Source organism: Streptomyces sp. NPDC058758 (assembly GCF_042746075.1).
Lineage (GTDB): Bacteria > Actinomycetota > Actinomycetes > Streptomycetales > Streptomycetaceae > Streptomyces.
In genome coordinates this window covers 123,450-181,120 of record NZ_JBHYPS010000010.1, presented here as the reverse complement: position 1 = coordinate 181,120, position 57,671 = coordinate 123,450, and the positions used below count along the sequence as shown (strand labels likewise).

48 protein-coding genes (2 of these 48 cut by a window edge) are annotated in these 57,671 nt (G+C 73.3%); 26 read left to right on the top strand and 22 right to left on the bottom strand.

The window, feature by feature from the left end; genetic code table 11:
* The 3 genes from ACFW6A_RS15790 to ACFW6A_RS15780 all read left to right on the top strand — a co-directional run.
* Positions 1-542, top strand: partial view of an ABC transporter permease gene (locus ACFW6A_RS15790; RefSeq protein WP_386641059.1) — the final stretch only. It extends 571 nt beyond the left edge of the window; 542 of the gene's 1,113 nt are visible here — the last part of the coding sequence; its start codon lies off the left edge, out of view; it ends in the stop codon at positions 540-542.
* Positions 539-1,537 (top strand): galactofuranose ABC transporter, permease protein YjfF, encoded by a 999-nt coding sequence (yjfF, locus tag ACFW6A_RS15785; protein ID WP_351845592.1) that lies wholly within the window; start codon positions 539-541, stop codon positions 1,535-1,537. Before ACFW6A_RS15790 ends, yjfF begins: the two co-directional genes overlap by 4 nt.
* Positions 1,538-1,613: 76 nt before the next feature.
* The gene (locus ACFW6A_RS15780) at positions 1,614-2,681 is read left to right on the top strand and encodes an aldose epimerase family protein (protein ID WP_351845590.1); all 1,068 of its coding nucleotides are present in this window, start codon (positions 1,614-1,616) and stop codon (positions 2,679-2,681) included.
* Positions 2,682-2,749: 68 nt separating this feature from the next.
* On the opposite strand, the gene mmsB is transcribed toward ACFW6A_RS15780, so the two are convergent.
* From mmsB to chvE, 3 genes are read right to left on the bottom strand one after another with little or no spacing between them, the layout of a single operon-like run.
* Positions 2,750-3,994: a multiple monosaccharide ABC transporter permease gene (gene mmsB, locus ACFW6A_RS15775; RefSeq protein ID WP_351845588.1), complete on the bottom strand. Its 1,245-nt coding sequence runs from the start codon at positions 3,992-3,994 to the stop codon at positions 2,750-2,752.
* Positions 3,991-5,553 (bottom strand): multiple monosaccharide ABC transporter ATP-binding protein, encoded by a 1,563-nt coding sequence (mmsA, locus tag ACFW6A_RS15770; protein ID WP_351845696.1) that lies wholly within the window; start codon positions 5,551-5,553, stop codon positions 3,991-3,993. The genes mmsB and mmsA overlap by 4 nt, the downstream gene beginning before the upstream one ends.
* Positions 5,554-5,567: 14 nt before the next feature.
* The gene (gene chvE / locus ACFW6A_RS15765; protein ID WP_351845586.1) at positions 5,568-6,677 is read right to left on the bottom strand and encodes a multiple monosaccharide ABC transporter substrate-binding protein; all 1,110 of its coding nucleotides are present in this window, start codon (positions 6,675-6,677) and stop codon (positions 5,568-5,570) included.
* 229 nt (positions 6,678-6,906) lie between these two features.
* Between chvE and ACFW6A_RS15760 the strand changes: the two genes are divergently transcribed.
* The 4 genes from ACFW6A_RS15760 (at position 6,907) to araD (ending at position 12,552) form a co-directional block, all read left to right on the top strand.
* On the top strand, positions 6,907-7,953 hold the full coding sequence (locus ACFW6A_RS15760) for a LacI family DNA-binding transcriptional regulator (RefSeq protein ID WP_351845584.1): 1,047 nt from the start codon (positions 6,907-6,909) through the stop codon (positions 7,951-7,953).
* A gap of 562 nt (positions 7,954-8,515) precedes the next feature.
* The gene (gene araB / locus ACFW6A_RS15755) at positions 8,516-10,222 is read left to right on the top strand and encodes a ribulokinase (protein ID WP_351856281.1); all 1,707 of its coding nucleotides are present in this window, start codon (positions 8,516-8,518) and stop codon (positions 10,220-10,222) included.
* Positions 10,223-10,303: 81 nt separating this feature from the next.
* On the top strand, positions 10,304-11,812 hold the full coding sequence (gene araA / locus ACFW6A_RS15750) for an L-arabinose isomerase (protein ID WP_386641054.1): 1,509 nt from the start codon (positions 10,304-10,306) through the stop codon (positions 11,810-11,812).
* Positions 11,813-11,838: 26 nt separating this feature from the next.
* On the top strand, positions 11,839-12,552 hold the full coding sequence (gene araD, locus ACFW6A_RS15745) for an L-ribulose-5-phosphate 4-epimerase AraD (RefSeq protein WP_386641051.1): 714 nt from the start codon (positions 11,839-11,841) through the stop codon (positions 12,550-12,552).
* 64 nt (positions 12,553-12,616) lie between these two features.
* Here araD and ACFW6A_RS15740 read toward each other — a convergent pair whose 3' ends face one another.
* Complete coding sequence (locus tag ACFW6A_RS15740; protein WP_351856275.1) at positions 12,617-14,077, bottom strand: endo-1,4-beta-xylanase; 1,461 nt, start codon at positions 14,075-14,077, stop codon at positions 12,617-12,619.
* 28 nt (positions 14,078-14,105) lie between these two features.
* Here ACFW6A_RS15740 and ACFW6A_RS15735 point away from each other — a divergent pair, with 28 nt between their 5' ends.
* Positions 14,106-14,414 (top strand): hypothetical protein, encoded by a 309-nt coding sequence (locus tag ACFW6A_RS15735; RefSeq protein WP_386641047.1) that lies wholly within the window; start codon positions 14,106-14,108, stop codon positions 14,412-14,414.
* Between the two features lie 104 nt (positions 14,415-14,518).
* Here the strand turns inward: ACFW6A_RS15735 and ACFW6A_RS15730 are convergent, their stop codons facing one another.
* From ACFW6A_RS15730 to ACFW6A_RS15720, 3 genes are read right to left on the bottom strand one after another with little or no spacing between them, the layout of a single operon-like run.
* Positions 14,519-16,018, bottom strand: coding sequence for a family 43 glycosylhydrolase (locus ACFW6A_RS15730; RefSeq protein WP_386641044.1), 1,500 nt, complete (start codon positions 16,016-16,018; stop codon positions 14,519-14,521).
* On the bottom strand, positions 16,015-16,137 hold the full coding sequence (locus ACFW6A_RS15725; RefSeq protein ID WP_386641041.1) for a hypothetical protein: 123 nt from the start codon (positions 16,135-16,137) through the stop codon (positions 16,015-16,017). The genes ACFW6A_RS15730 and ACFW6A_RS15725 overlap by 4 nt, the downstream gene beginning before the upstream one ends.
* A 9-nt stretch (positions 16,138-16,146) precedes the next feature.
* Positions 16,147-17,160, bottom strand: a complete 1,014-nt coding sequence (locus ACFW6A_RS15720) for a LacI family DNA-binding transcriptional regulator (protein ID WP_351856271.1) — start codon at positions 17,158-17,160, stop codon at positions 16,147-16,149.
* 233 nt (positions 17,161-17,393) lie between these two features.
* On the opposite strand from ACFW6A_RS15720, the gene ACFW6A_RS15715 reads away from it, so the two are divergent.
* Genes ACFW6A_RS15715 through ACFW6A_RS15675 form a run of 9 tightly spaced genes read left to right on the top strand, consistent with a single transcriptional unit; the run spans position 17,394 to position 27,071 of the window.
* The gene (locus tag ACFW6A_RS15715) at positions 17,394-18,686 is read left to right on the top strand and encodes an extracellular solute-binding protein (protein ID WP_386641038.1); all 1,293 of its coding nucleotides are present in this window, start codon (positions 17,394-17,396) and stop codon (positions 18,684-18,686) included.
* 4 nt (positions 18,687-18,690) lie between these two features.
* Positions 18,691-19,671 (top strand): carbohydrate ABC transporter permease, encoded by a 981-nt coding sequence (locus ACFW6A_RS15710; RefSeq protein WP_386641035.1) that lies wholly within the window; start codon positions 18,691-18,693, stop codon positions 19,669-19,671.
* The gene (locus ACFW6A_RS15705) at positions 19,668-20,498 is read left to right on the top strand and encodes a carbohydrate ABC transporter permease (protein ID WP_351856267.1); all 831 of its coding nucleotides are present in this window, start codon (positions 19,668-19,670) and stop codon (positions 20,496-20,498) included. Before ACFW6A_RS15710 ends, ACFW6A_RS15705 begins: the two co-directional genes overlap by 4 nt.
* A gap of 32 nt (positions 20,499-20,530) precedes the next feature.
* The gene (locus ACFW6A_RS15700) at positions 20,531-21,919 is read left to right on the top strand and encodes a glycoside hydrolase (protein WP_386641031.1); all 1,389 of its coding nucleotides are present in this window, start codon (positions 20,531-20,533) and stop codon (positions 21,917-21,919) included.
* Positions 21,920-21,945: 26 nt separating this feature from the next.
* Positions 21,946-22,986: an endo-1,4-beta-xylanase gene (locus ACFW6A_RS15695; protein ID WP_351856263.1), complete on the top strand. Its 1,041-nt coding sequence runs from the start codon at positions 21,946-21,948 to the stop codon at positions 22,984-22,986.
* Entirely contained in the window at positions 22,983-24,029 is a 1,047-nt protein-coding gene (locus ACFW6A_RS15690; protein ID WP_386641028.1) for a Gfo/Idh/MocA family protein, read from the top strand. Before ACFW6A_RS15695 ends, ACFW6A_RS15690 begins: the two co-directional genes overlap by 4 nt.
* Complete coding sequence (locus ACFW6A_RS15685) at positions 24,026-24,886, top strand: PmoA family protein (RefSeq protein WP_386641025.1); 861 nt, start codon at positions 24,026-24,028, stop codon at positions 24,884-24,886. Before ACFW6A_RS15690 ends, ACFW6A_RS15685 begins: the two co-directional genes overlap by 4 nt.
* Positions 24,883-25,593 carry a cupin domain-containing protein gene (locus ACFW6A_RS15680; protein ID WP_386641080.1) on the top strand — a complete coding sequence of 237 codons (711 nt, stop codon included), beginning with the start codon at positions 24,883-24,885 and terminating at the stop codon, positions 25,591-25,593. Before ACFW6A_RS15685 ends, ACFW6A_RS15680 begins: the two co-directional genes overlap by 4 nt.
* Positions 25,590-27,071: a non-reducing end alpha-L-arabinofuranosidase family hydrolase gene (locus ACFW6A_RS15675; protein WP_386641022.1), complete on the top strand. Its 1,482-nt coding sequence runs from the start codon at positions 25,590-25,592 to the stop codon at positions 27,069-27,071. Before ACFW6A_RS15680 ends, ACFW6A_RS15675 begins: the two co-directional genes overlap by 4 nt.
* Positions 27,072-27,150: 79 nt before the next feature.
* Here ACFW6A_RS15675 and ACFW6A_RS15670 read toward each other — a convergent pair whose 3' ends face one another.
* On the bottom strand, positions 27,151-28,122 hold the full coding sequence (locus ACFW6A_RS15670) for a GlxA family transcriptional regulator (RefSeq protein WP_386486199.1): 972 nt from the start codon (positions 28,120-28,122) through the stop codon (positions 27,151-27,153).
* 98 nt (positions 28,123-28,220) lie between these two features.
* Here ACFW6A_RS15670 and ACFW6A_RS15665 point away from each other — a divergent pair, with 98 nt between their 5' ends.
* Positions 28,221-28,625, top strand: a complete 405-nt coding sequence (locus tag ACFW6A_RS15665) for a hypothetical protein (RefSeq protein ID WP_351845575.1) — start codon at positions 28,221-28,223, stop codon at positions 28,623-28,625.
* A gap of 49 nt (positions 28,626-28,674) precedes the next feature.
* Here ACFW6A_RS15665 and ACFW6A_RS15660 read toward each other — a convergent pair whose 3' ends face one another.
* Complete coding sequence (locus ACFW6A_RS15660) at positions 28,675-29,697, bottom strand: ArsR/SmtB family transcription factor (RefSeq protein WP_386641018.1); 1,023 nt, start codon at positions 29,695-29,697, stop codon at positions 28,675-28,677.
* Between the two features lie 127 nt (positions 29,698-29,824).
* Here ACFW6A_RS15660 and ACFW6A_RS15655 point away from each other — a divergent pair, with 127 nt between their 5' ends.
* The 5 genes from ACFW6A_RS15655 to ACFW6A_RS15635 all read left to right on the top strand — a co-directional run bounded on the left by ACFW6A_RS15655 (position 29,825) and on the right by ACFW6A_RS15635 (position 35,393).
* The gene (locus ACFW6A_RS15655) at positions 29,825-30,787 is read left to right on the top strand and encodes a hypothetical protein (protein WP_351845571.1); all 963 of its coding nucleotides are present in this window, start codon (positions 29,825-29,827) and stop codon (positions 30,785-30,787) included.
* A gap of 113 nt (positions 30,788-30,900) precedes the next feature.
* The gene (locus ACFW6A_RS15650; RefSeq protein WP_351845569.1) at positions 30,901-31,554 is read left to right on the top strand and encodes a type III effector protein; all 654 of its coding nucleotides are present in this window, start codon (positions 30,901-30,903) and stop codon (positions 31,552-31,554) included.
* Between the two features lie 80 nt (positions 31,555-31,634).
* Positions 31,635-33,557: a molecular chaperone HtpG gene (gene htpG, locus ACFW6A_RS15645; RefSeq protein ID WP_386641015.1), complete on the top strand. Its 1,923-nt coding sequence runs from the start codon at positions 31,635-31,637 to the stop codon at positions 33,555-33,557.
* A 273-nt stretch (positions 33,558-33,830) separates the two neighbouring features.
* On the top strand, positions 33,831-34,727 hold the full coding sequence (locus ACFW6A_RS15640; protein ID WP_386641012.1) for an alpha/beta fold hydrolase: 897 nt from the start codon (positions 33,831-33,833) through the stop codon (positions 34,725-34,727).
* Positions 34,728-34,760: 33 nt separating this feature from the next.
* A complete protein-coding gene (locus ACFW6A_RS15635; RefSeq protein ID WP_351845563.1) occupies positions 34,761-35,393 on the top strand; it encodes a GNAT family protein in 633 nt (210 codons plus the stop codon).
* A gap of 31 nt (positions 35,394-35,424) precedes the next feature.
* Here ACFW6A_RS15635 and ACFW6A_RS15630 read toward each other — a convergent pair whose 3' ends face one another.
* The 3 genes from ACFW6A_RS15630 to ACFW6A_RS15620 form a co-directional block, all read right to left on the bottom strand.
* Positions 35,425-36,447 (bottom strand): DNA topoisomerase IB, encoded by a 1,023-nt coding sequence (locus ACFW6A_RS15630; protein ID WP_386641009.1) that lies wholly within the window; start codon positions 36,445-36,447, stop codon positions 35,425-35,427.
* 8 nt (positions 36,448-36,455) lie between these two features.
* Positions 36,456-36,647 (bottom strand): hypothetical protein, encoded by a 192-nt coding sequence (locus tag ACFW6A_RS15625; RefSeq protein WP_351845559.1) that lies wholly within the window; start codon positions 36,645-36,647, stop codon positions 36,456-36,458.
* A gap of 226 nt (positions 36,648-36,873) precedes the next feature.
* On the bottom strand, positions 36,874-37,800 hold the full coding sequence (locus ACFW6A_RS15620; RefSeq protein WP_351845557.1) for a LysR family transcriptional regulator: 927 nt from the start codon (positions 37,798-37,800) through the stop codon (positions 36,874-36,876).
* Between the two features lie 96 nt (positions 37,801-37,896).
* Here ACFW6A_RS15620 and ACFW6A_RS15615 point away from each other — a divergent pair, with 96 nt between their 5' ends.
* On the top strand, positions 37,897-38,835 hold the full coding sequence (locus ACFW6A_RS15615) for a DMT family transporter (protein ID WP_386641006.1): 939 nt from the start codon (positions 37,897-37,899) through the stop codon (positions 38,833-38,835).
* A 15-nt stretch (positions 38,836-38,850) separates the two neighbouring features.
* Here ACFW6A_RS15615 and ACFW6A_RS15610 read toward each other — a convergent pair whose 3' ends face one another.
* The 3 genes from ACFW6A_RS15610 to ACFW6A_RS15600 all read right to left on the bottom strand — a co-directional run bounded on the left by ACFW6A_RS15610 (position 38,851) and on the right by ACFW6A_RS15600 (position 42,236).
* Positions 38,851-39,885 (bottom strand): MASE1 domain-containing protein, encoded by a 1,035-nt coding sequence (locus tag ACFW6A_RS15610; RefSeq protein ID WP_351845553.1) that lies wholly within the window; start codon positions 39,883-39,885, stop codon positions 38,851-38,853.
* A 134-nt stretch (positions 39,886-40,019) separates the two neighbouring features.
* Complete coding sequence (locus ACFW6A_RS15605) at positions 40,020-40,862, bottom strand: PP2C family protein-serine/threonine phosphatase (RefSeq protein ID WP_386641003.1); 843 nt, start codon at positions 40,860-40,862, stop codon at positions 40,020-40,022.
* Positions 40,863-41,048: 186 nt separating this feature from the next.
* Positions 41,049-42,236 (bottom strand): acetyl-CoA C-acyltransferase, encoded by a 1,188-nt coding sequence (locus ACFW6A_RS15600; protein WP_386641000.1) that lies wholly within the window; start codon positions 42,234-42,236, stop codon positions 41,049-41,051.
* A gap of 294 nt (positions 42,237-42,530) precedes the next feature.
* Here ACFW6A_RS15600 and ACFW6A_RS15595 point away from each other — a divergent pair, with 294 nt between their 5' ends.
* Positions 42,531-44,360, top strand: a complete 1,830-nt coding sequence (locus ACFW6A_RS15595; RefSeq protein ID WP_351845547.1) for an alkyl sulfatase dimerization domain-containing protein — start codon at positions 42,531-42,533, stop codon at positions 44,358-44,360.
* A 240-nt stretch (positions 44,361-44,600) separates the two neighbouring features.
* Here the strand turns inward: ACFW6A_RS15595 and ACFW6A_RS15590 are convergent, their stop codons facing one another.
* The 6 genes from ACFW6A_RS15590 to ACFW6A_RS15565 all read right to left on the bottom strand — a co-directional run bounded on the left by ACFW6A_RS15590 (position 44,601) and on the right by ACFW6A_RS15565 (position 55,583).
* Entirely contained in the window at positions 44,601-46,994 is a 2,394-nt protein-coding gene (locus tag ACFW6A_RS15590; RefSeq protein WP_351845545.1) for a bifunctional serine/threonine-protein kinase/ABC transporter substrate-binding protein, read from the bottom strand.
* A 298-nt stretch (positions 46,995-47,292) separates the two neighbouring features.
* Positions 47,293-48,513, bottom strand: a complete 1,221-nt coding sequence (locus tag ACFW6A_RS15585; protein ID WP_386640995.1) for a metallophosphoesterase — start codon at positions 48,511-48,513, stop codon at positions 47,293-47,295.
* 326 nt (positions 48,514-48,839) lie between these two features.
* Positions 48,840-50,525: an allophanate hydrolase gene (gene atzF, locus ACFW6A_RS15580; protein WP_386640992.1), complete on the bottom strand. Its 1,686-nt coding sequence runs from the start codon at positions 50,523-50,525 to the stop codon at positions 48,840-48,842.
* Positions 50,522-54,109 carry an urea carboxylase gene (uca, locus tag ACFW6A_RS15575; RefSeq protein ID WP_351845539.1) on the bottom strand — a complete coding sequence of 1,196 codons (3,588 nt, stop codon included), beginning with the start codon at positions 54,107-54,109 and terminating at the stop codon, positions 50,522-50,524. The genes atzF and uca overlap by 4 nt, the downstream gene beginning before the upstream one ends.
* Positions 54,106-54,759 carry an urea amidolyase associated protein UAAP2 gene (locus ACFW6A_RS15570; RefSeq protein ID WP_351845537.1) on the bottom strand — a complete coding sequence of 218 codons (654 nt, stop codon included), beginning with the start codon at positions 54,757-54,759 and terminating at the stop codon, positions 54,106-54,108. The genes uca and ACFW6A_RS15570 overlap by 4 nt, the downstream gene beginning before the upstream one ends.
* Positions 54,756-55,583 (bottom strand): urea amidolyase associated protein UAAP1, encoded by an 828-nt coding sequence (locus ACFW6A_RS15565; RefSeq protein ID WP_351845535.1) that lies wholly within the window; start codon positions 55,581-55,583, stop codon positions 54,756-54,758. Before ACFW6A_RS15565 ends, ACFW6A_RS15570 begins: the two co-directional genes overlap by 4 nt.
* Before the next feature lie 185 nt (positions 55,584-55,768).
* On the opposite strand from ACFW6A_RS15565, the gene ACFW6A_RS15560 reads away from it, so the two are divergent.
* Positions 55,769-56,464, top strand: coding sequence for a helix-turn-helix domain-containing protein (locus tag ACFW6A_RS15560; RefSeq protein WP_351845533.1), 696 nt, complete (start codon positions 55,769-55,771; stop codon positions 56,462-56,464).
* A gap of 27 nt (positions 56,465-56,491) precedes the next feature.
* Here ACFW6A_RS15560 and ACFW6A_RS15555 read toward each other — a convergent pair whose 3' ends face one another.
* Positions 56,492-57,671: the 3' portion of an amino acid permease gene (locus tag ACFW6A_RS15555; protein ID WP_351845531.1), read on the bottom strand. The gene runs 386 nt beyond the window's last position; 1,180 of the gene's 1,566 nt are visible here — the last part of the coding sequence; its start codon lies beyond the right edge, outside the window; it ends in the stop codon at positions 56,492-56,494.

Genomic DNA, 57,671 nt, shown 5'->3' with positions numbered 1-57,671 from the left:
TCGCCGTCCTCCTGGCCGCGGCCCTCGTCGCCGCCACCTCCCTCGTCACCCGGCGGACCGCCCTCGGCATGCTCATCGAATCGGTGGGCGGCAACCCGGTCGCGAGCCGGCTCGTCGGCATCCGGGCCGCGGGCCTCCTGGTCATGGTCTACGTCGTCAGCGCCGTGTGCGCGGCGGTGGCCGGCCTGATGATCAGCTCCAACGTGTCCAGCGCCGACGGCAACAACGCCGGCCTGTGGATCGAACTGGACGCGATCCTCGCCGTGGTCATCGGCGGCACCGCCCTGACCGGCGGACGCTTCTCCCTCGGCGGGACGGTCCTGGGCGCGCTGATCATCCAGACCCTCTCGACCACCATCTACACCCTCGGCGTGCCGCCCGAGACCACCCTCGTCTTCAAGGCCCTGGTCGTCATCGTCGTCTGTCTCGCCCAGTCGCCCGCGTTCCGCGCGCGCCTTTCGCGCCGTCGCCGGACGACCGCACCCGACCCGGCTCCCGCGGCCGGCGACCTGACGGCCCGCCGGCAGGAGGTCCACCCGTGAGCACCACCCTCACCAAGCCGCTCCACCGCTTCTCCGCGCGCCACGCCGCCCGGCTGCCGCTCGTGGTGACGGCCACCCTGCTGGTCGCGATGTTCTCGGTCGGCTCCGTGCGGTACGAAGGCTTCTTCTCCGCGCAGGTCCTGCTCAACGTCCTCATCGACAACGGCTTCCTGCTCGTCGTGGCGATCGGCATGACGTTCGTCGTCCTGACCGGCGGGATCGACCTCTCGGTCGGCTCCATGGTGGCCCTCTCCACCATGCTGACCGCCTGGCTCGTCGAACAGAACGGCCTGCCGCTCGCCCTCGCGGTGCCGGTGGTCCTGCTCGTCGGCGCCGGCGGCGGGGCCCTCATGGGCTGGGTGATCCACGCCTTCGAGATCCAGCCCTTCATCGTCACCCTCGCGGGCATGTTCCTCGCCCGCGGCCTCTGCTACACGATCAGCACCGAGTCCGTCTCGATCACCGACCCGACGACCACCCGGATCGCCCAGACCCGGGTGCTGCTGCCCGGCGGCCTGTTCGTCTCGCCCGCCGTGGTCATCGCCCTGGTCGTGCTGGTCCTCGCCTTCGTCGTCCTCCACCACACCCGCTTCGGCCGCACCGTCTACGCCCTGGGCGGCAACGAGTCCTCCGCCCGCCTCATGGGCCTGCCCGTGGGCCGCACCAAGGTCATGGTGTACGCCGTGAGCGGCCTGTGCTCCGCCCTCGGAGGCCTGCTGCTGACCTTCTACATGCTGTCCGGCTACGCCCTGCACGCCGTCGGCATGGAACTCGACGCCATCGCCGCCGTCGTGATCGGCGGGACGCTGCTGACCGGCGGTTCCGGTTTCGTCCTGGGCACCGCGCTCGGCGTGACGGTCCTCGGTCTGATCCAGACCGTCATCAGCTTCCAGGGCACGCTCAGCTCCTGGTGGACCCGCATCGTCATCGGCGGCCTGCTGTTCGTCTTCATCCTCCTCCAGCGCCTCTTCGGCGGAGCCCGACGGGCGGAGTAGACCCCCGGCCACGAGGGGGCGGGGGTCCTTCCCCGCCCCCTTTCCCGCTGCGCCCCCTCGCGACCAAGGAACCTCCATGCACCCCTCCTCGCCCCCGCTCACCGGTGTCCCCCCGGTCTGCCGCCCCGACCCCCACGCCGGAGAACGCTGGACCTTCGGCTTCCCCGGCGGGCTCACCGCCGAGGTGCACACCCGCGGCGCCCGCCTCCACGGACTGTGGGCGCCGGACCGGTGGGGCACGCCGGCGGACGTCGTCCTCGCCCCCCGCGACCCGGCCCGGACGGCCACCACCGCCCGGTACTTCGGCTCCACCGTCGGCCGCTACGCGAACCGCATCGCACACGGCCGGTTCTCCCTGGACGGGACGGCGTACCGGCTCACCACCCAGGAGACGGGCCACTGCCTGCACGGCGGAACGGACGGCTTCGACACCCGCCTCTGGGAGGCCGAGAGCGTGCACACCCCCGGGTGGACCGGTGTGCTTCTGCGCCTGCGTAGTCCGGACGGCGACCAGGGCTTCCCGGGCAACCTGGACGTCACCGTCAGCTGCCTCGTCGGCCGGAACGACGAACTCGCCTTCTCCTACACGGCCGTCACCGACGCCCCCACCCTCGTCAACCTGACCAACCACGCCTACTTCAACCTGGAGGGCGAGGGCGCGGGCGACGTCCTCGGCCACGAACTGGCCGTCGACGCCTCCCACTACACGCCGGTCGACGCGGACCTCATCCCCCGCGGGGACCACCGCCCGGTCTCCGGCACCGCGTTCGACCTCCGCCGGCCGCTCCGGATCGCCGACGCCCTGGCACGCCCCGGCGCACCCGGCGGGTACGACCACAACTTCGTCCTGACCCCGCGCGGCGCCGGGACGCCGCGCCGGGCCGCCGTCCTGTACGCGCCGGCCACGGGCCGCCGCATGGAGGTGCTGACCACGGAGCCAGGGCTCCAGGTCTACACCGCGGGGCAGTTCGACGGCACGGTCCTCGGCAAGAGCGGTACGCCCTACGGGGCGAGCTCCGGCGTCGCGCTGGAGACCCAGCACTTCCCCGACTCCCCGAACCGCCCCGGCGACCCGTCGACGGTGCTGCGGCCGGGCGAGGAGTACCGGTCGAGGACGGTCCTGAGGTTCGGCGTCCGCGACTGACCGCGTCCGGAGACCGCCGTGCCCGCCGGTGGGGGATCCCGGCGGGCACGGTCGTGTCGGGAGCGTCGTCAGGCGCCCGCCCTGCGCTTGTTCCACACGTCGAAGCCGACCGCCGCGAGCAGCACGAGCCCCTTGATGACCTGCTGCCAGTCGGTGCCCACCCCGACGAGGTTCATGCCGTTGTTGAGCACGCCGAGGACCAGGCCGCCGATGATGGCGCCCAGGACGGTCCCGACGCCCCCGCTCATCGACGCCCCGCCGATGAACGCGGCGGCGATGGCCTCCAGTTCGAAGTTCACGCCCGCCTTCGGCGAGGCCGCGTTGAAGCGCGCCGCGAAGACGAGCCCGGCGAGCGCCGCGAGCATGCCCATGTTGAGGAAGACCGCGAAGGTCACCTTCCTGTCCTTGACCCCGGACAGCTTGGCGGCGGGGAGGTTGCCGCCGATCGCGTACACGTGGCGGCCGATCACCGCGTTGCGCATCACGTAGCCGAAGCCGACCAGCAGCACGGCGAGGATCAGGAGGACCACGGGCGCGCCCTTGTAGCTGGCGAGCAGCAGGGTCGTGACCAGGACCGCGGCGACGAGCGCCGTCACCTTCAGCGCGAACAGGCCCGCGGGGAGCGGCTCCAGGGCGAACTCCCTCTGCCTGCGGCGGTCCCGCACCTCCTGGAAGACCACGTAGGCGATGAGTCCCAGGCCGAGGAGCAGGGTCAGGTTGTGGTAGTTCGTCCGCGGCCCGACCTCCGGGAGGAAGCCGTTGGCGACCTTCTGCAGGCCTTCCGGGAACGGGCCGAGCGTCTGCCCCTTGAGGAAGATCTCGGTGAGCCCGCGGAAGAGCAGCATGCCGGCGAGGGTCACGATGAACGACGGTATGCCGACGTACGCGACGAAGAAGCCCTGGAGGGCGCCGGCGACGGCGCCGAGGAGCAGGGTGAGGAGCACCGCGACGGGCCAGGAGACGTGGTGCTCGACCATGAGCACCGCCCCGACGCCGCCCACCAGGGCCATCAGCGAGCCCACCGACAGGTCGATGTGCCCGGAGACGATGACGATCATCATGCCGATGGCCAGGACGAGGATGTAGCTGTTCTGCAGCACCAGGTTGGAGACGTTGCGCGGCAGCAGGAGGTCGCCGCCCGTCCACACCTGGAACAGCAGCACGATCAGACCGAGCGCGAAGAGCATGCCGTACTGGCGCATGTTCCGCCGCACACCGTCCAGGAGCACCCGGGTCACCGGTGTCCCCGGGGACGGGGCCCCGCTGCCCGGGGCCGCCGGGACGGTCGCTTCCTTGCCGACGTCGATGCTCATGCCTGGTGTCCTTCGGTGGGGGCGGTGGCCGCCCGCGGTGCGGGGGAGTCCTGCGTCATGTGCCGCATCAGCACTTCCTGGGTGGCGTCGGCACGGGCGACCTCGCCGGTCAGCCGCCCGGCGGCCATGGTGTAGATGCGGTCGCACATGCCGAGCAGTTCGGGCAGTTCGGAGGAGATGAGGAGGATCGCCTTGCCCTCGGCGGCGAGGCGGTCGATCACGGTGTAGATCTCGTACTTGGCTCCCACGTCGACCCCGCGCGTGGGCTCGTCGAGGACGAGGACGTCCGGTCCGGCGAGGATCCACTTGCTGAGGACGACCTTCTGCTGGTTGCCGCCGGACAGGCGGCCGACCGGTTCGAGGACGTTCGGGGCCTTGATGTTCATGGTGCGCCGGTACCGTTCGGCCACCCGGCGTTCCTCGTGCCCGTCCACGACGCCGCGGCGGGCGAGGGAGCCGAGGGACGCGAGCGAGATGTTCCGGCTCACGGAGTCCCCGAGGTCGAGACCGTAGTGCTTGCGGTCCTCGGTGACGTACGCGATGCCGTGGGCGACCGCCTCGGGGACCGTGCGCGTCCGCACCTCCCGGCCGTCCTTGAGGACGGTGCCCCGCTCGTAGCGGCCGTAGGAGCGCCCGAAGACGCTCATGGCGAGTTCGGTCCGGCCGGCGCCCATGAGTCCCGCGATCCCGACGATCTCCCCCCGCCGCACCCGGAGGGAGACGCCGTCGACGACCCTGCGGCCGCGGTCGAGCGGGTGGCGCACGGTCCAGTCGCGGATCTCCAGGACGGGGGTGGCGCCGGCCGGGCCCTCGTACGGCGTGCGCGCGGGGAAGCGGCTGTCGAGGTCCCGCCCCACCATGCCGCGGATGATGCGCTCCTCGGTGGTGGCCGGGTCCCGGACGTCGAGGGTCTCGACGGAGCGCCCGTCGCGCAGGATGGTGACGGAGTCGGCGATCCGGGCGATCTCGTTCAGCTTGTGCGAGATGAGGATCGAGGTGATGCCCTGGCCCTTCAGCTCCCGCATCAGCCCCAGCAGCTTCGCGCTGTCCTCGTCGTTGAGCGCCGCGGTGGGCTCGTCGAGGATCAGCAGGCGGACGTCCTTCGCCAGCGCCTTCGCGATCTCCACGAGCTGCTGCTTGCCGACCCCGAGGTCGGCGACCCGCGTCTCGGGGTGCTCGTCGAGCCCGACCCGCCGGAGGAGTCCGGACGCCCGGCGCAGCGCCTCGCGCCAGTCGACGATCCCGCGCCGGGACGGCTCGTTGCCGAGGAAGACGTTCTCGGCGATCGACAGGTGGGGGACGAGCGCCAGCTCCTGGTGGATGATGACGATCCCGCGCCGCTCGCTGGCCCTGATGTCCCTGAAGCGGCACGGCTCGCCGTCGAAGAGGATCTCGCCCTCGTACGTCCCGTGCGGGTGGACGCCGGACAGGACCTTCATCAGGGTCGACTTCCCGGCGCCGTTCTCCCCGCACAGGGCGTGCACCTCGCCGCGTTCCACGGACAGGGTCACCTCGGAGAGCGCCCTGACCCCGGGGAAGGCCTTGACGATGGACCGCATCTGGAGAAGGGCGGTCACTTCAGCGCCCCGGCGTCGATGTAGCCGGAGTCGACCAGGACCTTCCGGTAGTTCGACCGGTCGACGCTGACCGGGTCCAGCAGGTAGGCCGGAACCACCTTCCTGCCGTTGTCGTAGGTGGTCTCGTCGTTGGTCTCGGGCTTCTTGCCGTCGAGGACGGCCTCCACCATGTCCGCGGCGACCTGGGCCAGCGCGCGCGTGTCCTTGTAGACGGTCTGCGTCTGCTGTCCCGCGATGATCGACTTCACGGAGGCGACCTCGGCGTCCTGCCCGGTGACGACCGGCAGCGGCTTGGCGGCGCTTCCGTAGTCGTCGGACTTCAGCGCGGAGAGGATGCCGATGGAGATGCCGTCGTAGGGGGACAGCACGGCGTCGACCCGGGCCGAGGCGTACGAGGAGGTCAGCAGGTCGTCCATGCGCTTCTGCGCCGTCCCGCCGTCCCAGCGCAGGGTGGTGACCTGGTTGAGCCGGGTCTGCCCGGACCGCACGACCAGCCGCTTCTCGTCGAGGTAGGGCTTCAGCACCTTCATGGCGCCGTTGAAGAAGTACTTGGTGTTGTTGTCGTCGTTGGAGCCGGCGAACAGCTCGATGTTGAAGGGGCCCTTCTTCGCGTCGCCCTTCAGTCCCAGCTTGTCGACGATGTACGTGGCCTGGAGCTCGCCGACCTTCTCGTTGTCGAAGGAGGCGTAGTAGTCGACGTGCGGGGAGCCCAGGATGAGCCGGTCGTAGGAGATCACCGGGATGTGGGCGTCCGCCGCCTGCTGGAGGACGTTGGACAGGGCCTCGCCGTTGATGGCGGCCACGACCAGGGCGTCGACGCCCTGGGTGATCATGTTCTCGATCTGGGCGACCTGCTGGTCGGGGTCGTCCTCGCCGTACTGCAGGGTCGTGGCGAAGCCGGCCTTCTCCAGGCTCTCGGTCATGTTGCGGCCGTCGGCGATCCACCGCTCCGAGGACTTGGTGGGCATGGCGATGCCGATGGTGAGGTCCTGCTTGTCCTTCGACTCCTGGCTGCCGCCCTCGCTGTTCTGCCCGCAGGCGGTCAGGAGCAGGGCGCAGCCGGTGGTCACGGCGAGGAGGGCGGATGCGGATCGGAACTTCTTCATGGGCGTTACCCGGCAATCCCGTCGTCGAGGGCGGTTCCGGCCGGGCGGACGGGCTCGGCGGCAGCGCGTGTCCCCGCACCACCGGGACGGCGTCGTTCCGGCTGGGTGGCCAGGGCGTCGGCACCCCGGTCGAGCTAGATTGTTAGCGCTCACAACAGCGTGATACAAGAGGCGATAAGGTTTTTCTCGCATCGACGCACAGCCGTGAGCACGAAGAAGGGAGGCGAACGTGGCGCACCCCGCGGAAGACGTCCGCCCGCCGACGATGGCCGACGTCGCACGAGAGGCGGGGGTGTCCCACCAGACCGTCTCCCGGGTGCTGAGCGGTCACCCCAACGTGCGCGCGGCCACCCGGGACCAGGTCACCCTGGCCATCGAACGGCTCGGCTACCGCCGCAACTCCGCCGCGCGCGCCCTGGTGACGCGCCGCACCAGGACGCTGGGCGTCATCGCCGTCAACACCGCGCTGTACGGCCCCGCCAGCACCCTGACCGGCCTGGAGGAGGCGGCCCGCGAGGAGGGCTACCTCGTCTCGACCGTCAGTCTGCGCACCGGGGAGGGGCAGGGGCTCAAGGACGCCATCGACCACCTCGCGGCCTGGGGCGTGGAGGGCGTCGTCGCCATCACCCCGCAGCGCTCGCACGTCCAGGCGCTCGCCGAGCTGGACGCGCCCTTCCCCGTGGTCACCGTGGAGGGCGGCCACCAGCTCGACCTGCCCGGGGTCTCCCTCGACCAGGAACTGGGCGCCCGCATGGTCACCGAGCACCTGCTCGCCGCCGGGCACCGCGACGTCTGGCACGTGGCGGGCCCCGGCGACTGGCTGGAGAGCGAGGCCCGCACCGCCGGATGGCGCGCCGTCCTGGAGGAGAGCGGCATCCAGCCCCCGCGCGTCCTGACGGGGGACTGGAGCCCGCTGTCCGGGTACCGGGCGGGCCAGGAACTCGCGGGCCTCGCCCTGGGCCGCCGCGGGGCGCCCCCGGTCACGGCCGTCTTCGTCGCCAACGACCAGATGGCGCTCGGCGTCCTGAGGGCGCTGCGCGAAGGGGGCATCCGCACCCCCGCGCAGGTGGCCGTCGCCGGCTTCGACGACATCCCCGAGGCCGAGTACTTCCCTCCGCCGCTGACGACGGTCCGCCAGGACTTCGCCGCCATCGGCCGCCGGAGCATCGGCCTCCTGGTGGACCACATCGAGGGGCGCGCCCGGAAGGCCGAGCACCTCCTGGTGGAACCGCAGCTCATCATGCGCGCGAGCACCCGCCCGCCGGGCGAGGCCTGACGCGCGGGCCTGACGCGCGGGGCGGTCGCCGCCGCCGTGCTCCCGGGAGCACGGCGGCGGGCCCTGCCCCTGACGCGAGCCCTCCGGTGCCCAGCGGCGCGTACGGGCAGTACCGCCCGCGTACGGCCCCGTACCGCCCGCCTCCGCGCCCGTACGGTTCACGAGCGTGCCGGAGTCCATGTCCGCGTCGAAGCCCGTGTCCATGCCGAAGTCCGTGTCCGCGCCGGGCCGCCCGCGCCCTCGCCGTTCGCCGCACCCCGCCGCCGTTCGCCGCACCCCGCCGCCGGCCGCCGCGCCCCGTAGCGGGGCGCTTCCGTACCGGCCGGCCGCCGGGTGTCCCGTCCCCACCGTCGGGCGCCCCTGCCCCGGCCGCCGAACCTGCCTTCCGTCCGGCAGGACGCGGCCGCCGCCCCGCCCCGGCCGTCGAAGTGAGCGCTCACTTCAGAGGCCCCCTTCTCCACCCGATGTTCGACAGAACTGCGCCCGGCTCTTGTTCAACTGAATTGTGAGCGTTAACAATCAGAGTGATCCCCGCTCCCGCTCCGACGAGAGAGACCGCATCGTGACCCCACACGCCCTTTCCGGCCCCGCGGCCCCGCACCACCCCGAGGCATGCACCATCGGAGTCGACTTCGGCACCCTCTCGGGGCGCGCCGTCGTGGTCAGGGTCCGGGACGGCGCCGAACTGGGTTCGGCGGTGCACGAGTACCGCCACGCGGTCGTCGAGGACCGCCTGCCCTCCACCGGAGCCCCCCTGCCCCCCGACTGGGCCCTGCAGCACCCCGAGGACTGGCGCGACGTCCTGCGCACCGCCGTGCCCGCGGCGCTCGCCGACGCCGGAACCGACCCGGCGCACGTGATCGGCATCGCCACCGACTTCACCGCCTGCACGGTCCTGCCCACCACCCCGGACGGCACCCCGCTCGCCCTCACGCCCGAGTGGGCCGGCCGCCCGCACGCCTGGCCCAAGCTGTGGAAGCACCACGCGGCCCAGGAGCAGGCCGACCGCATCAACGCCCTCGCCCACGCCCGCGGCGAGAAGTGGATCGCACGGTACGGCGGCAGGATCTCGTCCGAATGGCAGTACGCGAAGGCCCTCCAGGTCCTGGAGGAGGACCCCGCCGTCTACGCGGCCTGCGCCCGCTGGATCGAGGCGGCCGACTGGATCGTCTGGCAGCTCACCGGCACCGAGTCCCGCAACACCTGCACCGCCGGCTACAAGGGCATCCACCAGGACGGCGCCTACCCCTCGCCGGACTACCTCGCCGCGCTCCACCCGGACTTCGCCGACTTCCCCGCCACGCGCCTGGAACACCCGCTCTCGCCGTTGGGCTCCCGCGTCGGCGGACTGGGCGCCACGGCCGCCCGCTGGACGGGCCTGCCCGAGGGCATCGCCGTCGCGGCGGGCAACGTCGACGCCCACGTCGCCGCGCCCGCGGCGGGAGCCGTGGAGAACGGCCGGATGCTCGCCATCATGGGCACCTCCACCTGCCACGTCCTCAACGGCGCCGCCCTCGCCGAGGTCCCCGGCATCTGCGGGGTCGTCGACGGCGGCATCGTCGAGGGCGCCTACGGCTACGAGGCCGGCCAGAGCGCGGTCGGCGACATCTTCGCCTGGTGGCTCCGCCAGGGCGTCCCCGAGTCGTACCGCGCCGAGGCCGAGGCGGCGGGCGAGGACCTGCACCGGCTGCTGACCCGCAAGGCCGCGGGGCAGCCGGTCGGCGCGCACGGCCTGGTCGCCCTGGACTGGATGAACGGCAACCGCTCCGTCCTGGTCGACCACCACCTCTCCGGCGTCATCGCCGGCCTCACCCTCGACACCCGGCCCGAGGACGTCTACCTGGCCCTCCTCGAATCCACCGCCTACGGCACCCGGACGATCGTCGAGACCTTCGAGAACGGCGGGATCCCCGTCGAGGAGTTCATCGTCACCGGAGGGCTCAGGAAGAACGCCCTGCTCATGCAGATCCACGCAGACGTGCTCCGCCGCCCCGTCTCCCTCGGCACCTCCGAACAGGGCCCGGCACTCGGCTCCGCCATCCACGCCGCCGTCGCCGCGGGTGCGTACCCCGACGTCCGCTCCGCGGCCTCCGTCATGGGCAGCGTCCGGCGCCACGCGTACCTGCCCGACCCCGCGCGGGCGGACGCCTACGACGCGCTGTTCCGCGAGTACCGCGCCCTGCACGACCACTTCGGCACCGGCACCGACCTCCTCCTGCACCGCCTGCGACGGATCCGCAACACCGCGCGCCTCGCCACCACCGCCTGACCGGCCCGGGCCGCCCCTCCACACCCCGGCCGGCCCCGAGAACCCGCCGGAAACCCCGCACTCCCAAGGAGCACACCCGACATGACGCTCGCCCAGCCCGACCGCGAGATCTGGTTCCTCACCGGAAGCCAGGGCCTCTACGGCGACGACACCCTGGCCCAGGTCGCCGACCAGTCCCGCTCGCTCTGCGCCACCCTCGCCGGCCGGCCCCAGCTGACCGTCCGCCTGGTGTGGAAGCCGGTCCTCACCGACGCGGCCGCCATCCGCGCGCTCTGCCTGGAGGCCAACGCCGACGACCGCTGCGTCGGCCTGATCGCCTGGATGCACACCTTCTCCCCGGCCAAGATGTGGATCGCCGGCCTCGACGCCCTGCGCAAGCCCCTGCTGCACCTGCACACCCAGGCCAACCGCGCACTGCCCTGGTCCACCATCGACATGGACTTCATGAACCTGAACCAGGCCGCCCACGGCGACCGCGAGTTCGGCTTCGTTCAGACCCGCCTCGGCGTCCCGCGCAAGACCGTGGCCGGCCACGTCTCCACCCCCGAGGTCGTCGACCGCATCGCCGGATGGGCCCGCGCCGCCGCCGGCCGCGCCGAACTCACCACCCTCAGACTCGCCCGCTTCGGCGACAACATGCGCGACGTCGCCGTCACCGAGGGCGACAAGGTCGAGGCGCAACTGCGGTTCGGGGTCTCGGTCAACACCTACGGCGTCAACGACCTCGTCGCCGCGGTCGACGCCGCCGACGAGTCCACCGTCACCGCCCTCGTCAAGGAGTACCAGGACCTCTACGCCCTCGCCCCCGAGCTGCGCCCCGGCGGCGAGCGCCACGACTCCCTGCGCCACGCCGCCCGCATCGAGGCCGGACTGCGCGCCTTCCTCACCGAAGGCGGCTTCCGCGCCTTCACCACCAACTTCGAGGACCTCGGCGGCCTGCGCCAGCTGCCCGGCCTCGCCGTCCAGCGCCTGATGGCCGACGGCTACGGCTTCGGCGGGGAAGGGGACTGGAAGACCGCCACCCTGCTGCGCACCCTGAAAGCGATGGCCCACGGACGGCCCGGCGGCACCTCCTTCATGGAGGACTACACCTATGACCTGACGCCCGGTCAGGAACTCATCCTCGGCGCCCACATGCTGGAGGTCTGCCCTTCGATCACGACGGGGAGGCCCAGCTGCGAGATCCACCCGCTCGGCATCGGCGGACGCGAGGACCCGGTCCGCCTCGTCTTCGACGCGGACCCCGGCCCGGCCGTCGTCGTCGGCCTCGCCGACATGGGCGACCGGTTCCGCCTCGTCGCGAACCACATCGACGTCGTCGCCCCGCCCGAGCCGCTGCCCGAGCTCCCCGTCGCCCGCGCCGTCTGGCGTCCCCGCCCCGACCTCCGTACCTCCACCGAGGCCTGGCTGACGGCCGGAGCGCCGCACCACACCGTCCTGACCACCGCCCTCGGCGGCGAGGAGCTCGACGACCTCGCCGAGATGCTGCGGACCGAACTGGCCGTCATCGACGAGGACACCACCGTCCGGCGGTTCACGCGCGAACTGCGCTGGAACCAGGCGTACCACCGTCTGGCGCAGAGCCTGTGACCGCCACCACGAGGACGGAGCCCTCCGTGCACCCCACCGTCTCCGAGGAGCTGCGCCGCGAGGTGCTGGAGGCCAACCTCCGCATCCCCCGGGCCGGTCTCGCCACCCTCACCTGGGGCAACGTGAGCGGGGTCGACCGGGAGGCCGGCGTCTTCGTCATCAAGCCCTCGGGCGTGACCTACGACGCCCTGACCGCAGAGGACCTGGTCGTCGTCTCGCTGGCCGACGGCAGCGTGGTGGAGGGCCGGCTGCGGCCGTCCACCGACACGGAGACGCACCGGAGCCTCTACCTGGCCTTCCCCTCCATCGGCGGCGTGACCCACACGCACTCCACCCACGCCGTCGCCTTCGCCCAGGCCCGGCGCCCGATACCGGTGCTCGGCACGACCCACGCGGACACCTTCAACGGTCCCGTCCCCGTCACCGAGGTCCTCACCCCGGAGCAGTGCGCCACGGACTACGAGTACCACACCGGCCAGGTCATCGTGGACCTGCTGGGCCGTGACGACGTCCGGGCCCGGGAGGTCCCCGGCGCCCTGGTGGCCCACCACGGCCCCTTCACCTGGGGCGCCGACGCCACCGCGTCCCTGGAACACGCCGTCATCTGCGAGGCGGTGGCCGAGATGGCCCTCCACACCCTCGCCCTGGGCGCGGTCGAGCCCCCGCGGCACCTCCTGGACCGCCACTTCACCCGCAAGCACGGCCCCGATGCGTACTACGGCAACCCTTCCGCCGTCTGACTGCGCCGAGGGGAGCCAGGGTCACCCTGGCTCCCCTCCGTGGTGCGGGTGTCAGCGCTCCGGGTCAGGCACGGGTCCAGCGCTGGTTGGTGCCGTTCGAGCACGAGTAGAGCTGGATCGGCGTGCCGTTGGCGGTGCCGGCGCCGACGGCGTCGAGGCAGAGGCCGGACTGGACGCCGACGATGGAACCGTCGGAGTTGAGGCGCCACTTCTGGTTGTCGCCGCCCCAGCAGCCGTAGATCTGCACCTTGGTGCCGTTGCCGGTGCCGGCGGCGTCCAGGCACTTGTCGCCGTAGACCCTCAGCTCACCCGCGGCGGTGTAGGTCCACTGCTGGTTGGTGCGGCCGTTGCAGTCCCACAGCTGGAGCTGGGTGCCGTCGGTGGTGACGGCGTTGGGCACGTCCAGACAGCGGCCCGAGGCGACGCCCTTGATCTGTCCGGCGCCGGGGGAGGGGGTCGGCGTGGGGGTGGGAGTCGGGTTGGGGTTGGGGGAGGCGGCGTTGAGCGCGTCGAGGACGGAGGTGTACGCCGGCTTCTTGCTCCCGTCGCCGTTGAACAGCAGCGGCGTGTCACCGGCTCGCCAGGAGTCCGTGTCGCGCACGCCCCAGACGGTGATGCCCAGGCAGCGCGGTACGGCCAGGCAGTCGTTGGTCACGTTGGCGTAGGTCGTGCCCGAGGCGCCCTGGATGTCGAGTTCGGTGACGGCGACGTCGACGCCGAGGGCGGCGAAGTTCTGGAGGGTGGTGCGGAAGTTGCTGTGGTAGGGACTGCCGCTGTTGAAGTGCGACTGGAAGCCGACGCAGTCGATGGGCACGCCGCGCTGCTTGAAGTCCTTGACCATGGCGTACATGGCCTGGGTCTTCGCCCAGGTCCAGTTCTCCACGTTGTAGTCGTTGTAGCAGAGCTTGGCGGCCGGGTCGGCGGCGCGGGCGGTGCGGAAGGCGACCTCGATCCAGTCGTTGCCGCTGCGCTGCAGGTTGGAGTCGCGCCGGGCGCCCGAGCTGCCGTCGGCGAAGGCCTCGTTCACGACGTCCCACTGGGCGATCTTGCCCTTGTAGTGGGTCATCACGCCGGTGATGTGGTTGTTCATGGCCTGGCGCAGCGCGCTGCCGCTGAGGTTCTGCATCCAGGCGGGCTGCTGGGAGTGCCAGGCCAGGGTGTGGCCCCGTACCTGCTTGCCGTTCTGCACCGCCCAGTTGTAGACGCGGTCGCCGGCGGTGAAGTCGAACCGGCCCTGCTGGGGTTCGGTGGCGTCGATCTTCATCTCGTTCTCGGCGGTCACCGAGTCGAACTCGCGGTTCGCGATCGTCGTGTACGTCGCGTCGCCGAGCCTGCCCGACGCGATGGCGGTGCCGAAGTACCGGCCGCTCTGCGCCGCGGCGCTGCCGAGCGTGCTCTCGGCGGCCTCCGAGGCCGACGGAGCGACCAGCACGGCGGTGGAGCCGAGGACGCCGACGAGCAGCGCCGCGCCCAGGCCGCCGATCTTCCGGCGGACGGTGGGCGGGAAGGGAGTGGGGGAACGCATGGAGGGACCTCCGGGAAGGAAATGCGGAATGATTTCGAGCGCGGCAGAGGGAATCTCCGTCTGCGGTGTCCGCGCTCAGGGGAAAGAGGGCGTGCCGCCAGGGCACGAGGATTCGCGGCCGACGCTGTGTCGCGTCGGCGAAGAAGTGAATCCGCCTCGGGAATCAGTGTGGAAATTCGACGAGAGCATGTCAATGGTTTCGAAGATGTTTCGAATCCACTGCTTCTTCGCGGGGGTTCTGGAGATGAATATGCAGACGCCTTCCGTGTCGAAACATTTCGACACGGAAGGCGTCTGCGGGGAAAGCGTCGTGGAGCCGTCCACGCCTTTTCGGTGAAGCCGCGGGCGCAGACGCACGGAAATGCGGGATCGGGCCGGAATCCCCTGTGGGGGAATGCGGTGAAGGGGTGCTTTTCGGGGCACGGGCACGGCCCGCCGGCGTCACCGCCGGACCGACGGCTCCGGCGGTGGGGGATAGGCGAGGTCAAACCACGGGAAAAGCGCTCGGTTGGTGGACGGGCGGCCGTGGGAGGTGGCGTAGACGCCGACCTGGACGCTGGTGAACAGGGGGGTCAGGAAGGAGGCCTCGACGGTGGCCAGGTCCTGCCAGGCGCCGTCGGGTGCCGCGTGGGCGAAGGTGTGGGCGAAGCCGCGGACGCGGACCCCCAGGCGGACGGGGCCGGGGGAGGGGGCGGCGCGGGCCAGGACCTCGGGCCCGCGGCGGAGGACGAGTCCTTCCGCTGTGCGCAGGAGGAGCAGGTGGGCGTCGTCGTCCAGGACGACGGCGAGGCCGGCCTCCTCGCCCGGTGCGGCGGGGGTGAAGTGCAGCTCGGTGGAGGCGTCGCAGTCGGGTTGCTCCTGGGGGCGGACCAGGAGGGAGGGGACGGAGCGTTCGCCGAGGCGTTCGGGGCGGAGCCGGAGGCGGAGCCCGTCGCCGGTGGTCCAGAACGGCGCGCGCGGGGTGCCCAGGGCGTTCCAGTCGGCGGAGAGGACGGCGAAGTCGTCGTGGAGACGGTGGCGGGGGCTCGTGTGGCCGACCGGGGAGAAGACCGGGCGGCCGTCCCGCCAGGTGACCGCGGCGAGGAAGGTCTCGCGGCCGATGGCGGAGCCCGGACGCACGCCCAGGAGGACGGTCCGCCAGTCGCCGTCCGGGGTGCGCACGAGGTCGGCGTGCCCGGTGCAGGTGACCGGACCCGTGGCGGGAGGCAGCACCGGGTTGCCGGGGACGCCCTCGTACGGGCCGGTCACGTGGCCGGCGCGGGCGGCCACCACGCTGTGGTCCGCCTCGGTGCCGCCCTCCGCGGTGAGCAGCAGGTAGCCGCCGTCGACCCTGTAGAGGTGCGGGGCCTCCACCCACCGGGCGCCCGGCCGGCTCCCCGACCACAGGACGTACTCCGGTCCCGTGAGCCGCCGTTCGCGGGGAAGGTACTCGCGCATCCAGATCTCGGTGCGGCCGGCCGCCTCGTCCAGGACGCGGGCTGCGGTGAACCAGGCGCGGCCGTCCCCCTCGCCCGGCCCGTCGCCCTCGCCCGGCCCGTCCCCCTCGCCCGGCCCGTCGTCGAAGAACAGCGACGGGTCGAAACCCTCGCCCTCCAGCCGGCACGGCTCGGACCACGGCCCCGCCGGGTCGGTCGCCGTGACGACGAAATGGCCGGGGCCGTCCATCAGCGTGCAGACGAGGTGGAACACCCCGTCGTGGTGCCTGATCGTGGGCGCGAACAGACCGCGCGAGGGCCCGCACCCGGTGAGGTCGAGCTGGGACGGCCGGTCGAGCGCGGAGCCGACGCGCCGCCAGTTCACGAGGTCGCGGCTGTGGAACACGGGAAGGCCCGGAAACCATTCGAAGCTGGAGGTCACCAGGTAGTAGTCCGCGCCCACCCGGCACACGGACGGGTCGGGCCGAAACCCGGGCAGCACGGGCTCGCCGAAGGACGTGCTCACGGGACGGGAACGCTCTCGGCCGGCGAGGACGGCACGCGGCCGTCCTCCGGGCGGCGCACGGGGCCGCGCGGGGTGCGCGCGGACGCGGGGAGGAAGGGGAAGCGCCGGGGCTCGTTCAAGGGGGTCTCCTAGGAAGGGGGCGGGGCGGTGGAGAGGCGGACCTTGAGCTCGGTCGAGAGTTCCATCCGGGGGCTGACCAGGGGCTGGCCGTCCAGGAGCTGGAACAGCGTGCGGGCGGCGACCCGGCCCATCTCCTCCAGCGGCTGACGCACCGTCGTCAGCGGCGGCGACAGCCAGTCGCACATCGGCAGGTCGTCGAAGCCGACCACGCTGAGGTCCTGGGGAATGCGCAGGCCGCCCTGCCGGGCGGCCTCGTAGACGCCCATCGCCTGCTGGTCGCTGCCGGCGAAGACGGCGGTCGGCGGCTCGGGCAGGGCGAGCAGCTCCCGGGCGCACCGGAACCCGCCCTCGTGCTGGAAGTCCCCGAACCGGATCAGGTCGCGGTCGACCTCGACCCCGGCCCGCTCCAGGGCGGCCCGGTAGCCGTCGATGCGGGCCTGGCTGCAGAGCATTTCCCTGCGCCCGCCGATCGTGGCGATCCTGCGGTGCCCCAGCTCGAGCAGGTGCTCGGTGGCCGCGAGGCCGCCGGCCCAGTTGGTCGCCCCGACGCTGGGCACGCCGCTGCCCGGCAGGTCGATCGGGTCGATGACGACCAGCGCCGCCCCCGCCCTCTCGACCTGGGCGCGCTGGGCCTGGGTGACCGAGGCGGTGACGAGGATGACGCCGTCGCTGTGGTGCAGGGCCGGGAGCGCGGTCCAGCTGGACGGCGCGGCCTCGCCCGGCGGGACGAGCGACACGACGGTGCCGACGCTCCGCCGGCCGCACTCGGCCTCGACGCCGCGCAGTATCTCCACCGCCCACGCGCTGTCCAGACCGCCGATGATCAGGTCGACGAGTCCCGATCTGCGGGCCCTGCCCTGCCGGCCGGGCGGGAGGTAGTGGTGGGCCTGCAGCAAACCCTCGATCCGTTCGCGCGTCGAGGGTGCGACATCGGAGCGGCCGTTGATCACCTTGGACACGGTGGCTTGGGAAACTCCTGCTTCCGCGGCGATGAAGGCCAGGGTCGGGCGCTGTTCGCTCAACTTCTCTCCTCGGTGCGGACGCCTTCGGCCGACGATAGGTATCGCAAACTTTCGATGAGTTTCCGGGCGGCCCGACCTGCTTGTCAACCCCGTGAACATGCATTGTCCGTAGATAAATCGGCGCGAGGGGTTGACCGGTGGGCGCCGCGTTCCTAGTTTGTGGCAGCGCAGAATTCGAGAGTATTTCGAAACTTTTTCGAGTGTGAACCGGCATTCCCCACCCCGGAGGTCCCATGACCAGCACCCTCCCCAGCCGACGGAACTTCCTGGCGCTCTCGGGCCTGACCGCCCTGTCCGTCTCCCTGACCGCGGCCTGCGGGTCCGGCGGGTCCGGTGACGGGCCCGCGGGCGACGGCAAGGTGTCCTTCGCGTGGTGGAACATCGCCACCACCGAACCCGGCAAGTCCCTCTTCCCGCAGATCTCCTCGGCCTTCACGGCCGCCCACCCGAACGTCGCGATCGACACGACCTCGCTGGAGAACGAGGCGTTCAAGTCCAAGCTGACCGCGACCACCTCGTCGGGGAAACTGCCCGACGTCTTCCAGACCTGGGGCGGCGGCGTGCTGCGGCAGCAGGTCGACGCGGGGCTGGTGGAGGACCTCACCGACGTGCTCGGCTGGTCGTCCGAGCTCACCCCGGTCTCGCTCCAGGCCTACCAGTTCGAGGGCCGGACCTACGGGGTCCCCTACGACATCGGCATGGTCGGCTTCTGGTACAACAAGAAGCTCTTCGCCAGGGCCGGGATCACCACCCCACCCGCCACCTGGGCCGAACTCCTCGACGACGTCGGGAAGCTCAAGGCGGCCGGCATCACCCCGATCGCCCTCGCCGGCAAGGAGAAGTGGCCGGGCCACTACTACTGGGCCTACCTCGCGATGCGCGTCGCCGGTCTCCCCGCGCTGCAACAGGCCGCGACCACCAAGGACTTCACCGGCGACGGCTTCGTCCAGGCGGGCGCCCGCCTCAAGGAGCTGGTCGACCTCCAGCCCTTCCAGCCCGCCTTCCTCGGTGCCGGCTACGCCACCCCCGGGGGCCAGGCCGCGACCATGGGCAACGGCAAGGCCGCCATGGAGCTGATGGGCCAGTGGGGACCGTCGGTGCAGAAGGACGCGGGTGCCGACCTCGGAGCGGACCTGGGCTTCTTCCCCTTCCCGACGGTCGACGGAGGGGCCGGCAGGATCACCGAGGTGTTCGGCGGTGGCGGCGGCTTCGCGCTGCGCAAGGGGGCCCCGAAGGAGGCTCTGGACTTCCTGAGGTTCTTCGTCCTGGAGAACGAGTCGAAGCTGCTGGCCTCCAACGGCTACCTTCCGGTGGTCAAGGGCGCGGAGGGCCAGTTGACCGACGCCAACAAGAAGGTGGTGGCCGACAGCCTGGCCAGGGCGACGGGCTTCCAGCTCTTCCTCGACCAGGCCTATCCGCCGGCGGTCGGGCAGGAGGTCAACGACAGCGTCGCCGACCTCATCGCGGGCAAGAAGACGCCCGAGCAGGTCACCGCGTCGATCACCGAGGCTGCGAAGAGTGCCTAGCTCCGTGTCCACCCTGACGAAGGAGCGGAGGGAGGACGCCGTGCAGGCCCCCCGCCCGCCCGCCCCGGGCCGGTCGCTCCTGCGCGGCTGGCGGGACTGGGCCTCGGTCGCCTGGTTCCTCGTCCCGGCCCTGGTCCTCTTCCTCGTCTTCGTCCTCGCCCCGATCGTCGTCGCCGTCTTCACCGGCTTCTTCAAGTGGGGCGGGATCGGCCCCATGGACGACTTCGTCGGCTTCGGGAACTACACCCGGCTCCTCGAGGACGAGGTCTTCCTCGGCGACCTGGGCCGCGGGCTGTACCTGATCGTCCTGTCGGTCACGGTCCAGCTGCCGTTCGCGTTGTTCACCGCGGTCCTGCTCAACCAGCGGCTGCGCGGCCGGGCCGTCTACCGGATGCTGTTCTTCGCCCCGTACATCCTGTCCGAGGTCGTCACGGCGGTCCTCTTCACGATGGTCTTCCTGCCCGGCTCCGGCATGGCCGACCACCTCGCCGGCCTGCTGGGCCTGGAGGGCCTGCAGGGCAGGTGGCTCGCCGACCCCTCGACGGTCATGCCGACCCTCTTCGTGGTCATGGTCTGGAAGTACTTCGGCTTCCACATGATGCTCTTCCTCGCCGGGCTGCAGGGCATCCCCGCCGAGATCCTGGAGGCCGCCTCCATCGACGGCGCCGGCGCCTGGCAGCGCTTCCGGCACGTCACGCTGCCGCTGCTCGGCCCGACGATCCGGATCAGCGTCTTCCTTTCGGTCATCGGGTCCATCCAGCTCTTCGACCTCGTCTGGGTCATGACCGCGGGCGGCCCCAACCACTCCTCCGAGACGATGGCGATCGCGATGTTCCAGTTCGGCTTCAAGCGCTACCAGGTCGGCTACGCCAGTGCGATCAGCGTGGTGCTGTTCATGATCAGCCTGGTCTTCTCCCTCTTCTACCAGCGCTACGTGCTCCGCCGTGACCTGAGCGGCGCCGTGACCACGGGAGGCGGCCGGTGAACGCCCGCCGGGCGGCACGGGGCCTGTCGCTGCACGCCGTGGTCTGGCTGATCGGCGCGTTCGTCGCCGTCCCGCTGGTCTACGCGGTGCTCTCCGGGTTCAAGAGCACCGGCGAGCTCACGAGCAATCCGTTCGGGCTGCCGGAGGAGTGGAAGGTCGGCAACTACGCCGGCATCCTCGGCGACGGGATGTTCTGGCGGCAGATCGCCAACAGCGCGGGCATCGCGATCGGCACCACGTTCTTCACGGTGGCGGCCTCCGCGATGGCGGCGTTCGTCCTGGCCCGCTACGCCTTCCGGGGCAGGGAGCTGTTCTACGGGCTGTTCACGATCGGGCTGATGTTCCCGTTCGCGGTGGCCGTCCTGCCGCTCTTCCTCATGCTGCGCACCTTCGGCCTGCTCGACAACCCGCTCGGGGTGATCCTCCCGCAGGCGGCCTTCGGGCTCCCCATGACGATCATCATCCTGCGCGGTTTCTTCCGGACCATCCCGGCGGAGATCGAGGAGGCGGCCGTCATGGACGGCTGCGGCACGTTCCGCTTCTTCTGGAAGATCCTGCTGCCGATGGCGCGTCCGGCGCTCGGCACGGTCTCGGTCCTGGCGATCGTCGCGAGCTGGAACAACTTCTTCCTGCCGCTGCTGGTGTTCAACGACCCGAAGTGGCAGACGATCCCGGTCGGCGTCCAGCAGTTCCAGGGCCAGTACTCGACCGACTACGCGCTCGTCCTCGCCTACATCGTCCTTGCCATGGTCCCCGCCCTCGCCTTCTACGCCGTCGCCGAGCGGCAGCTGATCGGCGGCCTCACCGCGGGCGCCACCAAGGGCTGACCCGCCCGCCCCACCCCTCCCGAGGAGATCCCGTGAAACGTCTGACCACCCTGACGGCCGTCATATTGTTAGCGCTAACAACGCAGGTCGCGGCCGCGGACCCAGAAACCCCCGCCCGCCCCTCCATCGACTTCCGCGCCGACCTCCAGCCCATCGACGGATTCGGCTTCTCCATGGCCTTCCAGCGGGCCGACCTGCTGCACGGCGCCCGCGGCCTCGGCCCCGCCAAGCAGCGCGAGGTGCTCGACCTGCTGCTCGACAAGGAGAAGGGCGCCGGCCTGTCGATCCTGCGCCTCGGCATCGGCTCGTCGACCGACCGGGTCTACGACCACATGCCGACGATCCTGCCGACCGACCCCGGCGGCCCCGACGCCACCCCGGAGTACGTCTGGGACGGCTGGGACGGCGGCCAGGTCTGGCTCGCCAAGGAGGCCAAGGCGTACGGCGTCAAGCGGTTCTTCGCCGACGCCTGGAGCGCCCCCGCCTTCATGAAGACGAACAAGAACGAGAACGACGGCGGCGAGCTGCTGCCCGAGTGGCGCCAGGCGTACGCGAACTACCTCCTCCAGTACGCGAAGTTCTACCAGCGGGAGGGCATCGGGATCACCGACCTGGGCTTCACCAACGAACCCGACTGGACGGCGACCTACGCCTCGATGCGCTTCACCCCGCAGCAGGCCGTCGACTTCCTCAAGGTGCTCGGACCGACCGTCCGCGCCTCCGGGCTGAGGACCGAGGTGGTCTGCTGCGACGCCGCCGGCTGGGACCGGCAGGTCGCCTTCACCGAGGCCATCGAGGCGGACCCCGAGGCCGACAGGACCGTACGCACCGTCACCGGCCACCGCTACAGCGGTCCGACCACGGTCCCGCAGCCCACCGACAAGCGCGTGTGGATGTCGGAATGGTCACCGGACGGCACCACCTGGAACGAGAACTGGGACGACGGCAGCGGCTACGACGGCCTCACCGTCGCCGCCGACATCCAGAACACCCTGACCGTCGGCAACGCCAACGCCTACGTCTACTGGACCGGCGCGTCCCTCGGCGCCACTCGGGGCCTCATCCAGCTCGCCAACCCCGGTGACGACTACCGGGTCTCCAAGCGGTACTGGGCGCTGGCCGCCTTCAGCCGCTTCATCCGGCCAGGCGCCGTCCGCGTCCCGGTCACCCACGCCGGCCCGGCACTCCAGGTCACGGCCTTCCGCAACACCGACGGCAGGCGCGTCATCCAGATCCTCAACACCGCCACCACCGAGACCTCCGCCGCCTTCACCCTGCGCGGCGGACACGACCGCCACCCCGAGGCCTACGTCACCGACGAGACCCGCTCGATCACCCCCGCCGCCGTCGCCTCCACGCACGGCACGACCCTCACGGCCACGCTCGCCCCGCGCGCGCTGACCACCATCGTCCTCGACTGACCCGACCACGAACCGAGGAGCCCTCCATGCCCCTGTCCCGGCATCTCGTCGCCCTCTCCGCCGCCGTCTGCGTCGCGGCCGGCCTCGCCGCCGCCCCCGCGAACGCCGAACCCAAGCCCAGGACGCTCGGCGAACTCGCCAAGAAGCACCACAAGTACTTCGGCTCCGCCACCGACAACCCCGAGTTCACCGACGCCGCCTACCTGAAGCTCCTCGGCAGCGAGTTCGGGCAGACCACCCCCGGCAACGCCATGAAGTGGTACGCCACCGAACCCGAGCCCGGCGTCTTCGACTTCACCGCCGGCGACGAGGTCATGGCCTTCGCCAAGGACCACCACCAGAAGGTCCGCGGCCACACGCTCGTCTGGCACAGCCAGCTCCCCGCCTGGCTCACCGACCGCAGCTGGACCGCCGAGGAGCTGCGCCCCGTCCTCAAGAACCACATCCAGACCGTCGCCCGGCACTACAAGGGCCAGGTCATCCACTGGGACGTCGTCAACGAGGCGTTCAACGAGGACGGCACCTACCGCGAGTCCGTCTTCTACAAGACGCTCGGCCCCGGCTACATCGCCGACGCCCTGCGCTGGGCCCACGAGGCCGACCCGCACGCCAAGCTCTACCTCAACGACTACAACGTCGACGGAATCAACGCCAAGAGCGACGCCTACTACGAGCTCGTCAAGCGGCTGAAGGCCGACGGCGTCCCGGTCGAGGGCTTCGGCCTCCAGGGCCACCTGGCACTCCAGTACGGCTACCCCGCCGGCGTCAAGGAGAACATCCAACGCTTCGCCGACCTCGGCGTCGAGGTCGCGGTCACCGAACTCGACATCCGGATGGAGCTCCCGGCGACCCCCGAGAAGCTCGCCACCCAGGCCACCTGGTACGCCGACTACGTCAAGGCCTGCCTGGAGGTCGAGAAGTGCGTCGGCGTCACCGTCTGGGACTACACGGACAAGTACTCGTGGATCCCCTCCGTCTTCCCCGGCGAGGGCGCCGCGCTGCCCTACGACGAGAACCTGGCGCCCAAGCCCGCCTACCACGCCCTCAGGAAGGTGCTCGGCGGATGATCAGGACCGCCATCGTCGGAACGGGCGGGATCGCCGGCGTCTGCCACGTCCCCGCCCTCCGGACCCAGGCCCACCGCGCGGAGATCGTGGCGGCCGTCGACGTGGACGCCCTGCGCGCCGAGGAGTTCGCGGCCGGGCACGGCATCCCCGCCGTCCACACCGACCTGCACACGATGCTCCGGGAACAGCGCCCGGACGTCGTGCACCTGTGCACGCCGCCGTTCCTCCACGCCGAGCAGGCCGTGGCCTGCCTGGAGGCGGGAGCGTGGGTGTGGTGCGAGAAGCCGGTGGCCCTGTCGCTGGCCGAACTCGACCGCGTCGAGGCCGCCGAGGGGCCCGCTTTCGCGGGCGCGGTGTTCCAGCACCGCTACGGCTCGGGAGCCCGGTACCTGCGCGACCGGATCGCGTCCGGGGCCCTGGGGCGTCCCCTGGTCGCGCAGTGCGTCACGGCGTGGTACCGCGACGACGCCTACTACGACGTGCCCTGGCGCGGCACCTGGCGGAGCGAGGGAGGCGGCCCGACCATGGGCCACGGCATCCACCAGATGGACCTGATGCTCGACGCGCTCGGCCCATGGGCCGAGGTGCGGGCGATGGCCGGCCGCCTGGAGCGCGACGTCCAGACCGAGGACGTGTCCGCGGCCCTGGTCCGCTTCGAGAACGGAGCCCTCGCGACGGTCGTCAACAGCGTCCTGTCCCCCCGCGAGGAGAGCTACCTCCGGTTCGACCTCACCGACGCCACGGTCGAACTGCGGCACCTGTACGGCTACTCCAACGCGGACTGGACGTTCACCGCCGGGTCGTCCGACGCGAAGTGGGAACCGCCGGACGACCTGCCCAGCTCGCACACCGCCCAGCTCGCGGCCTTCCTCGACGGCTACGAGGCGGGCGTCCGGCCCGACCTCGGCCGCACCACCATGGAACTGGTCACCGCCCTGTACAAGGCCGCGCTCACCGGCCTGCCGGTCCGGCGCGGAGAGATCGACGCGGCCGACCCGTTCTACGGCTCGCTCCACGGAGGACGCCCGGAGGTGTTCCGATGACGTTCGAACTCCTCCGGGACGACGGCTCGCTGACCGTCCGGACGCGCGGCGTCGACCTCTTCCGGTACGTGCACCGCCCGGTCATGGACCCCTTCGAGGCCCCCAAGCCCTACCTGCACCCGGTGCGCACGCTCGCCGGCGACGTGGTCACCGGATACCGTCCGCACGACCACCGCTGGCACAAGGGCATCCAGTTCACGGCGTCGTGGCTGTCGGGGCAGAACTTCTGGGGCGGCGGCACCTACCTGCGCGGACGGGGCTACGTCGACCTGCCGAACCTCGGCACGATGCGCAGCCTCGCCGTCTCCGCCGGGACGGACCGCGACCGCGCCCTGATCACCGAGGACCTCGCCTGGCACACCATGGCGGGGGAGCGCTGGATCGACGAGCGCCGCACGCTGACCGCGCGCGACGTCGAGGACGACTCCTGGACCCTGGAGTTCACCACCGCGCTGACCAACGTCCACGACACCGCGCTGGTGTTCGGCAGCCCCGGCACCCAGGGCAGGGAACTCGCCGGATACTCCGGCCTATTCTGGCGCGGCCCGCGCGACTTCACCGGCGGCGAGGTGATCGGCCCCGCGATGGGCGGGAAGGGCGACCGGCTGGCCTTCGTCGGCAGGCACGACGAGGTCGACCGCGCCTCCACGCTCCTGTTCCTGGACGATCCGGACGCCCCCGGCCGCTGGTTCGTCCGCAGCGAGCCCATCCCCGCCGTCAACCCCTCCCTGGCGTTCGACGAGGAGGTGCCGCTGACCCCGGGCGACACCCTGGCGCGCCGTTACCGGATCGTCGTCGCCGCCGGCGCCTGGACCCCCCAACGGCTGTCGCGGCACGTCATGGAGCACCCGTGGTGACCCCGCTCCCCGGCGGCGTGGGGATCTCCGACCTGACGGTGTACGACTGGGAGGCCGCCGACGGGCTGTGCGGCGGCACCCCCCACATGCACCTCGTCTGCTCCGAGGCGTACGTCGTCACCGGCGGCGAGGGCAGCGTCCAGACCCTCACCACCTCCGGTTCCGCCGACACGCCGCTGCGTCCCGGCGACGTCGTCTGGTTCACGCCGGGAACGGTCCACCGGCTCGTCAACGCCGGCGGCCTGCGCCTCCTGGTGCTCATGCAGAACAGCGGGCTCCCCGAGGCCGGCGACGCCGTCTTCACCTTCCCCCCGCCCGTCCTCGCCGATCCCGACGCCTACCGGGCGGCGGCCGACCTGACCGGCGACCCCGCCGTGGCGGCGCGCCGCCGCCGCGACCTGGCGCTCGAAGGCTTCCTCGCGCTGCGCGCGGGCGGGCTGCGGGAGTTCCACACCGCGGCCCACCGCCTGAAGCGCGAGCTGCTCGACGCCTGGTGGATCCGCTGGCGCGACGGCCCGCTGGCCGCGGCCCTCGCGACCGGCGGCCAACTGGCCGCGCTGAAGACCGGAGACCTCTCCCACCTCGCTCACGGCGAGGTCACGCGGCTGGAGCGCCCGGCGGATGCGCGCTTCGGCATGTGCGGCCACCTCCACCCCTACCCCGTCCCCGCCTCCCCTCCCCACCCCCCGAAGGAGCTCTTCCGATGAGACTGCGCCGCCCACCCCTGGTCCTGAGCCTCGTCCTCGCCGTCCTGTCGTCCCTGCTGCTCGGGGCGACCCTCCTCACCGCCCCGCCCGCCGCCGCGGCGACCGTCGACACCAACGCCTGGTACGTCCTGGTCAACCGCACCAGCGGCAAGGCCCTGGACGTCTACAACCTGGCGACCGGCGACGGCGCCCGCATCACCCAGTGGACCCGGAACGACCAGAACCAGCAGCAGTGGCAGTTCGTCGCCTCCGGCGACGGCTACTACCGCGTCAAGTCCCGCCACTCCGGCAAGGTCCTGGACGTCCAGAACAGCTCCACCGCCAACGGCGCCGCGATCGTCCAGTGGTCCGACGCGAACGGCACCAACCAGCAGTGGCGGCTCGCCGACAGCGCGGACGGCCACGTCAGGCTCATCGCCCGCCACAGCGGCAAGGCCCTGGAAGTCCAGGGCGGCTCCACCGCCGACGGCGCGAACGTCGTCCAGTACGACGACTGGGACGGTGCCAACCAGCAGTGGCAGCTCGTCAAGGTCGCCGGGGGCGGCACCCCGGGCACCTGCGAGCTCCCCTCGACGTACCGCTGGTCCTCGACGGGCGCGCTGGCGCAGCCCAGGCCCGAATGGGCGGCGCTCAAGGACTTCACCGTCGCCCCCCACAACGGCAAGCAGGTCGTCTACGCGACGAGCCACGGAGCCGCGGGGACGGGCAAGGGCTGGGGCGGGATGAACTTCACCCCGTTCACCGCCTGGCCGGAGATGGCCTCGGCCGGGCAGAGCGCCCTTCCGTTCACGGCCGTCGCGCCCTCGCTCTTCTACTTCGCGCCGAAGAACGTCTGGGTGCTCGCCTACCAGTGGGGCGGCTCCTCCTTCTCGTACCGCACGTCGAGCGACCCCACGAACCCGAACGGCTGGTCGGCGGAGCAGGTGCTCTTCACCGGCAAGATCACGGACTCGGGCACCGGGCCCATCGACCACGCCCTGATCGCCGACGGGTCCAACATGTACCTGTTCTTCGCCGGTGACAACGGCAGGATCTACCGGTCGAGCATGCCCCTCGGGAACTTCCCGGGCAGCTTCGGCTCCTCGTACACGACGATCATGAGCGACACGGTGAAGAACCTCTTCGAGGCCCCGCAGGTCTACAAGCTCCAGGGCCAGAACCGCTACCTCATGATCGTCGAGGCCCGCGGGGCGAACGAGCACCGCTACTTCCGCTCGTTCACGGCCACCAGCCTGAACGGCACGTGGACGCCGCAGGCCGCGACGGAGGGCAACCCCTTCGCCGGCAAGGCCAACAGCGGTGCCACCTGGACCAACGACATCAGCCACGGCGAGCTGCTGCGGACGAGTGCCGACCAGACCATGACCGTCGACCCCTGCAACCTGCAGCTGCTCTACCAGGGGCGCAGCCCCGGCTCCGACGGCGTCGACTACGGCCTCCTGCCCTACCGGCCGGGCCTGCTGACCATGCAGCGCTGACGCGGTGACGCCGCTCCGGCTCCGCCGCGGAGCCGGAGCGGCGTCACCCGGCGGGCGGCCGGGCCCGCCGGTCGGCGCTTCAGCGCCCGCCCGCGTCGCGGTAGCGGGCCGGGGGGACGCCGTAGCGGTCCAGGAACGCCTTGCGCAGGGCCTCCGGAGTGCCGAAGCCGCAGCGGGCGGCCACGGAGGCCACCGGGAGCGAACTCGACAGGAGGAGGTGCGCGGCCGTCTCCGTGCGGACGCCCCGGACGTACCGGCCGGGCGGCTCCCCGAGGCACCGGGTGAAGAGCCGGGTGAGGTGGCGGGGCGTCATCCCGGCACGGGCGGCGAGCGCGGGCGTGCTCAGGTCGTCGTTCGGGTGCGCGGCGATGTAGGAGGCGAGGACGCGGACGGTGTCCTCCCGGGGCGGCGGCGCCGCGGTGAACACGCTCATCTGGCGCTGGTCACCCGGACGCTGCATGTGGACGACGAGGTGCCGGGCCACCTGGCGCGCCGGCTCCGGACCGTGGTCCTCCTCGATGAAGGCCAGGGTCAGGTCCAGCGCGCTGGTGATGCCGGCCGACGTGTACACGTTCCCGTCGCGGATCCACAGCGGCGCCGGGTCCACCCGTACGTCCGGGTAACCGCTCGCCAGACGCGGGGCGAAGTGCCAGTGGGTGGTGGCCCGCCGGCCGTCGAGGAGCCCCGCCGCGGCCAGCACGGCCGCGCCCGTGCAGACGGAGGCGATCCGCCGGCTCTCGCGGCTGAGACGCCGGACGTGGCCGACCAGACGGGGGTCCGCGGCGAACCGCTCGACGCCCAGCCCGCCCGAGACGACGAGCGTGTCCAGCGGCCCCCTCGTCCGCTCCAGGGACTCGACACCCGCCAGCGTGAGCCCGGTGCCGCACCGGACCGGGGCCCCGCCCGGGGCGAGCACCCGCACGCGGTACGGCGTACCCGGGTCCCCGAGCGCGTTGGCGAGGGCCAGGCCCGTGGTGACGCAGGCGATGTCGAGGAGTTCGGCCGACTCGAAACCGACGACGGCCACCACCCGTTCAGCGCGATCCCCCATGCGCCGACCCTAGTCCGCACGGACGGCCGGCCCAAGACGGCGGACATCCCGGGAGCGAACCGGTGACCGGAGCGGCCCCGCGCCGGACAGTGGGGCGCATGACGACGATCCGCTTCCTCGCCCACCGCTGGCCGGCCTGGCTCGCCCTCGCCCTCGCCGTGGCGACCTTCGCCGACGGGCTCCCGCCCACCTCCTTCCTCGCCGCCCTCCTCGTGGTCATGCCGCTGTGCTACCTGGCCTTCGGGGCCGCGCGCGGCGAACTCGGCGACCGGCGCGCGCTCACCGTCCAGGCCGCCGGCCTCGCCGTCTTCTGCGCGTGGGCCGCGGCGGTCCTCCTCCTGGACGGCAGGACCGCGCTGTACGTCGTGGCCGCCGGCTGGTTCGCCCACGCCCTGTGGGACCTCGCGCACCACCGCGCCGGCCGGGTCGTCCCCCGCGCCTGGTCGGAATGGTGCGGCGTCGTCGACGCGGCGGGCGCGCTGGCGATCGTCCTGCTGGTCTGACCCCGCCCCGCGGCACCGCTCCCGCGGGGGAGCCGGGCGCGACGGGGCGTCAGGGAGCGGTTCCGGCCAGCAGGGAGTGGCCGAGAGGGGTGAGGCTGTGCAGGACGGCCGTTCCCGTGCGGACCGTGTCGACCAGCCCCGCGGCCCGCAGGACCCCCGCGTGGTGACTGGCCGCCGGGAGGGAGACGCCGGCGCGTTCGGCGAGCGCCGTCGTGGTGGCGGGGGTGCGCAGGAGGGCGAGCACCCGGGCCCGGGTGCGGCCAAGGAGTGCCGCGAGCGCCTCCGGCCGCTCGTCCCCCTCGGCACCTTCGCCGGCCGCCTCGTACAGGGGGTGGACGAGGACGGTCGCCGCCTCCGGGCGGTACATCACCGACGGTCCGGTCGCGAACCACGAGGGGACCAGCAGCAGCCCCCGCCCGCACAGCGGGACGTCGTACGTCGACGCCGACGGCAGGTGCAGGGTGGGGTACCGCCACCGCCAGGTCGTGCCGAGCGTCGTCAGCAGGGCTTCCACGCCGCCGCGGAGCAGCATCTCCGACCGCAGCGCGCGATCGGCGAGGACGTCCCGGCGGATCCGCGGCCAGAGCGGTTCCACCCGCCTCGCGAAGAAGTCCCGGGTCTCGTGGAGCAGGGCCCGGCTCGCGGCCGGGGAGCCCTGGGCCAGCTCGCGCGCCCACCGGCCGGGCCGGACCAGGCCGCCGTTCCACCCCTCCGCCTCGGGGATCCCCAGATCGAGCGCCAGCCGCTCCACGGGCGTCGCCACCGCCGCCTCCAGAGCACCGGAGAGGTCGTGGATCCCCGGCTGCAGCAGGAAGTCCGGCACGAAGCCGTCCTCCGCGAGCAGTTCGGCGAGCACGCCGGCCCGGAGGCCGGGGCCGCCGCGCGGGGAGCGGTCCCACTGCCGGACCGCGGACCGCGTGCGACGCGTCTGCCCGGGGTTCCGGCCCCCGCCTCCCCGCCCGCCCGGACGCAGACCCAGCCTCGCGCCCAGCACGGTCTCCGCCAGCGCGTTGGCCGCCGGAGCGAGCGTGATCCGGCACAGGTCCTCGGCGGTGAAGTGAAGACGGATCATGACACGGGATTATCCGCCCGCCGCACCCTTTCGACGAGGGTCGAAAGGCGCTGCGTTCCGCGCGCGGATGCCGCACGCTCCTCTCGTCCCCTTCGACTCGCGCAGCATTCCCACGGAGGTCGCGCCGATGCGCCGCATTCCCGTCCGTACCGCCTGCCTCGCGGCCGCCCTGCTGCTCACGGCACTCGCCGGAGCACCCGTACCCGCCGCCGCGCGGGACCTGCCCGACCTCTACGTCGTCTCCCGGGAGGCGGGCGTGCTGCCCGAGGGGATCGCGATCACCCCCGACGGCACCCTGTACGTCTCCTCCGACGGCCTCGGAACCCTCTACCGCGGCCGGATCGACGCCCCGGACCTCGCGCCGTTCCCGGCGCGCGGGCTGGAGGACCGCCCCAGCACCCTGGGCGTGCACACCGACCGGCGCGGCCGCGTGCTGTCCGTCGGGGGCGCCACCCTCACCGTGCACGACCGCCACGGACGGCTGCTCGCCCGCCGCACGGCCGAGAACGGACCGCTCGGCGCGCCGCACCTGAACGACCTGGCCGTGACCGGGGACGCGGTGTACGTCACCGACTGGGCCAACCCCGTGATCCACCGGGCGGAGATCCGGGGCTCGACCGTGGGCCCGCTCGAACCCTGGCTCGACGTCCGGGCCGCGTTCCCCCGGTTCCCGCCCCAGTACTGGCTGTTGAACGGCATCGTGGCCGACCGGACGGGCTCCACCCTCCTCGTCGCGTCGAACGGCACGGAGGCGGTCTGGCGGATCGGCACCGCCGACCGGGAGATCAGCCGGCTCGACCTCGGCGACCAGTCCTTCGGCGCCGACGGCATGGTGCTCCGCGGCCGCACGCTGTACGCCGTGCTCAACTACGGGGCCCCGCAGGGCGTCTACATCGCCCGGCTCGACCGGGAACTGCGCACGGGCACGGTCACCCACCGCCTCACGGACGAACCCTTCGACCTGCCCACCACGCTGGCGAAGCACGGGTGCCGCCTCTACGTGGTCGACAGTCAGCTCGACGAGCCGCCGGGCCGGCCGCCGTACCTCGTGCGCGCGCTCCCCGACCCCGCCTGCGACGACTCCCCGTGACCCCTCCCGTGCGAGGGGGTCGCCCACCCACCGCGCCGCCACCGTTGTAGGATGTCGTCCAAACGATGACACACATGATGTCATCGAACCGACGACATCGTGAGGGGGTGCCCGTGACCACGGCCGACCAGCCGTCCACGACCCGTGCCGACCACCCCCGCGGACCGGCGTCCTTTCTCGCCGCCGCGGCGGCCCTCACGGCCATAGACGACGTGCTGCGCCGGGCCCGGCACGGCGCTCCCGACGCCGCCGGGCCCGGTCCCGAGCAGGCCCTGGCCTCCCTGGCGCTGCTGCGGCAGGTGCGCGAGCGGCTCACCGGATGGGAGACCGGCCTGATCGAGACCGCCCGTGACGCGGGCGCCAGCTGGGCCGACCTCGCCGGCCCCCTCGGCGTCGCCAGCCGACAGGCCGCCGAACGCCGCTACCTGCGCGGCCGCCCCGGCGCCACCGGCACCACCGGCGAGCAGCGGGTGACGGCCACCCGCCAGGCCAGGGCCGCCGAACGCGCCACCGCCGCCTGGGCCCGCACCCACGCCGCCGACCTGCGCCGCCTCGCCGGGCAGATCACCGCGCTCGCCCACCTCGGCCCCGAGGCGCGCTCGGCCCAGGCCGCCCTGCACGCCGCTCTCGGCGCCGCCGACGCCGCCGAACTCGTCGCGCCCCTGGCCGGCATGCGCCCCCACCTCGACGCCCGCCACGCCGGCCTCGCCGCCTCCCTGGACCTCCTCGAAGGCCGGGGGACGACAGCGGCCGCCGACGACGCCTGACCCCCGCCGGGCGGAACCGCACCCGACGGGTGCGGCCCGCTCGCCCCGCCCCGAACCACGCCGACACGGAAAGAGACCCCATGGGCAGCAGTGCCGAAACGCTGGAGTTCCAGGCCGAGACCCGCCAGTTGCTCCGCCTGGTGATCCACTCGATCTACTCGAACAAGGACATCTTCCTGCGCGAGCTGATCTCGAACGCCTCCGACGCCCTGGACAAGCTGAGGCTGGAGTCGCTGACCGATCCCGGCCTGGCCGGAACCGACGCCGCCGACCTGCGCATCTGCCTGGAGATCGACAAGGAGGCCCGCACGCTGACCGTCCGTGACAACGGCATCGGCATGACCCGGGACGATCTCGTGGAACTGATCGGCACGATCGCCAAGTCCGGCACCGCCGGCCTCCTGGAGAAGGTCAAGGAGTCCAAGGACGCCGCGGCCGCCGAGAACCTGATCGGGCAGTTCGGCGTCGGCTTCTACTCGGCGTTCATGGTCGCCGACAAGGTCACCCTGCGCACCCGGCGGGCCGGCACCGACTCCGGCACCCAGTGGGAGTCCGACGGCGAGAGCACCTACGACATCCAGGCCGTCGACGGCCTGCCCGTGGGCACCTCGGTCACCCTCCACCTCAAGCCCGCCGACAGCGAGGACGGGCTCGCCGACTACCTCTCCGAAGCGAAGATCCGCCAGATCGTCAAGCAGTACTCGGACTTCATCCGCTGGCCGATCGTGATGGCCACCGAGCGCACCGACGACGAGGGCGGGACCGTCCGCGACCACGACACGCTGAACTCGATGAAGGCCCTGTGGGCCCGGCCGCGCAGCGAGGTGACCGAGGAGGAGTACCACGAGTTCTACCAGCAGATCAGCCACGACTGGCTGCCGCCGGCCGAGACGATCCACATGCGCGCCGAGGGCACCTTCGAGTACGAGGCGCTGCTGTTCATCCCCTCCCAGGCGCCCTTCGACCTGTTCTCCCGCGACACCAGGTCCGGCGTGCAGCTGTACGTCAAGCGGGTGTTCATCATGGACGACTGCGAAGCGCTCATGCCCGACTACCTGCGCTTCGTCAAGGGCGTCGTGGACGCCCACGACCTGTCGCTGAACGTCTCCCGCGAGATCCTCCAGCACGACCGGCAGATCCGCGGCGTCCGCCGCCGCCTGGTCAAGAAGGTCCTCGGAGCCCTCAAGGACATGCAGTCCAAGGACGCCGAGCGCTACGCGAAGGTGTGGGACCAGTTCGGCCGGGCGCTGAAGGAGGGCCTGATCGAGGACGCGGACAACACCGAGGCCCTGCTCGGGCTGGTGTCGGTCGCCTCCACGCACGACCCGGAGAAGACCACCACGCTCCGCGAGTACGTCGAGCGCATGAAGGACGGCCAGGACACCATCTACTACCTGACCGGCGAGACCCGCGCGACGGTCGAGAACTCCCCGCACATGGAGGCCTTCGCCGCCAAGGGGTACGAGGTCCTGATCCTCACCGACCCCGTCGACGAGGTGTGGGTGGACCGGGTCCCGGCCTTCGACGGCCACCGCCTGCAGTCCATCGCCAAGGGCCAGGTCGACCTCGGGGAGTCCGCCGACGCGGACGAGGAGACCGGCGCCGAGGAGAAGGCCCGGCGGGAGCAGGACTTCGCGGCCCTGCTGTCGTGGCTGACCACCACCCTGTCCGAGCAGGTCAAGGAGGTCCGCCTGTCGTCACGGCTGACGACCTCGGCGGCCTGCATCGTCGGCGACGCCCACGACGTGACGCCGACCCTGGAGAAGATGTACCGGGCGATGGGGCAGCAGATGCCGCAGGTCAAGCGGATCCTGGAACTGAACCCCACCCATCCGCTCGTCACCGCCCTGCGCACGGCGCACGACAAGGGCGCCGACGACCCCGCACTGGCGGAGACCGCCGAGCTGATCTACGGCAGCGCCCTGCTCGCCGAAGGCGGCGACCTGCCGGACCCGGCCCGCTTCACCCGCCTGCTCACCGACCGCCTGGCCCGCACCCTGTAACCGCGCTCGCGGCCCCGCACGGCCTCTCCGCCCCACCCGTGGGGCGGAGAGGCCGTGCGCGTCGGTCCACCGCGCCGACCCGGTCCGGTTCCCCCGCGAGCCGGTCGGCGCGCACCTCATGAGCGAGGACCGCGCGTCATGGCGGGGAGCGGACAACGCCGTATCCGATCGCGGCACGGCTCGTTGGCCCGGCATGAACGTTCCCGGTGTGACCCGCCCGTCGACGTGGCCCCCTCGCCCCGCCCCCACCCCTCCGGTGCCGGGGGAGGCCCTGTGAGCGAGGAGATCCTGACGCTGCGGCACGAAGGCTTCGCCTACTCCTGTCGCGTCAACCGCGGGCCCGATCAGGTCACCCCGCCGGTCTTCCTCTTCGGAGGCGCGCTGCACCGCAACCACGGATGGGCCCGGAGGCTGGAGAAGGCGCTGCCCCCACGGACCACGGTCGTCACCGTCGACCTCCCCGGGTTCGGCGCGGCCGACCCCCTGCCGCCCGCCCACGACGCCTCCTTCCTGGCCGGAGCCGCCTGGCGGGCCGTGGAGAGTCTGGGCTTCGCGCGGTACGACCTCGTGGGGCAGTGCCTGGGCGGCTTCGTGGTGCAGCAGATGCTGCGGCAGGTCCGGCCGGGGGTCCGCCGCGTCGTCCTCTCCGGAGTGTGCGCGGGCCCCTGGCCCGGCCCGGAGCTGAGGGCCCGGCTCCAGAGCGCCGAGGCCGCCAGCGACCGGGGCGACCGCGCCACCCTGCTGGAGGTGGCGACGCGTCTTTTCTTCGGCACGGCGGCGGACGGGGGCGCGGGGGCCGGCCAGGGCCCCGTGCCGCAGTTCAGGGACCGGATCGGAGCCCTCGACCCGGGCGTTCTGGAAGACCTCAGGAGCCATCTCTACCGCGAGTGGTTTCCCCCGGGGATCCCGGCGCAGTCCCCGCCCGACGTGCCGGTGCTGGTCTTCACCGGGGCCGACGACGTCCTGACCCCGCCTGACGGGGCCCGCCGACTGGCCACGGGCTACCCCCGAGGACGGTTCGTCGTCGTCGAGAACGCCGGCCACATGCTCCACGTCGAGCGTCCGGACGAGTACGGGCGGATCGTGGCCTCCCATCTGGCCCACGACGGCGGGGCCGTCCCGCACGCCCGCCCGCTCGACGCGTCGGAACCGCGGGGGCAGCGCGCATGACGCGACCGCTCCGAGCCCGCCGGTGCGTTGCCCGTGGGTAGGCGACTCGTGCACCGCCGCGGACGGTTCGTCGTACTCCGGGAGCTGGCGCCGTCCGACCTGGACCGGGCCGCGGAGATGTGGGGCGACCCCGAGGCCACGCGCTACCTCACCACGGACCCGATGGACAGGCAGGCGGCCGCGGAAGCCCTCCACCACGCCGCCCTGGCGGCGGCCTCGCCCCGGCGGCGGACCTACCACCTGGCGGTCGCCCAGCACGACGACGACGCCCTCGTCGGCAGCGTGGCGGTGAACCTGGAAGGCAGGAGCAGCGCGTACGTCCATTCGTTCGTCCTGCACCCGAGGGCGCGCAACCTGTCCCTCGCCGGCGCCGACGCGGCCCGGCTCACCGCGGCCTTCTGCTTCGAGGAACTCGGACGGCACCGGTTCTGGTGCATGTGCCGGGAGGACAACACCAGCGCCCGGCGCCTCTACCTCGGCCTCGGAATGCAGGAGCAAGGCCTCTTCCGCGAGGTCGACTTCAAGGAGGGCCGCTGGCACAACCACCTGGTCTTCGACTGGCTCGCACCCCAGTGGGACGAGCGGCGCAGGCCCCCCGCCCAGCGGCGCCTCCCCGGTACCGGCAGCACGCGCCCCCACGGGACGGAGGCGGAGGCGATGCGGTGAAACGGACCCGGAGGCGGGCGGTCGTTCCGGTTCAGGGCCGGCGGGGGCGCAGCAGGTCCAGCACCGCCCGCTCGACCGCCCCGTGGGTGGCCGGCTCGCCGAACGGGCCGTCCGCCCCCAGCTCGCCGAGTGCGGGAGCGATCGTGCGGCCCTCCTCGTACAGCTCGATGACGCGGGGGTCGATGTACGACGCCCGGCACACGGCCGGCGTGTTGCCCAGGTATCCGCTGACCTCGCGGACCGCGCGGGCCACGACCCGCCCCCGCCGGGCCGGGGAGGCGTCGGACGTCCCTTCGGAGACGGCCAGGGCGACCGCGGTCAGCACGGTCGCGTACCAGGTCCTGAAGTCCTTCGCCGTCACGTCCGCCCCCGCCAGCTCCCGCAGGTACCCGTTCAGCTCCTCGGCGCGGACCTCGTGCCACGCCCCGTGCTCCCAGTACGCGAACAGCCTTCGCCCCGGATCCCCGCGCCGGAGCAGCGCCCGGACCACCGCGTGGGCCTCCTCGTCCACGAGGCTCCGGCTGAGGGTCCTGCCGGACTTGGCGGGAAAGCGGAGACGGATCTCGCCGCCGCGGCATTCGGCGTGCTCCCGCAGCAGCGTGGTGAGGCCGAAACTCCCGTTCTCCCTGGCGTAGCGCTCCCCGCCGATCCGCAGGAACCCCAGGTCGAGCAGCCTGGTCAGGCAGGCCAGGACCCGGGCGCGGGTCAGGCCCCGCCCGGCGAGGTCACGGGCGACCCCTTCGCGCAGGCGGGGCAGGAGGCGGGCCACCTTCCGCACGTGCTCGTGCTTCGCGGCGTCCCGCTGCGCGCGGAACGCCGGATGGTAGAGGTACTGGCGCCGTCCGGCGTCGTCCGTTCCCACGGCCTGGATGTGCCCGTTCGGCCACGGGCAGAGCCAGACGTCCCGCCAGGCCGGGGGGACCGCCAGGGCCCGGATCCGTTCCCGGTCCGCGTCGGGCAGCGGCGCGCCGTCCGCGTCCAGGTAGCGGAAGCCGCGGCCGTGGGGCACGCGCCGCCAGCCCGGCGCGTGGGGGTCGCTGGTGCGCAGCCGCACGGCGGCCGTCAGTCCGCGTCGGGGTGCGCCTGGGTGCGCAGCGTCCACGCCTGCCCCGCGCAGTCGTAGGGCAGGGGCGGGAACCTGTGCCCGCGGACGTCGGTGCTCTTGCTCCAGAGGTGTTCCTTGCCGCAGTCGCAGGCGTAGATGCCGCTGCGCGGCACGACCTCGCCGGGCTTCCACCGGGTCGTCTCGTCCATGGTCGGCGCCTACCCGGCCCGGACGGGCATACGCGCCGCGCTTCCACGGGCCCGCCGGAGGGAAGGGTCAGTCCGGCGGCCCGAGCCTCTTCCGCCGCGCACGGCAGAGCTGCTCGTGGACGTCCTCGGGCACCGGGAATCCGCCCGGCCGCTCCCGGGAGAACTCCTCCCACCGTTCGTCGTCCACGGATGAATCCTCTCGTCGCCCGTCATGACGACTCGGATTCTATGAAGGGCCTTCGGCGACCGGCGCCGTCCGTCCCGGCCCGGCCGCCTCGCGGAAGGCGTCGAGGAGCGTGCGCAGGACGGGGTGGTCCAGGGCACCGGCCCGGACCACCGCGTGGACCGCCCTGACCGGTTCGGGGCGTCTCACGCGGCGGACCGCGACGCCGGGGTGGCGGGCGCTCAGTCCGAGCCGGGGGACGAGGCTGACGCCGAGGCCGGCGGCGACGAAGCCCTGCGCGGTGGCGTAGTCCTGCGCGGTGGCCGCGAAGTCCGGGCTGAAGCCCGCCGCGGCGCAGGCGTCGGTGACCGGGGCGAGGCACGGGCCGGGGGGCTCGCTCCGGACCCAGGGCTCACCGGCGAGATCGGTGAGGTCGAGCACGCGCTGGGGGGCGAGCGGATGTCCGGCCGGGAGCACCGCGCGGTACGGGTCGTCGAGCAGGTGCACGACCTGGAGGCCCTGCCGGGGCGCGTCGGCCGGCGGCCGGACGACCAGGGCCAGGTCGGCGTCGCCCCGGTGCACCTCGGCCGTCGCGTCGTCGGGGTCCGCCAGCCGCGGGTCGATCGCGACCGCCGGGTGCGCGCGGCGCACGCGGGCCAGGGCGGGCGCCAGCAGGGTCGGCCCGACGGAGGCGAAGTACCGGACGGTCAGCCGGCCCTCGCGCCCGGCGCGCAGATCGGCGAGCGCGGTCTCGGCCTCGGCGAGGCGCTCGCTGATGACGGCCGTGTACCGGGTGAGCAGCAGTCCGGCCTCGGTGGGCCGCACTCCCCGGCCGACCCGTTCGAGCAGCGCGATCCCCGCCTCCTTCTCCAGGGCCGCGATCTGCTGGCTGATCGCGGAGGGGGTGTAGCCGAGGTGCGCGGCCGCCGCCGTCACCGAGCCGCTGCTGATCACGGCGCGCAGGACCTGCATGCGTCTCACGTCCATCATGTAGCACAGCTTAAAGGAGGTGCAGAACCTTTTTCTTGTCCTTCCGGGAAGTGTGCGGCAGCGTCGATGCTCACGGGACCGATCGGGAGGCAAGCGGTGAACGGTGTCACGGACAGAAGCCGGACCTGGGCGCGCATCGGCGTGCTCGCCCTGCTCTGGGGCTCGACCTTCCTCTGGATCGAGGTGGCCCTGGAGGCGCTGGCGCCGGTGCAGGTGACGTTCGGCCGGTGCCTGCTCGGGGCGGTCACCCTGCTGGCCCTCTGCCGGATCTCCGGCCGGCGGCTGCCCCGCGGCCGGGCCGTCTGGGGTCGGATCGTCGTCGCCGCCTTCTTCTGCAACGCCCTGCCGTTCGCCCTCTTCAGCTTCGGGCAGCAGAGCGTCGACTCCGGCGTCGCCGGCGTCCTGAACGCCACGACCCCCCTGTGGTCCCTGCTCCTCGGCGTGGCCACCGGCACCGAACGCGGTCCGCGGCCGGCGCGGGTGGCCGGCCTGCTGCTGGGATTCGCCGGGGTGGTGCTCGTCCTCGCGCCGTGGGAGGCAGGCGGGGCGGGGGGCTGGGGAGCCCTCGCCATCGTCGGCGCGGCGGCCGGTTACGCGGTCGGCTTCCTGTTCATGGGCCGCCACCTGGTCGGCAGGGGCGTCCCGACCCTCGCGCTGTCCGCGGCGCAGCTCACCGCCGCGACCGTCCTCACCGCGCCGACCCTGGCGGCGGGCGGCCTGACGCCGATCGAGTTCACCCCGGGACAGCTGGGCGCCACGGTGGTCCTCGGCGTCGTCGCCACCGGCGTCACCTTCCACCTCACCTACCGGAACATCGCGGCCGAAGGCGCCACCCCCACGGCCACCGTCGGCTACCTGCTGCCCGTGGTCTCCGTGGCCCTCGGCGCCGTCGTCCTGCACGAGGACTTCGGCCTCCGGACCGCCCTGGGGGCGGCGGTCGTCCTCGCCGGCGTCGCCCTGACCCGCCGGCCGACGCCGGCCGCCCTTCCGCTCGGCCGCCCCCTCTCCCGGCGGGAACAGGGCGTACGGCGGTGACCGCGGGGGCGGGGGTCACGGATCGCGGTGTCCGCCGGGTGGGGCCGCCCGGTCCTCGGCGGGGCCGGGCGGGGAGCCGGCGGACGGGGCCGGCGAGGGCTCGCCCGCCGCGAGGTGCTCCAGGACCTCCGCCAGTTCCTCGCAGGCGCGGCGCACCGAACGGCGGGTCGCCCGCTGCTCGGTGATGACGGAGGCGAGGAGCAGGGCGGTCAGGGAGGCGGAACCGTTGAACATCTGGAGCTTGACCATGATCTCGACGTCGGACAGCCGGAAGAACGCGCCCCGGTCGGACGTCGCCCCGAAGGTGGCGAACACGGACGCGAAGAGCGCGCACAGCACGCTGCCGGCGAGCTGGAAGCGGAGCGCCGTCCAGACCAGCAGGGGGAAGACGAGGAAGAGCAGGCTCATCGGGCTGAGCACCGCCACGGGGACGAGGACCAGGGTCGCCAGCCCCAGAAAGACCGCCTCCTTCCAGCGGCGCACCCGCACCCGTACGGCCGGCCCCGCGAGGACGAGCAGGAGCGGGGCGACGAGCAGCACCCCCATCGTGTCGCCCGCCCACCAGGCCAGCCACACGGCCCAGAACTCGCTCCTGTCCAGGGAGCCCGTCACCACCTGCAGTCCGACCCCCGCGGTCGCGCTGATCAGCATGGCGCCGAACCCGCCGAGGAAGACCAGCGCGAGCCCGTCGCGCAGCCGCGCCATGTCGAGCCGGAAGCCGGTCCGCCTCAGCAGCAGGAAGGCGCAGAGCGGTGCGACGGTGTTGCTCGCCACGGTGACCACCGTGGTGGGCCCCGGGGTGGTGAGGGAGGCGATGACGAGGAAGGAGCCGAGGGCGATCCCGGGCCAGACCCGCGCGCCGAACAGCAGCAGGGCGGCGACGGCGACGCCGGTGGGCGGCCAGATGGGGGTGACCACCGTGCTTTCGACGACGAGGCCGCCCAGCAGGCCGAGCCGTCCGGCCGCGTAGTAGCAGGCCGCCACGGCCAGCGAAATCAGAGCCGCCTCGGTAAGAGGCCTGAACTGCCGAATAACCAACACGCCAGCCATCAGACACCGCCCGGGCCGCCGCGACCGGGCAAGGAGCCCTGCGTGTCGGCCGCCGCCGTCCGGTACGGTCCGGGACCGGCGCGAGGTCCGGCCCGAGCCGGTGCGGGCCGAACCGGGGCGCGTCCCCTCTCCCCTCACTCCCCGGCCGCGGGGCCGGCCGGGCCGCCGTCATGGCCGACGACCAGGACGGCCGCGTCGTCCTCGTGCCCCACCGTGGCCGCCAGTTTCATGACGGCGGTGGCGAGCGCGTCGACGTCCAACCCGGCGACGGCGGTGATCCCGGCGAGCCGTATCACCCGGTCCAGACCGTCGTCGAGGTGGAGCGACGGCCCCTCCACCACCCCGTCGGTCAGGAGGACGAAGACACCGCTGGTGGTGAGCCGGTGGCGGGCGGTGGGGTACTCGACGCCGCGGAACACGCCGAGCGGAGGCCCGCCCTCGCCGTCGTCGATGCCGGAGCGGCCGTCGGTGGTGGCCCAGATGTGGGGGATGTGACCGGCCCGGGCGCACTCCAGGGTGCCGGCGGCGGGGTCGAGCCGCAGGAAGGTGCAGGTGGCGAAGAGGTCGGCGCCCAAGGAGATCAGCAGGTCGTTGGTGCGGCCGAGCAGCTCTCCCGGGTCCCCGGTGACGGAGGCCAGCGCGCGCAGTGCCACGCGGACCTGCCCCATGAAGGCGGCGGCCTCGATGTTGTGCCCCTGCACGTCGCCGATGGACATGCCGATCCGCCCGCCGGGCAGGGGGAAGGCGTCGTACCAGTCACCGCCCACGTTGAGCCCGTGGTTGGCGGGCTCGTAGCGGACGGCCAGCCGGGCGCCCGGAAAACCGGGAAGCTCCCGGGGCAGCATGTCGCGCTGCAGGGCCACGGCGAGCTCGACGCGGGAACGCTGCGTCTCGGCCAGTTCCCGCGCCCTGGCGGTCAGCGACCCGAGCCGGACCAGGAGGTCCTCGCTGCTGTCGGCCGGCCGTCTGCGGAACATCGGTCACTCCGCCGTCACGGGAATCCTCGCATCAGTCCGTTCCGTCTCCGGCGCGCAGGATCACAGGGGACCACCTCGATGTGGAAGGTTCCTTCCCCACTCTGCCCAAAGGCCACCGCGCCCGCATCTCATCGCCCCCGCGCCCCGGCCCGAGGGCGGCCCGCCCGGGGGAGGCGCGGGGGACGGTCAGTCGCGGTCGACGAGGATGGCGGTGCCCTGGCCGACGCCGACGCACATGGTGGCGAGGCCGTGGTGGTCGCCGGTGCGGTGCATGCGGTGGAGGAGGGTGGTGAGGAGGCGGGCGCCGGAGGCGCCTAGGGGGTGGCCGAGGGCGATGGCGCCGCCCTGGGGGTTGACGCGTTCGGGGTCGATGCCGAGTTCGCGGACGCAGGCGAGGGCCTGGGCGGCGAAGGCCTCGTTGAACTCGGCGGTGTCGATGGCGTCGAGGGTGCGTTTGGTGCGGGTGAGGACGCGCTGGACGGCGGGGACGGGGCCGATGCCCATGACGTCGGGGTGGACTCCGGCGCTGGCGCCCGCGACGTACCGGCCGAGCGGTTCGAGGTCCAGGTCGTGCAGGGCCTCCTCGCCGACGAGGAGGAGGGCGGCGGCGCCGTCGTTCATGGGGGAGGCGTTGCCGGCGGTGACGGTGCCGCCGGGGCGGAAGACGGGCTTGAGGGCGGCCAGTTTCACCGCGGTGGTGTCGGGGCGGATGGACTCGTCCTCCCGGACGACGGTGCCGTCGGCGAGGGTGACGGGGGCGATCTCGGCGTCGAAGAGGCCGTCCCTGCGGGCGGCGGCGGCGAGGCGGTGGCTGCGCAGGGCGAAGGCGTCCTGGTGGGAGCGGCTGACGCCGTACCGGGCGGCGACCTCCTCGGCGGTCTCGCCCATGGAGAGCACGCCGTGGAGTTCCTTCATGCGGGGGTTCGTGAGGCGCCAGCCGAGCTTGGTGTCGAAGATCTCCTGCTGGTGGGGCAGGGCCTGGTCGGGGCGGGGCAGGACGAACGGGGCGCGGCTCATGGACTCCGAGCCGCCGGCCAGGACGATGTCGGCCTCGCCGGAGGCGATGGCGCGGGCGGCGGTGGTGACGGCTTCGAGGCCGGAGGCGCAGAGCCGGTTGAGGGTGGCGCCGGGGACGGTGTCGGGCAGGCCGGCGAGCAGGACGGCCATGCGGGCGACGTTGCGGTTGTCCTCGCCGGCCTGGTTGGCGGCGCCCCAGTAGACGTCGTCGATCCGGGCGGGGTCGAGGGCGGGCACGGTGTCGAGGACGGCGCGGATGGCGGTAGCGGCGAGGTCGTCGGGGCGTACGGAGGACAGCGCGCCGCGCAGGCGGCCGATGGGGGTGCGCCGGGCGGCGGCGAAGTACACGGGACGCATGGACTCGGCTCCAGGGAGGGTAAAGGTGGTCAGAACGCGTCGACGCCGGCGGGGGCGTGTGCGGCGGTCCGCTCTTCGGAAAGTTCGAGGCGCACGGTGGACGGCTCTTAAAACTAGCAGTGCAAGTTTTAAGGACTCTCCCGCGAGAGGGCCCCGCCGGTCAAGTCCCGTCGGGGGTGCGGGGCGGGACGCCCGCGCCGGACGTCCGCCGCGTCGGCGACGTGCGGGCCGGTGTGCCCGGTGATGAGATGTTTCACGGCCCTTCCACCCCTTCGCGGATCGGAGCACGAGCGCATGAGCGACCCCCTGCCCTCCTTCGACGACACCCGGGACTTCGCGGACGCCGACCGGGGCTTCGTCGCCGCCCTCGCGCCCGGAGTCGTCGAAGCCGCCGACGGCCGCGTGATCTGGGACAACGACGCCTACCGCTTCCTGGACGCCGAGTGCCCCGACACCGCCCACCCCGGCCTGTGGCGCCAGGGCCGCCTCGCCGCCCGCCAGGGCCTGTACGAGGTCACCGAGGGCGTCTACCAGGTGCGCGGCCTGGACATCTCCAACATGACGATCGTCGAGGGGGAACGAGGGGTGATCGTCATCGACCCCCTCATCTCCACCGAGACGGCCGCCGCCGCCCTGGCCCTCTACAAGGAGCACCGCGGGGACCGCCCGGTCACGGGCCTGATCTACACCCACTCGCACGGCGACCACTTCGGCGGCGCGCGCGGCGTCCTCCCGCACGGCACCGAGCAGGGCGTCCCCGTCATCGCCCCGGCCGGCTTCCTCGAACACGCCGTGAGCGAGAACGTGTACGCCGGCGGGGCGATGGGGCGGCGGGCCAGCTACATGTACGGAGTGATGCTCCCCAAGGCGCCGGAGGGGCAGATCGGCGTCGGGCTGGGCCAGGCCACCTCCACGGGCACCTTCTCCCTCGTGCCGCCCACCGTGGACATCACCCGGACGGGCCAGGAGGAGACCGTCGACGGCGTCCGCGTCGTCTTCCAGCTCACCCCCGGCACCGAGGCCCCGGCCGAGATGAACTTCCTCTTCCCCGACCACCGCGCCCTCTGCCTCGCCGAGAACGCCACGCACACCCTGCACAACGTCCTCACCCTGCGCGGCGCCCTGGTCCGCGACGCCCGGATCTGGGCCCGGTACCTGGACGAGGCGATCGAGTACTTCCACGGCCGCTACGACGTCGCGTTCGCCTCCCACCACTGGCCCACCTGGGGCCACGACGACGTGGTCCGCTTCCTCTCCGAACAGCGCGACGTCTACGCCTACCTGCACGACCAGACCCTGCGCATGCTGAACGAGGGCCTCACCGGCACCGAGATCGCCGAGGCGCTCCGGCTGCCGCCGGCCCTGGAGAAGGCCTGGCACGCCCGCGGCTACTACGGATCGCTCAGCCACAACGCCAAGGCCGTGTACCAGCGCTACCTCGGCTGGTTCGACGGCAACCCGGCCCACCTGTGGGAGCACCCGCCCGTCGAACTCGCGCGGCGCTACGTGGACGTGGCCGGCGGCCCCGTGGAGGCGATCGCCAAGGCACGGAAGTACGCCGACGCGGGCGACCTGCGCTTCGCCGCCACCCTCCTGAACCACGTCGTCTTCGCCGACCCCGACGACCGGGAGGCCAGGGACGCCCTCGCCGAGGTCTACACCCGCCTCGGGCACGGCGCCGAGAACGCCACCTGGCGCAACTTCTACCTCACGGGCGCGAAGGAGCTCCGCGACGGCCCCCGGGCCGAGATCGTCGACCTCGCGAGCCCCGAGATGCTCATGGCCCTCACCGTCCCCATGCTGCTCGACTCCCTCGCCATCCGGATCGACGGCCCCCGGGCCTGGGACGACGACCTCACGATCGACCTCGTCGTCACCGACCCTGAGGCCGAGCGGGCCCGCCACCGCCTCACCCTCCACCACGGCGTCCTCACCCACCGCGAGACCGCCGGCCCCCGCACCCCGCCCGGCCTCGTCCTCACCCTGACCAAGGAGCGGCTGCTGGGCGTGCTCGCGGGCCGGGGCCTGGACGGCGTGGAGAGCGAGGGGGACCCCGCCCTGCTCGACCGCCTCTTCTCCTACCTGACGAAGCCCGACCCGAACTTCCCGATCGTCACCCCCTGAGGGCGCCCTGCGGCACGTCGTACCCGGTCCGGGGCGGTGGCGGTACGACGCGGGTTCCGGTGTCCGGGAAGGCCTCGGCGCTGCCCGGTGCGCCGAGGCCGCCGGTGGGCCGGACGGGGCCCCGGAGCCCGTCGCGGTGGTAGGCGCGGCCGGGCTCGTGACGGGTGGACGCGTCCTGGCCGAGCGTGTGCAGGCCGGCGCTCCACGTCCTTCACGGAGAGGCCGTCGAGCGGCGCCCCGTCACGGGGTGGAGGAGCCGGTCGTCCTGGCCTGCCAGCTTCCGCCGTCCACCTGATACACCGTGAGGCGACGGTCGACCGCGTCGCCGCCGTCGAAGGCGACGGGGCCGGTGACGCCGTCGAAGGACAGGCGCTCGACCGCCTGCGGCAGTTTCGCCCGGACGTCACCGGCAAGGGTGCCGCCGTTCGGCTCCGCGACGGCCTTCACCGCCTCGATGAGGGCCCAGGTCGCGTCGTAAGCGTAGGAGCCGTACCAGCCGGGCGGCTGCGTGTAGCCCGCCTTCTCGTACCGGGAGAGGAAGTCGCGCCCTGCCGCCGACTCCGTGGCCGGTACGCCGATCTGGGTCGCGAGGTCGCCGTCGGCCCGGGGGTTCCCGGTGAGGTACGCCTGGTCGAAGATGCCGTCGCCGCCCATGAGGGGGATGGTCACGCCCGCTTGCTTGAGCTGCCGGGACAGCGGTGCCGCGGTGTCGTAGTAGCCGCCGAAGTAGACGGCTTCGGCCCCCGAGGACCGCACCCTGAGGGCGAGGCCCGCGAAGTCGCGTTCCGCGGGATCGACTCGCTCGGTGCCGACGACGGTCCCTCCGAGCTTCTTCCACGCGGCGGTGAGGCCGGAGGCGACGGCGGTTCCGTGGGGGCTCGCGTCGTCGACCACGTAGAGCCTGGTCTTTCCGGCGCCGTGCAGGTACCGGGCTGCGAACGGCCCCTGGTCGGCATCCGTGCCGATCGTCCGGAAGTAGGTGGAGTGCGGACGGGCGAGGGTGCCCGTGGCCCAGTCGGGGCCCAGGGTCAGGGCGGGATCGGTGTTGCCCGGCGACACGTTGACCACGCCCGCACGGGAGAGCACGGGCACCAGGGTGCGGGCGACGGCGGAGTTGAGCGGACCGACGACGCCGACCAGCTTGTCGTCGGACACGAAGCGGGTGGCGTTGGCCGCGCCCTTGACAGGATCGGCCCCGTCGTCCAGGGCCGTGAGCTCGAAGGTCACACCGGGGACGTGTCCGGTCTCGTTGGCGGTCCGGACCGCGAGTTCGGCGGAGTTCCTGATGCCGGTGCCCATCGAGGAGAGCCCGCCGCTGAGGGGCGCGTCCACCCCGATCCGTACCGTGAGGGGGGAAGCCGCCGAGCCGCTGCCGCCCGCCCCGCCGCCCCGCGGGTCGTCGTCGCGGGTGAGGGACCACGTCAGGAGCGAGCCCGTGGCGAGCACGGCGAGCGCCGTCCCCAGGACCGCGGAGCGCCGGGTGAGGCCCCGGTGCCCCCCTGCCGTCCGGTCGCCCCGCTCCGGCGGGGCCGTCGCGTCGAGGGTGGGCGGCTGTTCGTCCGGGGCCACGACGACCGGCGGCGTAGTCGGGCGGTCGGGCACGTGGTGACGCGCGGGCCCCGCGCCGCTCCCGGAGGAGTCGGGAACGGTGGGGGTCGGCACGGACGGTGTCGGGGTGGAGGACGGTTCCACCGGCGCGTCCGGCACCGGCGCCGGCTCCGGGCCGGGAGCGGGTCCCGCTCCCGGGCCACCGCCCGGTTCGGCTTCCCCCGGCGTCCCGGGCCTGCGGCCGGGGACGCCGGGGGAGGGGGCGGCGCCCCGTACGACCCTGAGCATCTCGGCCGCCTCCGCGGCGCCCACGCGCTCGGCCGGGTCCTTGGCGAGCAGCGCGTCCAGCAGCGGGGCGAGCGGCCCCGCGTGCACCGGCGGCCGGTGCGGACGGGTGAACACGGCCACGGCGAGGGCGTGCAGTCCCTCCGCCTCGAACGGGGTCCGCCCCTCGACGGCGTGGTACAGGGTGGCGCCGAGCGCCCAGAGGTCGTTGGCAGGAGTCGGGCGCTTGCCGTCGAGCTGCTCAGGCGGCATGTACTGCGGGGTGCCGATGACGATCCCGCTGTGGCTCAGCTTGGTCGTGGCGTCGGCGAGGTGGGCGATGCCGAAGTCGGTCACGACGACCCGGTCCTTGGCCAGGAGCACGTTGTCCGGCTTGATGTCGCGGTGGACGATCCGCGCCGCGTGCGCCTCGGTCAGCGCGTCGAGCACGGCGGCGCCGATCTCCGCCACCCGCCCCACGGGCAGCCGGCCGCGGCTGCGGATCTCGGAGGCCAGGGACCGGCCGCGGATCAGCTCCATGACGATGACGGGGGCGCCGCGGTGCTCCACGACGTCATGGACGGTGATGACCCCCGGGTGGCTGAGAGTGACCGCTGCGCGCGCCTCACCGGTGAACCGCCTGAGCAGCGCCTCGCGATCGGCCTCGGTCATGCCCGGAGGGAAGAGGATCTCCTTGATGGCGACTTCGCGCCCGAAGAGTTGCTGGTCGAGGCCGCGCCAGACCCGGCCCATGCCGCCCTGGCCGATACGTTCGACCAGCCGGTAGCGGCCGGCGATGAGTGCGTGGTTCTCCTCGGTCACGCGCACACTCTAGATCCTGATGAGCCGACCGGGTGAGGGAAAGACGGCTGGAACACGCCCCCGACGGCGAAGAGGAGAAGGGGCGGCGGGAGCCGGCCCGGGGGCCGCGCCGGAGGCCGGCGCAGACCGCGTTCCCGAGGCTCCGCCGCCGGCGTACGGCCTCCGCCTCCGTGACCGCGTCGTGCGCGGAGACGGCCGTGGTCGTTGCCGCCGGGTTCCGGCGACGGACCACCGTCCACGTGACGGAAGGATGACGAAAGGACGGCTGACGACGAGGGCGGCTGACGACGAGGGCGGCTCACGAAGAGGCCGACCGCTGCGGGGAGCGGAGGACGAGCAGGGTGATCTCGCTGGGGGCGAAGACGCGGAAGGGCGGCCCCCAGAAGCCGGTGCCGCGGCTGGTGTAGAGGAGGGTGCGGGCGCCGTGGTGGCTGAGGCCGGCGACGGTGGGCTGGTCGAGGCGGACCAGGTGGTGGAAGGGCCAGATCTGGCCTCCGTGGGTGTGGCCGGAGAGCTGGAGGTCGATGCCGGCGGCCGCTGCCTGGTCGACGAACTTGGGCTGGTGGGCGAGCAGGAGGACGGGCAGGTCGGGATCGGCGCCCTGGAGGGCTCCGGCGAGGTGGGCGCGGTGGCCCGCCAGGCCGGAGGACTCGGCGGTGACGTCGTCGACGCCGGCGACCACGAGGGTGTCGCCTCCGTTGTCGAGCAGCAGGTGGCGGTTGCGCAGCGGCTCCCAGCCCAGCTCGTCCATCAGGTCGACCCAGCCCTGGGCCTCGCTGTAGTACTCGTGGTTGCCGGTCACGTAGACACGGGCCCGGGTCGCCCGCACGGTGCCGAGCGGTGTGGCCTGGGCGCGGCGGCGTTCGGCCGTGCCGTCCGCGATGTCACCGGTGTGGCAGACCAGATCGGCCTCCAGGCCGTTGACCGTCTCGCACACCCGGGCCGACCAGCGGGCCCGGTCCAGCGGGCCGTAGTGGGTGTCGGTGATGAGGGCGACGCGGAAGCCGTCGAGGCCGGGCCCCAGGCGAGGGAGCCGCACCTCCAGTCGGCGCACGCGCGGCACGCGTCGGGCCTCGGCGTATCCCCAGCCGAGCAGTACGGCGGTGACGCCGAGGACGGCCCACGTGACGATCCGGGCCCGGTCCTGGCCCTCGCCGACGCCGGCCACGGTCAGGGCGAGCCGCAGGAGGACGCCGAGCAGGACGGACCAGGTGAACAGGACCCAGCTCGCGCCCAGCAGGGTGTCGCCGACGATCGCCGCCCGGTCCTGCTGCCGCCGTCCGTGGCCGCGCGCCATCGCGAACGGCATCCCGACGAGACCGAGGACGAACAGGCCGGTGCCGAACAGGGTGGCGGGCAGCGGCCAGTTCTGGCCGCCGTACAGAAGCACCCAGCAGGGAACGGCGAACAGGAGGACGGGGGCGATCAGGGGGACGTGGCGCATCAGACGCCGCAACCTGCTCGGTGACGCCCCCGGGGCCTCCTGGACGGCTGATCGGGTGTCGCTGGCCTCTGTCACGTTTTCCTTCCTCAGGTTCCGTCCGGCGGACCGCGCGAGCGGCGGAGCCGGGCGACGGCGGCGGCACGTCCGCCGTGCCGTCCGTCCACCGGTGGCTTCGACACGGGCCGCCGCCCACGCGCTGCTTCCGTTCCGGCCCTGCCGGCCGGAGACCCCATTGTCCGCCGTGGCGGAACGGGTTGCCCCCGGGCCTCAAAGGGTCCGCTCGGGACGGCCGCCGGGCCGGCGGCCGTGTCGCTCCGACCACGAGGACCGCCGGTGGAGCCGGCCGGGGCCGGCTCCGGACGCCGCCGGGGCCCGTGTTCTTCGGGGCTCCTTCGGGCGCCTCACTCGCGGGGAAGGGCGCGCCCGGACTCCAGGAGACCGGCGAGCGAGGGGAGCGCCGCGCGCCAGCCGCCGTGGGCGGTGATCTCCCGGGCCCCGTCGAGGGCCTCGGGCTCGCAGAGGAAGCCGGGGACGGAGGTGCCGTCCGCGAGTTCCACGCTGCCGAGGGCCATCGGGCGGGGGAGGGCGGCCACCAGCGCGCCCAGCCCCTCGGCGGGGAGCCGCCACACCTCGGCCTCGATCGCCGCGCCGCCCTCGCGGACCCGGACCAGACCGGGCTTCGGGGGCGTGGTGTCCAGCGCGTACAGCCGGTACGCGGGCGCCGTCGTGGTCGAGCGGACGAACCGGCCGCCGAGAGACGGCAGTTGACCGTTGAGGGGCTGTCCGGTGAGGTGCGCGCCCACCACGGCCAGACGCAGGGGCGGTGAGGCGAGCGGGGCGGCGATCCGGGCGAGGCGTTCGTCGGTGTGGGCCGGGCCGATCAGCATGACGCCGAACGGCCGGCCCGCCACCTCGCCCGCCGGGACGGCGACCGCCGCGAGACCGAACAGGTTGGTGGAGTTGGTGAACCGGCCGAGCCGGGCGTTCGCGCCCAGCGGGTCGGCCGCGACCTCCGCGAGGGTCGGGTGCCCCGGTGCGGTCGGCAGGAGCAGCGCGTCCGCGTCGCCGAGCGAGGCCAGCGCCCGGGTGCGCAGGACGGCCAGCCTCTCCCGGTCCGCGTACAGGCGGTGGGCCGGGACGTCGCGCGCCCCGGAGACGATCCCGGCCACCGTCGGGTCGAGGTCCGGCTCGCCCGCGTGGGCGTCGACGAAGGCGCCGACGGCCGCGTACCGCTCGGCGACGAACGCCCCCTCGTACAGCATCGCGGCGGCCTCGGTGAACGGTTCCGGGTCCACGGGCAGCAGTTCGGCGCCCGCGTCGGCGAGCCGGGCCGCCGCCGCTTCGTACGCCTCCGCCCAGCCCCCGTCCAGCTCGCCGAGCCGCCGGGCGTCCGGGACCCCGATCCGCCACGGCCCCGGGCGCCGCGGCGGCGCGGCGACGGGTTCCGCCGGCGCCGCCATGAAGGACAGGGCCCGCTCGGCCTCGGAGAGGGTACGGGCGAAGACCGTCACGCAGTCCAGCGACGCGCAGGCGGGGACGACGCCCTCGGTCGGCACCAGACCGGGGGTCGGCTTGAGCCCCACGACGCCGTTGAAGGCGGCCGGCACCCGGCCGGAACCCGCCGTGTCCGTGCCGAGCGCGAGGTCCACCAGACCGAGGGCGACCGCGACCGCCGACCCGGACGAGGACCCGCCGGAGACGTACGCCGCGTCGACGGCGTTGCGGACCGCCCCGTACGGGCTGCGCGTGCCGACCAGGCCGGTCGCGAACTGGTCCAGGTTGGTGGTGCCGAGGACCACCGTCCCGGCCGCCCTCAGCCGTGCCACCGCCGGTGCGTCGGCCTCGGGCCGGTACGCGTACGAGGGGCAGCCCGCGGTGGTCGGGAGGCCGGCGACGTCGATGTTGCCCTTCACGGCGAGGACCGTCCCGGCCAGCGGCAGGCGCTCCCCGGCGGCGGTCCGCGCGTCGATCGCGGCGGCCTCCGCCTCCGCGTCCTGCCGGGGGCGGAGGTCGATCCACACCTCCGGGCGGTCCACCTGCGCGATGCGGGCGTACGCGGCCCGCACCCGTTCCAGCGCGGTGCTCACACCGTCACCTCCGCGGTCTCGACGGGGGCCAGGACGACGAGGGCGGTGCCCGCCTCGACCTGGCTGCCCGGCCTGATCAGGATCTCCGCGACGACGCCCTCGGCGGGGGCCGTCACGGGGGACTCCATCTTCATCGCCTCCAGGGCGACGAGCTGCTGACCCGCCGACACGCGGTCGCCGACCTCGACGCTGACCTGCCAGACGCATGCGGTGAAGTCGGCCTCGACCAGCCGGCCGCCCTCCGGCACCGCGACCTTCACCGCCGGCGGGGCGGTCTCGGCCGCCGCCTCGGCGCGGGCGAACTCGCCGGCCGCCTCCCAGGCGTCGCGCTCGGCCTGGAAGGCCGCGCCCTGCCGGGCCCGGAAGGCGGCGATCGAGGGCGCGTTCGCGTCGAGGAAGTCCCGGTACGCGGCGAGCGAGAAGGTGCCCTCCTCGGTCCTCGGGACGAAGCGGCCGGAGACGATGTCGGCGCGCAGCTCCAGGAGTTCGTCGGCGCCGACCGGGTACCACCTGATGCGGTCGAAGAAGCGCATCAGCCAGGGCCTGCCCGCCTCGAAGGCGCCGCGCTGGCGCCAGGGCGACCACACCTGGGTCGTCCGGCCGACGAACTGGTAGCCGCCGGGACCCTCCATGCCGTAGACGCACAGGTACGCGCCGCCGATGCCGACCGAGTTCTCCGCCGTCCAGGTGCGCGCCGGGTTGTACTTGGTCGTCACCAGCCTGTGCCGGGGGTCCAGCGGGGTGGCGACGGGCGCGCCGAGGTAGACGTCGCCCAGGCCGAGGACCAGGTACTCGGCGTCGAAGACGGTCCGGTACACGTCGTCGGCCGTGTCCAGGCCGTTGACGCGGCGGATGAACTCGATGTTCGACGGGCACCAGGGGGCGTCGTCGCGCACGCCCGCGACGTACCGTTCGATGGCCTCGCGGGTCGCCGGGTCGTCCCAGGACAGCGGCAGGTGCACGACCCGGCTGGGCACCACCAGGTCGTCGGTGGCGGGCAGTTCCTCCTCCACGCGCAACACGACGTCGAGCAGGTCGCGCTGCGGCAGCACGTCCGGGTCGGTCTGGATCTGGAGCGAGCGGATGCCCGGGGTGAGGTCGAGGACGCCGGGGAGCCCGCGTGCGGCCAGCGCCTCCGCGAGCGCGTGGACGCGCATCCGCAGCGCCAGGTCGAGCTGCATCGGGCCGTACTCCACCAGGAGGTTGTCGTCGCCGCTGCGCCGGTAGGTGACCGAGGGGCGCGCGGGTGTCTCCGGCAGGCGGGCGAGGACGCCCCCGTCGCCCAGGGGCGGCCGGTCGGCGCGGGGTTCCGCCGCCGGGGCGCGGCGCAGGGCGGCGGCCGCCCCGGGGGTCACCGGGACGAAGCGGACGGTGTCGCCGGGGCGGAGCTGGCCGAGCTTCCAGCGCTGCCCGGTGACCACCGTCGCCGGGCAGACGAACCCGCCGAGGGAGGGGCCGTCGGGGCCGAGGAGGACGGGCATGTCGCCGGTGTAGTCGACGGCGCCGACCGAGTACGGCGTGTCGTGGATGTTGGAGGGGTGCAGGCCCGCCTCCCCGCCGTCCGCGCGGGCCCAGCGCGGCTTGGGGCCGACGAGGCGGACGCCGGTGCGGGCCGAGTTGAAGTGGACCTTCCAGTCCGCCGCGTAGAAGTCGCGGACGTCGTCCTCGGTGAAGAACTCGGGGGCGGCGTGCGGCCCCTCGACCGCGCCGACGTACCACGTGGCGCCGAAGGCCGGCCGGTCGTCGAGGGGCACGACGGAGGTCTCCGTACGGGCCTCGCCGCCGTGCAGGACGTCGCCCGGGCGCAGCGCGCGGCCGCCGTGCCCTCCGAACCGGCCGAGGGTGAAGGTGGCGGCGCTGCCCAGGAACTCCGGCACGTCCAGACCGCCGGCGAACAGGACGTAGGTGCGCAGGCCGTGCGCGGTGGGCGCGCCGACGGCGAGGGTCTGCCCGGCGTCGACGGTGACCGGCTCCCACTGCGGCACGGCGGTGCCGTCGACCGTCACCCGGGCGGGGGCGCCGGTGACGCAGACGGTGGTGGGGCGGGTGAACCGCAGGGAGGGGCCCTGGAGGGTGCACTCCAGGCCGGGGGCGCCCTCGTCGTTGCCGAGGGCGGTGTTCCCGAGCCGGAAGGACAGGTCGTCCATCGGGCCGCCCGGCGGGACGCCGACCTGCCAGTAGCCGGTGCGGCCCGGCCAGTCCTGGACGGTGGTCAGGGTGCCGGCCGCGACGACCTCGACGCGCGGGGTCGGGTCGGTGACCGTGGCCAGGGTGGCGGTGGAGTGCGTCGCCGCGCGGACGCCGGAGTGCCGGAGGGCGGCGCGCACGAGGCCGAGGTTGGTCTCGATGCCGTCGACGCGGGTCGCGGCGAGGGCCGCGTCGAGCCGGTCGAGCGCCTCCGCGCGGTCGGCGCCGTGCGCGATCACCTTGGCGAGCATGGGGTCGTAGGCGGTGGTGACCTCGGTGCCGGTCTCCACCCAGGCGTCCACGCGGACGTCCCGGGGGAAGGCGACGCGGGTCAGCAGTCCGGCGCTGGGACGGTGGTCGCGGGAGGGGTCCTCGGCGTAGATCCGGGCCTCGACGGCGTGCCCCCGGGGCGGCGGGGGCTCGGTGACGACGGCGGTGTCGCCCTGGGCCAGGCGCAGCATCCAGGCGACGAGGTCGACGCCGTGGATCGCCTCGGTCACCGGGTGCTCGACCTGGAGGCGGGTGTTGACCTCCAGGAAGTACGCCTCCTCGCGGGCGGCGTCGTACACGAACTCGACCGTGCCGGCGGAGCGGTAGTCCACCGACGCGCACAGGTCCCGGGCGGCCTCGGCGAGCCGGCGCCGGACGCGGTCCGGGAGGCCGGGGGCGGGGGCCTCCTCCAGGACCTTCTGGTTGCGGCGCTGGAGCGAGCAGTCGCGGTCGCCGAAGGTGACGACCTTGCCCCGCCCGTCGCCGAAGACCTGCACCTCGACGTGGCGGGCCCGCTCCACGAGCCGCTCCAGGAAGACCCCGGCGGAGGAGAAGGAGGCGGCGGCCACCCGCTGCACCCGGTCCCAGGCGTCGGCGAGGTCGGCGGGGCCGTGGCAGGCCCGCATGCCGATGCCGCCGCCACCGCCGGTCGCCTTGAGCATCACCGGATAGCCGATCCGGTCGGCGGCGGCGAGCGCCGCGGTCACGTCGGGCAGGAGGCCGGTGCCGGGGGCGAGCGGGACGCCCGCCGCCTCGGCGGCGGCCCGGGCGGTGTGCTTGGCGCCGAAGAGCTCCAGCTGCTCCGGGGTGGGGCCGACGAAGACGACGCCGGCGTCGGCGCAGCGGCGCGCGAAGGCGGCGTCCTCGGACAGGAAGCCGTAGCCGGGGTGGATCGCGCCGGCGCCGGTGGCCTCGGCGGCCTTCAGCACCAGGTCGGCGTCGAGGTACGACTCCTTGGCCGGGGCGGGGCCGAGCCGGACGGCCTCGTCGGCCAGCCGGACGTGCTCCGTGCCCCGGTCCGGGTCGGAGTACACGGCGACGGTCCGCAGCCCGAGCGTCCGGGCGGTGCGGATGATCCGGGCGGCGATCTCGCCGCGGTTGGCGACGAGCAGGGTGTCGAAGGTCATCGGGTGCCGTCCTCGTCGCCCGCGACGGGCTCGGTGATCGTCATGCGCACGGGCGTGGGGTCGAACCCGTTGCAGGGGTTGTTGATCTGCGGGCAGTTGGAGAGCAGGGCGAGGACGTCGGTCTCGGCGCGGAGCACGACCTTCAGGCCGGGGGCCGAGATCCCGTCGACGATGCCGAGCGTGCCGTCCTTCTCGACCGGCACGTTCATGAACCAGTTGATGTTGGAGACGAGGTCGCGTTTGCCGAGTCCGTGCTTGGCGCCCTCGGCGAGGAAGTTCTCCACGCAGGCGTGCTGCGCCCAGGTGTGGTGGCCGTAGCGGAGGGTGTTGGACTCCTTGGAGCAGGCGCCGCCGAGGGTGTCGTGCCGGCCGCAGGTGTCCTCGACGACCGTCATCAGCGGGGTGTGCTCGGTGGAGAGCAGGACCGATCCGGTGGTCAGGAAGACGTTGCCCCGGGCCTGGATCGTGTCGGGGGCGCTGTAGCGGACGGCGGTGTCGTGCGCGTCGTAGAGCAGGAAGTCGGCGGCCTGGTTGCCGTGCAGGTCGGTGACGGTCAGCAGCTGCCCCTTGCGGACGACGGCGGACCAGGCGGCGCGGGCGGGGACGGTGTCGTCGGAGACGACGCGGCCGGGCGGGGAGGTGGCGGTCATGCGAGCCCCCGGGCGGTGAGGTGGTCGACGGTGTTGAGGAAGGCCCGGCGGCCCTCGGGGGTGGCGTCCCACAGGGCGTCGCCCGGGGCGGTCGGGCGGGACCGGTACGCCACGACCCGGAGGTGCCCGCAGGTGTACTCCGGGCGCGGGTCCAGCGGGTGCGGCACGTTGGCGAGGAGGACGGTGACGTCCTGTTCGGCGCGGAGCGTGACGGACGCGCCGGGGCCCGCCGAGCCGGTGAACCCGGTGGTGCCGTCCTCGGCGATCCGCACCCCCTGGAAGAAGGAGACGGACGGCGGGAGGTCGCGCGGGGCGAGGCCGTTCTTGAGCGCGGCGAGCTTGAACAGCTCGCGGCCCGCCGGCGAGGCGGAGTGCGGGGTGCCGTCGCCGTACCGCGCGGTGTTCCGCGCCAGGGTGGAGGTGCCGGTGAGGGCGTCGTGCCGGCCGGAGGTGTCCTCGACGACGGAGGCGAGCACCCGGCCCTGGTCGGAAAGGAGCAGGTGCCCCTCGCCGAGGTAGGCGTTCCAGAGCACCTTGACGGTGTCGGCCGTGTTCAGCCGCTCCCACGGGCGGTCGGCGCAGTGGAGCAGGAGGTGCGCGCAGGCGTCGCCGGTGAGGTCGGTCAGCCGCAGCTCGGTGCCCCGGGCGAGGACCTTGTGGGTGTAGCCGCCGCCCGCCACGGTCTCGGCCCAGACGACGTCGCCGGCTCCGGCGCCCGGCGGAGGTTCCGGCCAGTCGCTCGCCGGGACGACCGGCATGGCGTCGGCCCTCGTGCCCTCCTGGGCGCGGGCGTGTGCGCGCGCGCCGTACGTCGATGCGGTCATGGGCGGTGGAGCTGAGGGTGTCCCCATGGCTCGGCCTCCGGTCCGGGATCAGTTTCTGTCGCTCGACAGAAATTAGGCAGCGGGCGCTTCGCGGCCGTTGCCCGTGCGTTTCCGCCCGGTTACCTGGAACTCACCCCCGCGGCCCGGCCCCGGATGGGGCGCGGGCCCTGTGCGAAGATCGCGCAGTGAGTACGCCGAAGACGCCCGCCGGCAGGAGAGTCGGCCGCCCGAGGGCCCAGCAGCGCCCGGCGGGCGGCCCGGAGCCGCGCGACGAAGTCCTCGCCGCGGCGGCCGAGTTGTTCACCACCCGTGGCTACACCGCGACCTCCACCCGGGCCGTCGCCGAACGCGCGGGGCTGCGGCAGGCGTCCCTGTACCACTACTTCGACGGCAAGGAGGCGATCCTCGCCGAGCTGCTCGAGGGGACCGTGCGCCCCTCGCTGGAGGTGGCGGCCGGGCTCGTGTCGCGCGCGGAGGCGTCCGCGGAGGCGCGCCTGTGGGCACTGTGCCACTCCGACGCGGCGCTGCTGTGCCAGGGCCCGCACAACCTCGGCGCCCTCTACCTGCTGCCCGAGGTCGGGACGGAGCGCTTCGCCGGCTTCCACCGGCTCAGGAGCGAACTCAAGTCCGCCTACACGGGGTTGCTCTCCGCCACCGCCCCCGGCGCCGACCTCGCCCCCGAGGAGCTGACGCTCCGCGCGGACCTCCTCTTCGGTCTCACCGAGAGCGTGATCCTCATCCGCCGCGCCGACCCCGACCGCGACCCCGGGGCCCTCGCCGGGGCGACGGCCGACGCCGCGCTGCGGGTGGCCGGCGTGCCGCAGCGCTTCCTGGCACGGCTGCGCCGCGAGGGGCAGGGGCTCCTCGCGGCGCGGCTCTGACCCGCGGATCCCGGGCACGGCCCGGGCTCAGGTGCGTACGGGCTCCGGCTCCGGCCGCGCGGGGGCGTCCCGCCCCGGAACCTCCCGGCGCCGGCGGTACCGGCGGTACGCCGCCCCCGCCGCGACCGTCGCCGCGAGGACCAGGACGGTGAACCACCGGAAGTACCAGTGGCCGCCCTCGGGGTCGTACACCTCGGCACGAGGCCAGGCCAGGTTCACCGCCATGAAGAGGCCGTAGACGAGCGCGAGCGCGTTGACCGGGACTCCCCAGCGGCCGAGCGAGAACAGCGGACGGCCCCGCTCGTCCCGCTCGCCGCCGGCCGGGGGCGGCCACTCGCCCCGCAGCCGCCGGACCAGCATCGGGCCGGTCACCATGGCGTACGCCAGGTACACCATCGCGATGCACGTGGTGCCGATGGCGAGGAAGGCCTGCGGGGAGGCGAGGTTGAGCAGGAGCAGCAGCGCAGCGCCGACGCCGGCCACCACGGCGGCCGTGCCGGGCATCCCGGTCCTCCGCGGCACCCGCGCCAGCGCCGCCGACCGGGGGAGGACGCCGTCCCGGGCCATGGAGAAGAGCATGCGGGTCGCCGAGGTCTGGATGGCGAGGGTCGCCGCGCAGACCGCGAGCGCCACGTCGGCGAGCAGGACGCGGCCGAGGCCGTCGCCGAGGGTGCTGGTGAGCACGTAGCCGAGCCCCTCGGTCGCCAGGCGGCCGTCGGTGAGGCTGGGCGCGGCGAGCAGCCCGCCGAGGAGGAGCAGTCCGCCGCAGATGCCGGAGGTGGTGAGGGCGGTGAGGGTCGTCCGGGGCGCGGTGCGCCGGGGGTCGACGGTCTCCTCGCTCATCTCGCTCGCGCTCTCGAAGCCGATGAGGACGTATGCGGCGGTGAACGATCCGACCAGGAGCGCCGTGATCAGCCCGCCCTGCCCGCCGGTGTGCAGGGTGATGCCGGGGTCCCGCTCGGCGTGGGTGGCCAGCAGGGTGACGATCAGCACGACACCGCCGATCTCGGCGGTGACCCCGACCGTGTTGACGGCCGACAGCGCGCGGTTGTCCAGGACGTTGAGCAGGGTGGTGAGCGCCAGCAGGACGAGGCCGAGGAGCGCGGCGTTCGCGGCGCCGCTGGTGGTCGTGGGGGACGGGTCGCCGCCGACGATCTGGAAGCCCGGCCAGACGGCGGGCAGGACGACCTGGAGGGCGAGCGCGGCG

Coding starts and splice junctions, on each gene's coding strand:
- ACFW6A_RS15690 (WP_386641028.1), top strand. CDS start 22,983: ATGATCAGGACCGCCATCGTCGGAACGGGCGGGATCGCCGGCGTCTGC.
- chvE (WP_351845586.1), bottom strand. CDS start 6,677: ATGAAGAAGTTCCGATCCGCATCCGCCCTCCTCGCCGTGACCACCGGC.
- htpG (WP_386641015.1), top strand. CDS start 31,635: ATGGGCAGCAGTGCCGAAACGCTGGAGTTCCAGGCCGAGACCCGCCAG.
- araA (WP_386641054.1), top strand. CDS start 10,304: ATGACGCTCGCCCAGCCCGACCGCGAGATCTGGTTCCTCACCGGAAGC.
- ACFW6A_RS15675 (WP_386641022.1), top strand. CDS start 25,590: ATGAGACTGCGCCGCCCACCCCTGGTCCTGAGCCTCGTCCTCGCCGTC.
- ACFW6A_RS15715 (WP_386641038.1), top strand. CDS start 17,394: ATGACCAGCACCCTCCCCAGCCGACGGAACTTCCTGGCGCTCTCGGGC.
- ACFW6A_RS15570 (WP_351845537.1), bottom strand. CDS start 54,759: ATGACCGCCACCTCCCCGCCCGGCCGCGTCGTCTCCGACGACACCGTC.
- ACFW6A_RS15610 (WP_351845553.1), bottom strand. CDS start 39,885: ATGGCTGGCGTGTTGGTTATTCGGCAGTTCAGGCCTCTTACCGAGGCG.
- ACFW6A_RS15685 (WP_386641025.1), top strand. CDS start 24,026: ATGACGTTCGAACTCCTCCGGGACGACGGCTCGCTGACCGTCCGGACG.
- ACFW6A_RS15605 (WP_386641003.1), bottom strand. CDS start 40,862: ATGTTCCGCAGACGGCCGGCCGACAGCAGCGAGGACCTCCTGGTCCGG.
- ACFW6A_RS15620 (WP_351845557.1), bottom strand. CDS start 37,800: ATGATGGACGTGAGACGCATGCAGGTCCTGCGCGCCGTGATCAGCAGC.
- ACFW6A_RS15625 (WP_351845559.1), bottom strand. CDS start 36,647: ATGGACGAGACGACCCGGTGGAAGCCCGGCGAGGTCGTGCCGCGCAGC.
- mmsA (WP_351845696.1), bottom strand. CDS start 5,553: ATGCGGTCCATCGTCAAGGCCTTCCCCGGGGTCAGGGCGCTCTCCGAG.
- ACFW6A_RS15595 (WP_351845547.1), top strand. CDS start 42,531: ATGAGCGACCCCCTGCCCTCCTTCGACGACACCCGGGACTTCGCGGAC.
- ACFW6A_RS15780 (WP_351845590.1), top strand. CDS start 1,614: ATGCACCCCTCCTCGCCCCCGCTCACCGGTGTCCCCCCGGTCTGCCGC.
- mmsB (WP_351845588.1), bottom strand. CDS start 3,994: ATGAGCATCGACGTCGGCAAGGAAGCGACCGTCCCGGCGGCCCCGGGC.
- ACFW6A_RS15665 (WP_351845575.1), top strand. CDS start 28,221: ATGACGACGATCCGCTTCCTCGCCCACCGCTGGCCGGCCTGGCTCGCC.
- uca (WP_351845539.1), bottom strand. CDS start 54,109: ATGACCTTCGACACCCTGCTCGTCGCCAACCGCGGCGAGATCGCCGCC.
- ACFW6A_RS15660 (WP_386641018.1), bottom strand. CDS start 29,697: ATGATCCGTCTTCACTTCACCGCCGAGGACCTGTGCCGGATCACGCTC.
- ACFW6A_RS15670 (WP_386486199.1), bottom strand. CDS start 28,122: ATGGGGGATCGCGCTGAACGGGTGGTGGCCGTCGTCGGTTTCGAGTCG.
- ACFW6A_RS15735 (WP_386641047.1), top strand. CDS start 14,106: ATGATTTCGAGCGCGGCAGAGGGAATCTCCGTCTGCGGTGTCCGCGCT.
- ACFW6A_RS15600 (WP_386641000.1), bottom strand. CDS start 42,236: ATGCGTCCCGTGTACTTCGCCGCCGCCCGGCGCACCCCCATCGGCCGC.
- ACFW6A_RS15740 (WP_351856275.1), bottom strand. CDS start 14,077: ATGCGTTCCCCCACTCCCTTCCCGCCCACCGTCCGCCGGAAGATCGGC.
- ACFW6A_RS15655 (WP_351845571.1), top strand. CDS start 29,825: ATGCGCCGCATTCCCGTCCGTACCGCCTGCCTCGCGGCCGCCCTGCTG.
- ACFW6A_RS15695 (WP_351856263.1), top strand. CDS start 21,946: ATGCCCCTGTCCCGGCATCTCGTCGCCCTCTCCGCCGCCGTCTGCGTC.
- ACFW6A_RS15565 (WP_351845535.1), bottom strand. CDS start 55,583: ATGACCGCATCGACGTACGGCGCGCGCGCACACGCCCGCGCCCAGGAG.